Here is a 57,671-nt window from a genome sequence, read left to right on the forward strand (position 1 = left end):
CGCGGCCCTGGACTGCATCCCGGGCATGAAGGGCCTCACCAGCCTCCGCGGCCTCGCCAAGGGCATGAAGGGCCTCAAGGCCGGGATGAAGGGCCTGGCTCTTGGAGCGAAGGGGCTGGGGAAGGGGGCGCGCGCGATGGCGCGCCCCATGAAGAAGCTGTTCACCTGCGGCGATCCGATCGACATGGCCACCGGCAACATGGTGATGTCCGAGACCGACGTGGACCTGCCCGGAGTTCTCCCTCTGGAGTTGGAGCGTCATCACCGCACCGGGCTGCGGTCCGGGCGCTGGTTCGGGCCCAGTTGGGGCTCGACGCTGGACCAACGCCTCATTCTCGATCAGGGCGGAGCCCGTTTCACGACCGCCGACGGCATGGTCCTTCACTACCCCGTGCCGGCCCCGGACGCCCCCGTACTCCCGGTGGAGGGGCCGCGCTGGCCTCTGGAGTGGGACGGCGTCCCGGGCAGCACCATGTCCGTGCACCAGCCCGAGTCCGGCCTCACTCTCCGGTTCCGGTCCCTCCCCGACCGACCCGTCGCCGAACTCCCCCTCGCGTCCGTCACCGACCGCAACGGAAACGCGCTCCAACTGGAGTACGGAGCGGACGGGGCCCCGCGAGAGCTGATCCATACCGGCGGCTACCGCATCGGACTGACCACGGATGACGGCAGGATCACGGCGCTCACCCTGCTCAACGCCCCCGAACGCCCAGTCCTCCTGCGCTACGGCTACGACGCCGTCGGCAACCTGACCGAGATCTACAACTCCTCGGGCCTGCCCTTGAAGCTGAGCTACGACGACAGGCGCCGGATCACGGGCTGGGAGGACCGCAACGGCACGTGGTACCGCTACGAGTACGACACCGAAGACCGTTGCGTCCGCACCACCGGCACCGACGGCATCCTCGACTACGCCTACACGTACGAGGCCGACGGCCGCAGGTCCCTTGCGACCAACTCCCTCGGGCACACCACGACGTACGAGTTCAACGACGCTTTCCAACTCATCGTCGAGACAGATCCCTTGGGCAACACCACCACCCGCACCTGGGACCGCTACGACAACCTCGAGTCCTTGACCGATGCCCTCGGCCGCACCACGACATACGCCTACGACGAGGGCGGCAACATCGAGGAAGTCGTCCACCCGGACGGCAGTGGCGCCCGGTACGAGTACGACAGTTCCGGGGCGCTGATCACAGCGACCGAGCAGGACGGCGCCCACTGGCGGTACGGGCACGACTCTCACGGGAACGTCGTCTCGGTCACCGACCCGGCCGGCGCCACCACCACGTACACGTACGACACCACCGGCGCCGTCGCGTCCGTCACCGACCCTCTCGGTGAGGTGAGCCGGGTCGAAAGCTCCCCGGCCGGCCTCGCCACGGCCGTCAGTACACCGCTCGGCGCGATCACCCGATTCGAGCACGACGCGTTCGGCCGCATCAGCCGGGTCCACGAGCCGGATTCGGCGATCACCAAGGCCACGTGGACCATCGAAGGGCTCCCGGCCCGCCGTGAGTTCCCCGACGGCACCGCGGAAAGCTGGGTGTACGACGCCGAGGGCAACACATTGGCGCACACCGATGCGCAGGACGCCGTCACGCGGTTCGACATAGCCCCCTTCGACCGAAGTCGTGCCCGGACGACACAGGACGGCGCACGGATCGAGTTCACCTACGACACCGAGCTCAGGCCGGTGGCCGTGACGAACGCCGAAGGGCAGACCTGGACCTACGAGTACGACGCGACGGGCGCCGTCACCCGCGAGACCGACTTCAACGGCAGGACTGTTTCCTACCGGCACGACGCCGTCGGTCACATCGTGGAGCGGACCAACGGCGCAGGCCAGAGCATCAGCTACGTCCGGGACCTCCTCGACCGTGTCGTGGAACAGCGCGATTCCGAGGGCAACGTCACCCGGTTCGAGTACGACCAGGGCGGAGCGATCGTCCGGGCCGCCAACCGGGACGCCGAGCTCACCTTCACGTACGACATCCACGGCCGTGTGCTGTCCGAGAGCTGTAACGGACGTGTGCTGACCAACGCCTACGACACCGCGGGCCGTCGTGTGAGCCGACGGACGCCCGGCGGGGTCCTCAGCGAGTGGAGCTACAACTCCGAGCACCAGCCGGTCGAACTGCGAGGCTCCGGGCGCTCCGTCCGCTTCGGCTACGACCCGGCCGGAAACGAGACCCTCCGCGAGCTCCCGTCGGGCGCCGCGCTCGTCCACGGGTGGACCGCGGGCCACCGCATGACGAACCAGGCGGTGCGCGCTCCAGGAGCGAAGATCCCCGGTGTCGATCGCAGCTACTCCTACCGCGCCGACGGACTGCTCCGGTCCGTCACCGACGCCACATCGGGGACCTCGTCCTACCAGCTCGACGTGAACGGCAGGGTCACCGCGGTGACCGCCGCGGATCACCGGGAGACATACGCCTACGACAAGCTGGGCAATCTCGTGCACTCGGCTTCACCGGGCGGTGAAGCCGAGGACGTCCAGGGGCCGAGGACGTACTCCGGCACACTCGTGCGGACCGCGGGCCGGGCGCGCTATGAACACGACGGTCAGGGGCGCGTCGTGCGCCACACGCGCGCGCTTCTGTCCGGAGGGTCCCGCACCTGGCTCTTCGACTGGGATGCGGAAGACCGGCTGAGGGGTGTCACCACCCCGGACGGACGGCGCTGGCGCTACCGCTATGACCCGCTCGGCAGGCGCATTGCGAAGGAGTTGCTCTCCGCGAGCGGCGAAACGGTGGTCGAGCGCACCGACTTCGTCTGGGACGGCACGCGTCTGGCCGAAGAGAGCCACACGGTTCCCGGCGATGGCCGAGGATGCCGTATCACCACCTGGGACTGGGAGCCGGGCGGCGACCGTCCGATCGCGCAGCGAAGCCGCTCCGGGGCCTTGCGGGACGCACGGTACCTGGCGGACGCGCGGGATCTGGCGGGCGAGCAGGACGGGGTGGACGAGCAGGACCGGGTGGACGAGCAGGACCGGGTGGACGAGCAGTTCTACTCCATCGTCACCGACCTCGTCGGCACTCCGACCGAACTCGTCGACGAGGATGGCACTGTCGCCTGGCGCTCACGGACCTCGCTGTGGGGGCTTCCCCTGCGGGACGCGCCTGAGGAAATCGGCTGTCCTCTCCGATTCCCCGGTCAGTATTACGATGCCGAAACCGGCCTCCACTACAACCACCACCGCTATTACGACCCCAGCACCGCGCGCTATCACAGCCCGGACCCGCTCGGTCTCGATCCCGCCCCGAATCACCACAACTATGTGACCAACCCGTTCACCTGGATCGACCCACTGGGTCTCGCCCCGTCCTGCAAAGCCGTTATCCGGCACTACACGGACAAGGGCGGCTACCAGAAGATCATGAGCGGTGGGAGCAAGGAGGGGATCACCCTCAAGGTCCCCAAGAGTTCAAAGGGAAAGAACGCCTCCGCGGTCTATGTTTCGCCGATGAGCCCGGCCGATGTCGCCAAGAAGCCGGGCGGCTTCAAGTCCTACCTCGGCCTCACCAGGGAGAAGAGTGAGTACATGATCGAGTTCGAGGTCGAGAAGAAGCTGTTCTCGGGCCGTCTTCCGGGTACCCGCACCCACGTCTGGTTCTCCAACAAGGACGTCAACATCCCCCGTGACGCGATCAGATACCACGGACCTACCTCGGGCTGGAAGGCCTGATCGAAACCGAAGCGGACCGCAAGGCAAGGAACTCATGGAAATCACCGGACATTCGAGCGACTTCATCGTCGACACCAGTTTCACCACGGCGATGAAGCAGTTCGTCGCACGTCAGCACCGACACTGGCCCGGTCTTTTCCTGTACGGAGAACCGGTCGACGCGGAGTCCTCGGCGGACTGGAATCTCCCGGAAATCGATGAGGACGACGAGTACTCCGGCATCGTCACCTTCTCGTCGGGCCAGAAGATGGAGGATTTCTGGGAGGAGAACGGATACGCCCTCGACAGCGACGACGAAGGCCCTTTCTCGGTCTTCTACCAACTCCATCCGCGATCGCTGCACGCCGACCGGGTGACAGGAGTACGGGGCGCAGACGCAGACCCCGAAGCCGTGGCCGCCGTCGAGGGCACGGGGCTGCTCCTGACCGAGTACTTCACCGTCAGCCTCGTCACCCCGGAAGACCCGGCGACCGATCCTTTCTCGGCGCGCGTCCTTCGTGACTTCGTCGAGTCGTTCGGGCCCGCCTCCCCAGCGGCGTCCCGTACCTGACCCGGGCAGGGGCCCGCCTCAGCCGTGCGCCCGCGCCAAATGCGCCGCCAACCGGGGCGAAGCGAACTCCGTGCCGCAGACGAAGCGCATCACCGGGCCGTACGACGCCGCCGCCGGGAGGCCCGTGAAGTACAAGCCCGGGATCGATGAGGCGTAGCCCGCGCCCAGTTTCGGGGTGCCTCGGCTCGTGGCGAGGCGGGCGCGGAGGGCCGGACCCAGGAAGTCCATCGCCGCGATGTCGACGCGGTAGCCCGTCGCCGCTATGACGTGGTCCGCGGAGAGTTCGCGCAGGCGTCCCCCCGGGGTCTCCAGACGCAGGACCGGGATGCCGTCCCGGACGTCCGCCGAGATGACACGGCGGACCTCGCGCGTCTCGACCTTGCCCTCGTAGCGCTCGCGCAGCCACCACGCGCCCAGCGGGCCGAGGACGCGCCGGACGAGGTAGTGGCGGGCCTGCGGGGGCAGATAGCGGTACGGGTGGGGGTAGTAGCTGATGGCGTAGAGCGACCAGGCGCGGCCGAACGGCGAGACCGGGCGCAGCTTCGGCTGCTTCCACGGGGGCGCTCCGAAGGCCACCGACCCCCTGCCGCGCGCCACCACCTTCACGGTCGCGCCCGCTTCGGCGGCGAGCGCGGCCGTCTCCAGGGCCGACTGCCCGGCGCCGACCACGATCAGCTCACGCCCCGCGAACCGCGACAGATCGCTGTGCTGCGAACTGTGCGACACGGGCCCGGAGGGGGACGGCCCGTCCGGCACGGCCGCGGCAAGCGAGGGCGGCAGCTGCGCGAGGCCCGAGAGTCCGGTCGCGACGACGACCGCGCGGGCCGTGAACTGCTCGCCGGAGTCCAGCTTCAGGTCGAAGCCCGCCGTGCCCTTGCGGTCGACCGACACGACCCGCACCTGCTCCAGGTCGGGCACCAGCTTCTCCTTGAACCACTCCCCGTAGGCGATGAAGGTCTCGATCGGGATGATGTCCTCGTCGGTGACCAGCCGCCGTATCCCCGCCGCGTCGCAGTAGTCGGCGAGGTCGTGGCCGCGCTGCGGCGCGTCGATGTTCGAGGCCACCGGCGTCGATTTCAGGAGCATCCCGGCCGGCATGTGCGCCCGCCAGCTCACCATGGGGTCGCCGAAGACCCGCACCGGGATGCCGCGGGACCGCAGATGGGCCGCGGTGGAAAGGCCGAACGGCCCCGCACCGATGACTGCTACTGGATGGATCACGAAGTCCCTCCCCAGGACGTCACTTACCGCATGTGCCTACTTCGTGTGGTGCTGTTCTATCGCCGCTTCAACGCCCCGTGTCTTTCGCGGCTTCAACGCCTCGTCTCTTACGTGGCTTCAACGCCTCGTGCTGCCGCGCCTCTGGGTCCGCCAGAGTTGGTACAGATGCTTCGCACCCGGCCGTACGAAGCGCGCGAGCATCGTGAAGAACGGCTTCAGGTCGTCCGCGGCGAGCCATGCCAGCTCCGTGCCGCTGGCGTGCGGGGGCGCGTGCGGGGTGGTGTAGCCGCTGCGGCGGTAGGCGAGGAGGGCGGGCAGGTCTATGTTCTCGACGACATACCGGTGGCCGGCGCGCTGCTCCCCCTTGGGGACCGGGCGCCCTGTCAGGTGCAGGTGCATCGCGCGGACCACATCGATCCCGGATTCGTTCTCGAAGAGCCGGAACTGTGCGCCCATGCGGGGGTTGAAGTCGAGCAGCTTGTACTGACCGTCGCGGCGGTCATAACGCAGGTCGAGATCGATGACGCCGGTGAAGCCGATCTGCTTGATGAAACGCGCGGCGAGGTCCGCGAGTTCCGGATTGTCGACGACGTACGCATTCGCCGTCATCCCCGCGTGCGGCGGCCAGGAGCGCACCTTGACGCCGGTGAACATCGCCCGCGGTGTCGAGTCCGCGTCGAAGTAGGCGTGCACGATCCAGTCCTCGGCCTGCTCCCGCGGCAGATACTCCTGGAGGATCACTCCGGGCCGCTCCCCCCAGTCACGGGCGAGGCCGAGCAGTCCCCCCGGGGTCTCGATACGCGTCGTCCCGTTCACCGCGGGCCGGGAGCGGCGCGTGAACGCCTCGCGGTTCTTGGCGACCACGGGGAAGAGGGCCGTCGCGGCGAACTCCTCGATGTCCCCGTAGCTCTCGGGGAAGAACGCCGCCGGCGAGGCGAGGCCGTGCTCCGTGCACAGCTCGTGCAGGCCCTGCTTGCTGGCGAGGCGTCGGGGTAACTTCGGCTCCACGCGCGGGAAGAGGAACCCGGCCGTGCTCAGCGGCTCCTGGTGCTCGGCGATGAGGACGGCCGCTTCCTCGTCGGTGGGGAGCAGGACCGTGGGTCTGCCGATCCGGCGCGCGAGGCGCAGCATCCCCTCGACGAGCCGCTCCGGCTCCTCCGCCCCGGTGGTCGGCCAGGGGAAGGCGCGGGTGAGATGGCGCGAGGCCGCGGCGGGCGTGTAACGGTCCTCCGTGATCGCATACATGGGCACGCCGAGCCGTCCGAGGCTGCGGATCGCACCCACACCGCCGTGGTGCAGCGGGTAGTTGCCGAACTTCACGATCAGACCGGGCACCTCACGGTCCACCGCGAAGGGCATGCTGTCGTTCGTCATGGCCACGGGTCCCCCCACGTGTCCCGCCGTATGACCCGGACCCACCCCACCCCGTCCGCGCCCCCAAAGGACGCTAAGCCGGAATTGACCATTCCAGCAAGGTTTATCCGGACATTGCGAACTCTTTAGACACTGCCCCCGGCCAGGGTTCCCACGTAACGTGTGGCACACCCATATGGAAAGCGAGGCAGGTACGCATGTCCGAGCACACCCCGCTCGACCCGGCCGGAAGCGACCCTTCCGTCCGCTCCGCGAGTGACCCCTTCACTCTCGCGGAGGGCGACCCCTTCGGTCCGCACAACCTCCCGTACGGCGTGTTCTCCCTCATCGGAGGCGCGACCGGGGAGCGCCGCGTCGGCGTACGGCTCGGTGATCACGTCCTGGACGCGGGCGCCGCTGCCGCCGCACTCGGCTCGCCCTACGTCTCGCTGCTCGCGGGCCCCACGCTCAACCCGCTGCTCGCCGCGGGCCGCACGGCGTGGTCCGACGTGCGCCGCGCGCTCACCGCGTGGGTGACGATCCCGGCGCACCGCGAGGTCGTACGCCCCCTGCTCCACTCCCTGTCCGACGTGACGCTGCACCTCCCCTTCGAGGTCGCGGACTACGTGGACTTCTACGCCTCCGAGCACCACGCGACCCATCTGGGGCAGATCTTCCGACCGGATTCGCCGACTCCGCTGACCCCCAACTGGAAGCACCTGCCCATCGGTTACCACGGCCGCTCGGGCACCGTCGTGGTCTCCGGCACCGAGGTGGTGCGTCCTACGGGCCAGCGCAAGGCCCCCGCGGACACGGCGCCGGTCTTCGGGCCCTCCGTCCGCCTGGACATCGAGGCGGAGGTCGGCTTCGTCGTGGGCGCGCCCTCCGAGCTGGGCACGCCGGTGCCGCTCGCGGACTTCCGGGAGCACGTCTTCGGCCTGACCCTCCTCAACGACTGGTCGGCGCGCGACATCCAGGCCTGGGAGTACGTCCCGCTCGGACCGTTCCTCGGAAAGTCCTTCTGCACCTCGGTCTCGGCCTGGATCACCCCCCTCGAAGCCCTGGACGCGGCGCGGGTCGCCCCGCCCGCGCGCACGCATGAACTCCTCCCCTACCTGGACGACTCGGCGGAGTCGGTCGCCGACGAGCCGGGCGGCTACGACCTGCGCATCACCGTGACGCTGAACGGCCAGGTCATCTCCGAGCCGCCCTTCTCCACCGTGTACTGGACGGCCGCCCAGCAGCTCGCCCACATGACGGCGAACGGCGCGTCCCTGCGCACCGGGGATCTGTACGGCTCGGGCACGGTGAGCGGTCCCGAGAAGGGGCAGTACGGCTCCCTGATCGAGATGACCTGGAACGGCCGCGACGCTCTTGTCCTCCCGGACGGGAAGCGGACGTTCCTCGAGGACGGGGACGAGGTGACCCTCTCGGCGTGGGCCCCGGGGCCGGATGGCACCCGGGTGGGGCTTGGAGAGGTCACTGGCCGGGTGGTTTCGGCTGGCGGCGGCGCCTTGGCTGGCGGGGGCGCCTCGGGCCGTTGAGGTCGTGGGCCGGGGGTGCGGCCACCCCCGGCCCCCCGCCGCCGCCGTTGCCCGGCTGTCGCGCCATCGTGGCTGGTCGCGCAGTTCCCCGCGCCCCTAGGGGGCTGCGCCCCAGGGGCAGCCCCCTGCCTAACCCGGCTGCCGCTCCGTCGTGGCTGAGCGCGCAGTTCCCCGCGCCCCTGCGGGGCGTCTCTTACTCGGGGCCGCTCAGAAGTCTTCCGGCGGTTCCGGCCAGTCCTCCTCCGGGGGATCCGCAGGCTGCGAGGGCTGTGCGGGGGCGCCGGGTCCCAGTTCCGTCAGGACCTTCAGTACGCCCTCCCCGTACGTCGCCAGCTTCTTTTCGCCGAGGCCGCTGATGCCGCCCAGTTCCGCGAGGGAGGACGGGCGCAGGGTGGCGATTTCTCGGAGTGTGGCGTCGTGGAAGATCACGTACGCCGGGAGGCCGAGCTCCTTGGCCTGTGCGCCGCGCCACGCCCGCAGCGCCTCGAACACCGGCACCGCTTCCTCGGGCAGCTCGGCGACGGCAGCCGCGGACTTCGCCTTGCGCTCCCCCTTCGCGGCCTTCGCCGCGGCGGGCCGCTTCGGCTCCTTGCGCAACCGCACCTCCCGCTCCCGGCCGAGCACCGCAACGCTCTGCTCGGTCAGGACCAGCGTGCCGTACTCCCCCTCGACCGCGAGCAGGCCCTGCGCCAGCAACTGCCGTATCACCCCGCGCCATTCGGCCTCCGCGAGATCCTCACCGATCCCGAAGACCGAGAGCTGGTCGTGGTCGAACTGGATGATCTTGGCGGTCTTCTTGCCGAGCAGGATGTCGATGATCTGGCCCGCACCGAACTTCTGCCCCCGCTCACGCTGGAGCCGCACCACCGTGGAGAGGACCTTCTGGGCCGGGACCGTGCCGTCCCAGGTCTCCGGGGGCGTCAGGCACGTGTCGCAGTTGCCGCAGGACGGGGCGTCCGCGTCCTGGCCGAAGTACGTCAGGAGCTGGGCCCTGCGGCACTGGGCCGTCTCGCACAGCGCCAGCATCGAGTCCAGATGCGAGGCCGCCCGGCGGCGGAACGCCTCGTCGCCCTCGCTGCCCTGGATCATCTTCCGCTGCTGGACCACGTCCTGGAGGCCGTACGCCATCCAGGCCGTGGAGGGCAGTCCGTCACGTCCCGCGCGACCCGTCTCCTGGTAGTACCCCTCGACCGACTTCGGCAGGTCGAGGTGGGCGACGAACCGGACGTCCGGCTTGTCGATGCCCATGCCGAAGGCGATCGTCGCGCAGACGACCAGGCCCTCCTCCCGGAGGAAGCGTGACTGGTGCCTCGCGCGCGTCCCGCCGTCCAGGCCCGCGTGGTACGGAACCGCCTCGATGCCGTTCTTGCACAGGAACTCGGCGGTCTTCTCGACCGAATTGCGCGAGAGGCAGTACACGATGCCCGCGTCGCCCGCGTGCTCCTCCTTGAGGAAGGCCAGGAGCTGCTTCTTCGGCTCGACCTTCGGCACGATGCGGTACTGGATGTTGGGCCGGTCGAAGCTCGCCACGAAGTGCTTGGCGTCCGGCATGCCGAGCCGCTGGGTGATCTCCCGGTGCGTGGCGTGCGTCGCCGTCGCCGTGAGGGCGATGCGCGGCACGTCGGGCCAGCGCTCGCCGAGCAGGGACAGCGCCAGATAGTCCGGGCGGAAGTCGTGACCCCACTGCGCCACACAGTGCGCCTCGTCGATCGCGAAGACGGAGATCTTGGCGCGGGAGAGCAGATCGAGCGTCCCCTCCAAGCGCAGCCGCTCCGGCGCCAGATACAGCACGTCGAGCTCCCCGGCGAGGAACTCGGCCTCCATCACCCTGCGCTCGTCGAAATCCTGCGTGGAGTTGATGAACCCGGCCCGCACGCCCAGTGCCCGCAGCGCGTCGACCTGGTCCTGCATGAGTGCGATGAGGGGCGAGATGACCACACCGGTGCCGGGCCTGACCAGGGCGGGGATCTGATAGCAGAGCGACTTGCCGCCGCCGGTGGGCATCAGCACGACGGAGTCACCGCCCGCGACCACGTGCTCGATGATCGCTTCCTGCTCGCCCCGGAACGCGTCGTACCCGAAGACGCGGTGCAGCGTCCGCAGCGCGTCACTCTCCGCCACCGCGCTCGGTACGGTCACCTCGCTCATACCACTGATCCCATCCATCGCCCTGCCCCCGTACCTCGCGTACATCTCGTACGTCGCGCTTCGACCGCTGACTCCACGATAGGGCTCCGCACCGACACCTCCGGAGTTATCCACAGGCCGATGCCCGGCACCCCGTCGGACGGAGTGCCGGGCATCGGCGAGTAGAACAGGCGGGCTAGCGGACGAAGACCCCCGCCTGGTTCGCCAGATCCAGGAAGTACTGCGGGGCCACGCCCAGGACCAGCGTCACCGCGACGCCCACGCCGATCGCCGTCATCGTCAGCGGCGAGGGCACGGCCACGGTCGGGCCGTCCGCCTTCGGCTCGCTGAAGAACATGAGCACGATCACGCGGATGTAGAAGAACGCGGCGATCGCGGACGAGAGCACACCGACCACGACAAGCGCACCGGCGCCGCCCTCCGCCGCCGCCTTGAAGACAGCGAACTTTCCGGAGAACCCGGAGGTCAGCGGAATGCCGGCGAAGGCGAGCAGGAACACCGCGAAGACCGCGGCGACCAGCGGCGAGCGCCGTCCGAGCCCCGCCCACTTCGACAGGTGCGTGGCCTCGCCGCCCGCGTCCCGCACCAGCGTGACCACGGCGAACGCGCCGATCGTCACGAAGGAGTAGGCCGCGAGGTAGAAGAGGACCGACGAGATGCCGTCCGGGGTCATGGCGATGACACCGGCGAGGATGAAGCCCGCGTGGGCGATCGAGGAGTACGCGAGCAGCCGCTTGATGTCGGTCTGGGTGATCGCGACGATCGCGCCGGCCAGCATCGTGAGGATCACGACGCCCCACATCACCGGACGCCAGTCCCAGCGCAGCCCCGGCAGGACCACGTAGAGGAGCCGGAGCAGCGCGCCGAAGGCGGCCACCTTCGTCGCCGCGGCCATGAAGCCGGTGACCGGGGTGGGCGCACCTTCGTACACGTCCGGGGTCCACATGTGGAACGGCACCGCGCCGACCTTGAAGAGCAGCCCCATGACGATCATCGCGGCACCGATCAGGAGCAGCGCGTCATTGCCCATGGTGTCGGCGAGCGCGGGGTTGATCTCCTGGACGCTGCCGTCGATGACCTTGGCGATGGTGCCGTACGACACCGAGCCCGCGTAGCCGTAGAGCAGGGCGATGCCGAAGAGCAGGAACGCCGAGGAGAACGAGCCGAGCAGGAAGTACTTGACGGCGGCTTCCTGCGACATCAGGCGCTTGCGGCGGGCGAGCGCGCACAGGAGGTAGAGCGGCAGCGAGAAGACCTCAAGGGCGATGAAGAGCGTCAGGAGGTCGTTCGCCGACGGGAAGACGAGCATCCCGCCGACCGCGAAGAGCGCGAGCGGGAACACCTCGGTGGTGGTGAACCCGGCCTTGGTGGCGGCCTGTTCGCCCTCGCTGCCCGGCACGGAACCGGCCTGCGCGGCGAACGAGTCGACGCGGTTGCCGTGCGCCACCGGGTCGAGCCGCCGCTCGGCGAAGGTGAAGATCGCGACGAGTCCCGCGAGGAGGATCGTGCCCTGGAGGAAGAGCGCCGGTCCGTCGACCGCGATGGCGCCCATGGCCGCGATGTGCGCCTTCGTCGTGCCGTACCCGTTGGCGGCGAGGCCGACGACCGCGGCGAAGGCCGCGGTGAGGGCGACGACGGCCACGAACACCTGCGCGTAGTAGCGCGTTTTGCGCGGCACGAAGGCTTCGATGAGGATTCCGAGGACCGCGGCGCCGATGACGATCAACGTCGGCGACAGCTGCGCGTACTCGATGGTGGGAGTGTCGATCTTGTCGATCGCGTCCCCGGGCGCCGCGGCCGACGCCATTGTCCACAGGCTGTGGACGGCTGATGCGCTCACTTGGCCGCCTCCACGTCGGGCTTCGGGTCCTTCTGCTGTACGTCGGACATGGTGTGCTTGACCGCCGGGTTCACAAGATCGGTGAGCGGCTTCGGGTAGACACCGAGGCCGATCAGGAGCGCGATCAGCGGCGCGACGACCAGGAGTTCACGAGCCCGCAGGTCCGGCATGGCCGAGACCTCTGGCTTGACCGGGCCCGTCATCGTCCGCTGGTAGAGGACGAGGGTGTAGAGCGCGGCGAGCACGATGCCGATGGTGGCGATGATCCCGACCACCGGGTAGCGCGCGAACGCGCCCACGAGGACCAGGAATTCACTCACGAAGGGCGCGAGTCCCGGCAGCGAGAGCGTCGCGAGGCCGCCGATCAGGAAGGTGCCGGCGAGTACCGGTGCGACCTTCTGCACCCCTCCGTAGTCCGCGATGAGCCGCGAACCGCGACGCGAGATCAGGAAGCCGGCCACCAGCATCAGGGCGGCCGTCGAGAGCCCGTGATTGACCATGTACAGCGTCGCGCCGGACTGGCCCTGCGAGGTCATCGCGAAGATGCCGAGGATGATGAACCCGAAGTGCGAGATCGACGCGTACGCCACCAGGCGCTTGATGTCGCGCTGGCCGACCGCGAGCAGTGCGCCGTAGACGATGCTGATCAGCGCGAGCACGAGGATGACCGGCGTCGCCCACTTGCTCGCCTCGGGGAAGAGCCCGAGGCAGAACCGCAGCATCGCGAAGGTGCCGACCTTGTCGACGACCGCCGTGATCAGCACGGCGACCGGGGCCGTGGACTCGCCCATCGCGTTCGGCAGCCAGGTGTGCAGCGGCCACAGCGGCGCCTTCACCGCGAAGGCGAAGAAGAAGCCGAGGAACAGCCACCGCTCGGTGCTCGTCGCCATCTCCAGCGTGCCGTTGGCCCGCGCCTCGGTGATCTCCTGGAGCGAGAAGTTCCCGGCCACTACGTAGAGCCCGATGACCGCGGCCAGCATGATGAGGCCGCCGACGAGGTTGTAGAGCAGGAACTTCACGGCCGCGTACGAGCGCTGCGCCGAGGCGTTCTCGTCGGTACCCGAGTGGGCACGGTCCCCAAAGCCGCCGATGAGGAAGTACATCGGGATGAGCATGGCTTCGAAGAAGATGTAGAAGAGGAAGACGTCCGTGGCCGCGAAGGAGATGATCACCATCGCCTCGACGGCCAGGATCAGGGCGAAGAAGCCCTGGGTCGGCCGCCAGCGCGAAGACTTGGTCTCCAGGGGATCGGCGTCGTGCCACCCCGCGAGGACGATGAAGGGGATCAGGAGCGCGGTGAGCGCGATGAGGGCGACACCGATGCCGTCCACACCCAGTTCGTACCGCACCCCGAATTCCGCGATCCAGGAACGCGACTCGGTCAGTTGATAGCGGGCCCCGTCGGGGTCGAACCGCACGAGCACGGTCACGGCGAGCGCGAGCGTGGCGAGCGAGACGAGCAGCGCGAGCCACTTGGCGGCGGTGCGCCGGGCGGCCGGTACGGCTGCCGTGGCGATCGCGCCGACCGCGGGCAGGACCGCCGTCGCTGTCAGGAGGGGAAAGGACATCGGTATCAGACCGCCCTCATCAGCAGGGTCGCGGCGATGAGTACCGCAACGCCGCCGAACATCGAGACCGCGTAGGAGCGGGCATAGCCGTTCTGCATCTTGCGCAGCCGTCCGGAGAGGCCGCCGACCGAGGCCGCCGTGCCGTTGACGACTCCGTCTACCAGGGTGTGGTCGACGTAGACCAGGGAGCGGGTGAGGTGCTCTCCGCCGCGCACCAGGACGACGTGGTTGAAGTCGTCCTGGAGGAGATCGCGCCGGGCCGCCCGGGTGAGCAGCGAACCGCGCGGGGCGGTGACCGGGACGGGACGGCGCCCGTACTGGACGTAGGCGAGGGCCACACCGATGATCAAGACCACCATGGTGGCGCCCGTGACCGTGGCGGCGCTCAGCGGCGAGTGACCGTGGTCGTGCCGGGTGACCGGCTCCAGCCAGTGCATGAAGCGGTCGCCGATGCTGAAGAAGCCGCCCGCGAAGACCGACCCGAAGGCGAGCACGATCATCGGGATCGTCATGGACCTGGGCGACTCGTGCGGGTGCGGCTCGTCGTGCTCGCCGTGTGTCTCGGCGGCGGGCTCGGCGCTCGGCTGGTCCGGGGAGGCCGTCGCGCGGTGGCGCCAGCGCTCCTCGCCGAAGAAGGTCATGATCATCACCCGCGTCATGTAGAACGCGGTGATCGCGGCGCCGAGCAGCGCGACCGAGCCGAGGATCCAGCCCTCCGCGCCGCCCTTGGCGAACGCCGCCTCGATGATCTTGTCCTTGGAGAAGAAGCCGGACAGGCCGGGGAAGCCGATGATCGCCAGGTAGCCGAGGCCGAAGGTCACGAAGGTGACCGGCATGTACTTCCTGAGGCCGCCGTACTTCCGCATGTCGACCTCGTCGTTCATGCCGTGCATGACCGAACCGGCCCCGAGGAAGAGCCCGGCCTTGAAGAAGCCGTGCGTCACGAGGTGCATGATCGCGAAGACGTAACCGATGGGGCCGAGGCCCGCGGCCAGGATCATGTAGCCGATCTGGGACATCGTCGAGCCGGCGAGGGCCTTCTTGATGTCGTCCTTGGCGCAACCGACGATCGCACCGAAGAGGAGCGTGACCGCACCCACGACGGTGACGACGAGTTGCGCGTCCGGGGCGCCGTTGAAGATCGCGCCGGAGCGGACGATCAAGTACACGCCGGCGGTCACCATCGTCGCCGCGTGGATGAGGGCCGAGACCGGGGTCGGGCCCTCCATCGCGTCGCCGAGCCAGGACTGCAGCGGCACCTGGGCCGACTTGCCGCACGCCGCGAGCAGCAGCATCAGGCCGATGGCCGTCAGCTTGCCCTCCGACGTCTCACCCGTGGCCTCCAGGACAGGACCGAAGGCGAAGGTCCCGAAGGTGGTGAACATCAGCATGATCGCGATCGAGAGGCCCATGTCGCCGACCCTGTTGACCAGGAAAGCCTTCTTCGCGGCGGTGGCCGCGCTGGGCTTGTGCTGCCAGAAGCCGATCAGGAGGTACGAGGCGAGGCCGACGCCCTCCCATCCGACGTACAGGAGGAGGTAGTTGTCGGCGAGGACCAGGATGAGCATCGCCGCGAGGAACAGGTTGAGGTAGCCGAAGAAGCGGCGGCGCCGCTCGTCGTGCTCCATGTACCCGATGGAGTAGATGTGGATCAGTGTGCCGACACCGGTGATCAGCAGCACGAACGTCATCGACAGCTGGTCGAGCTGGAAGGCGACGTCCGCCTGGAAACCCTCCACGGGGATCCAGCTGAACAGATGCTGCGAGAGGGTGCGCTCCTCGGCGCCCCTGCCCAGCATGTCGGCGAAGAGCACCGCACCCACGACGAAGGAGGCGGCCGCGAGCAGCGTGCCGAGCCAGTGGCCGACACGGTCCAGCCGCCGCCCGCCGCACAGCAGTACGGCCGCTCCGAGCAGAGGCGCTGCCACGAGCAGCGCGATCAGGTTCTCCACTTTTCAGCGACCCCTTACAGCTTCATCAGGCTGGCGTCGTCGACCGAGGCCGAGTGACGGGAGCGGAACAGCGACACGATGATCGCGAGGCCGACCACGACTTCCGCCGCGGCGACGACCATCGTGAAGAACGCGATGATCTGGCCGTCGAGATTGCCGTGCAGCCTGGAGAAGGCCACGAAGGCGAGGTTGCACGCGTTGAGCATCAGCTCGATACACATGAAGACCACGATCGCGTTCCGCCTGATCAGCACGCCGGTGGCGCCGATCGCGAACAACAGCGCCGCGAGATACAGGTAATTGACCGGATTCACTTCGACGCCTCCTCGGTCTTGGGCGACCGCTCGAGACGGTCCGCGGAGCGCTGTTCGAGGGCCCGCAGGTCGTCAAGGGCCTCGTTCGACACGTCGCGGATCTGGCCGCGCTCCCGCAGCGTCTTGTTGACCGTGAGCTCCGACGGGGTGCCGTCGGGGAGCAGGCCCGCGATGTCCACGGCGTTGTGCCGGGCGTAGACACCGGGGGCGGGCAGCGGCGGCAGGTGGTTGGAGCGCACGCGGGCCTCGGACATCTCGCGCTGCGTCTTGGCGCGCTCCGTGCGCTCGCGGTGGGTGAGCACCATCGCGCCGACGGTGGCGGTGATGAGCAGGGCGCCGGTGATCTCGAAGGCGAAGACGTACTTCGTGAAGATGCTCTCGGCGAGGCCCTCCACGTTGCCGCCCGCGTTCGCCTTGCCCATGCCCGCGAACTCGTTCACCGAGGCGTTCCCGATGCCCGCGAAGAGCAGGACGGCGAAGCCGAAGCCGCAGAGCCCGGCCAGCCAGCGCTGGCCCTTGATGGTCTCCTTCAGGGAGTCGGCGGCGGTGACGCCGACGAGCATGACCACGAAGAGGAAGAGCATCATGATCGCGCCGGTATAGACGACGACCTGGACGATGCCCAGGAAGTACGCCCCGTTGGCGAGGTAGAAGACCGCAAGGATGATCATGGTCCCGGCGAGGCAGAGCGCGCTGTGCACGGCCTTCTTCATGAGGATCGTGCACAGGGCGCCGATCACGGCGACCGTGCCGAGCACCCAGAACTGGACGGCCTCACCGGTGGATGTGGTGTAGGCGGCGAGTTCGGTCATCGGTTGATCACCTCCCCGGACGCGGGCTCGGAGTCCCCGAAGGTGGAGGCGGCTTCCTGGGGCGTCTCGCCCTTGGAGAGAGCCACTTGGGGCACCGTGCCGGGCGCGGCCTCCGTCACCAGACCGCGGTAGTAGTCCTGCTCGTCCGCGCCGGGGAAGATCGAGTGCGGTGACTCGACCATGCCTTCCTCCAGGCCCGCGAGCAGCTGCTCCTTGGTGAAGATGAGCTTCTCGCGGCTGCTGTCGGCCAGCTCGAACTCGTTCGTCATCGTCAACGCGCGCGTGGGGCACGCCTCGATGCACAGGCCGCACAGGATGCAGCGGGCGTAGTTGATCTGGTAGACGCGGCCGTAACGCTCGCCCGGGGAGTAGCGCTCCTCCTCGGTGTTGTCCGCGCCCTCCACATAGATCGCGTCGGCTGGGCAGGCCCAGGCGCAGAGTTCGCAGCCGACGCACTTCTCCAGGCCGTCCGGATGGCGGTTGAGCTGGTGCCTGCCGTGGAAGCGGGGAGCGGTGATCTTCTCCTGCTCCGGATACTGCTCGGTCAGCCGCTTCTTGAACATGGCCTTGAAGGTCACGCCGAAGCCCGCGACGGGGTTCTGGAACCCCTGCTTCGATTGGTTCGACTCGTGCTGCGACTGGTTGGGCTCGTTCTTCGACTCAGCCATCGGACGCCTCCTTTCCGTCACTTCCGGTTCCGTCACTTTGAGTATCCGGCCCACCACTGACAATCAACTCGCGCTCGCGGCGCGGGCGTCGTCGCGGTACGGGCGGCAGGCTCTGTCCGGGCAGCGGCGGGACCGGGAATCCGCCCGCCATCGGGTCGAAGGCGACGGGCTCCTCGCTCTCGGACCGCGCCGCCTCTTCCTTCTCGCGCTTGTCGCGGAAGATGTCGACGACGACGGACAGCAGCAGGAGCGCGATGACTCCGCCGCCCACGTAGAGCGCGATCGAGGTGAAGTCGTACTCCTCGTTCCGCATCGCCCTGACCGTCGCGACGAGCATCAGCCAGACGACCGAGACCGGGATCAGGACCTTCCAGCCGAGCTTCATCAGCTGGTCGTAGCGGACGCGTGGCAGCGTGCCGCGCAGCCAGATGAAGAAGAACAGCAGCAGCTGGACCTTGATCACGAACCAGAGCATCGGCCACCAGCCGTGGTTCGCGCCCTCCCAGAAGGTGCTGATCGGATACGGGGCCCGCCAGCCGCCCAGGAAGAGGGTGACGGAGACCGCCGAGACGGTGACCATGTTGACGTACTCGGCGAGCATGAACAGCGCGAACTTGATCGACGAGTACTCGGTGTTGAAGCCGCCGACGAGGTCGCCCTCGGACTCCGGCATGTCGAACGGAGCGCGGTTGGTCTCACCGATCATCGTCACGATGTAGATCAGGAACGAGACGGGAAGCAGCAGGACGTACCAGCGGTCCGCCTGCGCCTCCACGATCGCCGAGGTCGACATCGACCCGGAGTAGAGGAACACCGAGGCGAACGCGGCACCCATCGCGATCTCGTACGAGATCATCTGCGCGCAGGAGCGAAGGCCGCCGAGGAGCGGATAGGTGGAGCCGGAGCTCCAGCCGGCGAGCACGATGCCGTAGATGCCGACCGAGGCGACCGCGAGGATGTAGAGCATCGCGATCGGCAGGTCGGTGAGCTGCATCGTCGTGCGCTGGCCGAAGATCGAGATCTCGTTGCCCGCGGGGCCGAAAGGGATCACCGCGATCGCCATGAAGGCCGGGATGGCCGCGACGATCGGCGCGAGGATGTACACCACCTTGTCCGCGCGCTTGACGATCAGGTCTTCCTTGAGCATCAGCTTGATGCCGTCCGCGAGGGACTGCAGCATGCCCCAGGGGCCGTGCCGGTTGGGACCGATGCGCAGCTGCATCCAGGCGACGACCTTGCGCTCCCACACGATGGAGAAGAGCACCGTCACCATCAGGAACGCGAAGCAGAACACCGCCTTGATCGCGACGAGCCACCACGGGTCACGGCCGAACATGGACAGGTCTTCCGCCGCAAGCGGCACCATGTGGTGCATCACGACGTCACCTCCGGGGCCTCAGAGGGCTCCGGCAGGAGCGCCGGGCCGATGCGGACGAGGTCGCCGGGGCGCGCGCCGGTGTCGGAAGTGACGCCTCCCCCGGTCGAGTTCAGCGGCAGCCACACCACGCGGTCGGGCATCGCGGTGACCAGGAGCGGCAGTTCGGTGGCCCCCGCGGGTCCGGTGACGGCAAGGACGTCGCCGTCCTTGACGCCCGCCTCGGCCGCGGTGGCCGCCGAGAGCCGGGCGACCGCGGCGTGCCGCGTGCCGGCGAGGGCTTCGTCGCCCTCCTGGAGGCGGCCCCGGTCCAGGAGCAGTCGGTGGCCGGCGAGAACGGCCTCTCCGGAGGCGGGCCTCGGCGGCTGAGCGGCGGTCTCCAGGGGCTCCGCGGCGTGCGTGCCGTCCCAGCCGCCGAGCCGGTCCAGTTCGCGCCGGACGCTCGCCAGGTCGGGAAGGGCGAGGTGTACGTCCCCGGCGTCGGCCAGCATGTGCAGCACGCGCGCGTCCGTCGGGGCCAGCGTGCGCGTCATGTGGTCGGGCTTCAGCGCCGCGTCGAACATCCGTGCCCTGCCCTCCCAGTTGAGGAAGGTGCCGGGCTTCTCCGCGACCGCGGCCACCGGCAGCACGACATCGGCGTGCTCGGTGACCTCACTGGGCCGCAGCTCGAGGGAGACCAGGAACCCGACCTCGGAGAGAGCTTCACGCGCGCGTGCCGGGTCGGGAAGGTCGGCGACCTCCACCCCGCCCACCAGGAGCGCGCCCAGTTCGCCGCTCGCGGCTGCCTCGATGATCTGGCCGGTGTCGCGGCCGTACCGGTGCGGGAGTTCGGCGACGCGCCAGGCGCCCGCGACCTCGTCCCGCGCGCGCGGGTCGGTGGCGGGCCGCCCGCCGGGGAGCAGCGAGGGCAGCGCGCCTGCCTCGATGGCGCCGCGCTCTCCCGCCCGGCGCGGAATCCACACCAGGCGCGCGCCGGTCGCGGTCGCGGCCCGTACGGCGGCGGTGAGCCCGCCGGGCACGGCGGCGAGCCGCTCGCCGACCACGATCACCGCGCCCGGGGAGAGCAGCGCCTCGGCCGCCGCGGCGCCTTCGCCCTCCAGGCCGACTCGGCCCGACAGGGCATCAAGCCACTCCGTCTCGGTGCCGGGAGCCGCGGGCAGCAGCGTGCCGCCCGCCTTCTCCAGGCCCCGGCTCGCGAACGTCGCGAGGGAGAACGTCCGCTGGCCGTGCTTGCGCCATGCCTTGCGAAGCCGCAGGAAGACCCCGGGCGCCTCCTCCTCGGCCTCGAAGCCGACGAGCAGCACCGCGGGTGCCTTCTCCAGTTCCGCGTACGTGACTCCGGCGCCGTCGAGATCCCGGCCACGGCCCGCGACCCGGGCGGCGAGGAAGTCGGCCTCCTCGCTGCTGTGCACGCGCGCGCGGAAGTCGATGTCGTTCGTGTCGAGCGCCACGCGCGCGTACTTGCTGTACGCGTAGGCGTCCTCCACGGTGAGGCGCCCGCCGGTCAGCACACCAGCACGGCCGCGCGCGGCGGCGAGCCCGGTGGCCGCGGCTTCCAGGGCCTCGGGCCAACTGGCCGTCTCCAGCTCACCCGTCTCCGCGTTGCGCACCAGCGGCGTGGTGAGGCGGTCCGGCTTCTGCGCGTAACGGAAGCCGAAGCGCCCCTTGTCGCAGAGCCACTCCTCGTTGACCTCGGGGTCGTCCGCCGCCAGGCGCCGCATGACCTTGCCGCGCCGGTGGTCGGTACGGGTCGCGCAGCCGCCCGCGCAGTGCTCGCACACCGAGGGCGACGACACCAGGTCGAAGGGCCGCGAGCGGAAGCGATACGCCGCCGAGGTCAGCGCGCCGACCGGACAGATCTGGATGGTGTTGCCGGAGAAGTACGACTCGAAGGGGTCGCCCTCGCCCGTGCCGACCTGCTGGAGCGCGCCGCGCTCGATCAGCTCGATCATCGGGTCGCCCGCGATCTGGTTCGAGAACCGGGTGCAGCGCGCGCAGAGCACGCACCGCTCGCGGTCGAGAAGGACCTGCGTGGAGATCGGCACCGGCTTCTCGTACGTCCGCTTCTTGCCCTCGAAGCGGCTGTCCGGGTCGCCGACCTGCATCGCCTGGTTCTGCAGGGGGCACTCGCCGCCCTTGTCGCAGACCGGGCAGTCCAGCGGGTGGTTGATGAGGAGCAGCTCCATCACTCCGCGCTGGGCCTTCTCGGCGACCGGCGAGGACAGCTGCGACTTCACGACCATGCCGTCGGTGCAGGTGATGGTGCAGGAGGCCATCGGCTTGCGCTGGCCCTCCACCTCGACGATGCACTGGCGGCAGGCGCCCGCCGGGTCGAGCAGCGGGTGGTCGCAGAAGCGCGGGATCTCGATGCCGAGGAGCTCGGCGGCCCGGATGACCAGCGTTCCCTTGGGGACGCTGATCTCGATGCCGTCGATCGTCAGCGACACGAGGTCTTCCGGCGGAACCGCCGCCTCGCCTCCACCGGAGGGAGCGCTGTTTGTGGTCACTGTCATGCGTTCACCTCCGAATGTGCGGCGGGCCGGTCGGCCCAGAGAGTCGACTTGGCCGGGTCGAAGGGGCAGCCCTTGCCGGTGATGTGCTGCTCGTACTCCTCGCGGAAGTACTTGAGCGAGGAGAAGATCGGCGACGCGGCGCCGTCACCGAGGGCGCAGAACGACTTGCCGTTGATGTTGTCGGCGATGTCGTTGAGCTTGTCCAGGTCGGACATGACGCCCTTGCCCGCCTCGATGTCCCGGAGCAACTGCACCAGCCAGTACGTCCCTTCGCGGCAGGGCGTGCACTTGCCGCAGGACTCGTGGGCGTAGAACTCGGTCCAGCGCGTGACGGCCCGCACGACGCAGGTCGTCTCGTCGAAGCACTGCAGCGCCTTCGTGCCGAGCATCGACCCGGCGGCGCCCACTCCCTCGTAGTCCAGCGGGACGTCGAGGTGCTCGTCGGTGAACATCGGCGTCGAGGAGCCGCCCGGCGTCCAGAACTTCAGCCGGTGGCCGGCCCGCATCCCGCCGCTCATGTCGAGCAGCTGGCGCAGCGTGATGCCGAGCGGGGCCTCGTACTGGCCGGGGCTGGTGACGTGGCCGCTCAGCGAATAGAGCGTGAAGCCGGGGGACTTCTCGCTTCCCATCGACTTGAACCACTCTTTTCCGCGATTCAGGATCGCGGGAACCGACGCGATGGACTCGACGTTGTTGACGACAGTGGGGCATGCGTAGAGGCCCGCGACGGCCGGGAAAGGGGGACGCAGTCGCGGCTGGCCACGGCGGCCTTCGAGCGAGTCGAGCAGCGCGGTCTCCTCACCACAGATGTACGCGCCCGCACCCGCGTGCACGGTGAGTTCGAGGTCGAGTCCGCTGCCCAGGATGTTCTCGCCCAGGAATCCCGCCTCTTTCGCCTCACGCACGGCCTCGTGCAACCGCCTGAGCACGGGGACGACTTCACCGCGCAGGTAGATGAAGGCATGCGAAGAACGGATCGCGTAGCAGGCGATCACGATCCCCTCGATGAGGGAATGCGGGTTCGCGAAGAGGAGCGGGATGTCCTTGCAGGTCCCCGGCTCCGACTCGTCGGCGTTGACAACTAGATAGTGCGGCTTTCCGTCTCCCTGCGGAATGAACTGCCATTTCATTCCGGTGGGGAATCCCGCGCCGCCCCTGCCCCGCAGGCCGGAGTCCTTCACGTACGCGATGAGGTCGTCCGGCGCCATGGCCAGGGCCTTGCGCAGGCCCTCGTAGCCCTCGTGCCGCCGGTAGGTCTCCAGCGTCCAGGACTTCTCCTCGTCCCAGAACGCCGAAAGGACCGGTGCGAGCAGCTTCTCGGGGCTCGTCTCGTTGTCGATCTCGGCTGCCAAGGTCATCACTCCCCCTCCTCGGCGGTCGGTCCGGCCGGGTGGGCCGGGTCGGATGCCGAGGTTTCCTGCGGTGCGTCGTGCGAGCTGAGGTGCTCGGCAGGTGCCTCGTCCTGCGGGCCGCCCGTGCGCGGGTGCACCACGCGCGGCTGGGGCAGATCGCCCTTGGCCAGGCGCAGTCCGATCAGCGAGGCCGGGCCCGCGCCGCCGCTCGCCTCGACGGCGCCCGCGCGCTCGTCGGGGAAGCCCGCCAGAATCCGGGCCGTCTCCTTGTACGTGCACAAGGGGGCGCCGCGGGTCGGTTCGACCTGCACGCCCGCGCGCAGGTCGTCGACGAGCCGCTTGGCGGTCTCGGGGGTCTGGTTGTCGAAGAACTCCCAGTTGACCATCACGACGGGAGCGAAGTCACAGGCCGCGTTGCACTCGATGTGCTCCAGCGTGACCTTGCCGTCCTCCGTGGTCCCTTCGTTGCCGACTCCCAGGTGCTCCTGGAGCGACTCGAAGATCGCGTCGCCGCCCATGACGGCGCACAGGGTGTTCGTGCAGACGCCGACCTGGTAGTCGCCGGAGGGCTTGCGCCGGTACATCGTGTAGAAGGTCGCGACCGCGGTGACCTCGGCGGTGGTCAGGCCGAGCACCTCCGCGCAGAAGGCCATGCCCGTGCGCGTGACGTGGCCCTCCTCGGACTGCACCAGGTGCAGCAGCGGGAGCAGCGCGGACCGGGAGTCCGGGTAGCGGGCGATGACCTCCTTGGCGTCCGCGTCGAGCCTGGCCCGTACGTCGGCCGGATAGTCGGGGGCGGGGAGTTGGGGCATGCCCAGGCTGACGCCCGTGCCCTGCTGGGGAGTGGTGGTCACCGGTCGACGCCTCCCATCACGGGGTCGATGGACGCGACGGCGACGATGACGTCGGCGACCTGGCCGCCTTCGCACATCGCCGCCATGGCCTGCAGGTTGGTGAAGGACGGGTCGCGGAAGTGGACCCGGTAGGGGCGGGTGCCGCCGTCGGAGACGACGTGCACGCCGAGTTCGCCCTTGGGCGACTCGACCGCGGTGTACGCCTGCCCGGCCGGGACCCGGAAGCCCTCGGTCACCAGCTTGAAGTGGTGGATCAGGGACTCCATGGAGGTGCCCATGATCTTCTTGATGTGGTCGAGCGAGTTGCCGAGGCCGTCCGGGCCGAGCGCGAGCTGCGCGGGCCAGGCGATCTTCTTGTCGGCGACCATGACCGGGCCGGGCGCGAGCCGGTCCAGGCACTGCTCGACGATGCGCAGCGACTGGCGCATCTCCTCCAGGCGGATGAGGAAGCGTCCGTAGGAGTCGGCGGTGTCGGCGGTCGGGACGTCGAACTCGTAGTTCTCGTAGCCGCAGTAGGGCTGCGCCTTGCGCAGGTCGTGCGGCAGGCCCGCCGAGCGCAGGACCGGGCCCGTGGCGCCGAGCGCCATGCAGCCGGCGAGGTCGAGATAGCCGACGTCCTGCATGCGGGCCTTGAAGATGGGGTTCCCGGTGGCGAGCTTGTCGTACTCGCCGAGGTTCTTCCGCATCTTCTTCACGAACTCGCGCATCTGGTCCACTGCCCCCGGAGGCAGGTCCTGGGCGAGGCCGCCGGGCCGGATGAACGCGTGGTTCATGCGCAGACCGGTGATCAGCTCGAAGATGTCGAGAACGAGTTCACGATCCCGGAAGCCGTAGATCATGATGGTCGTCGCGCCCAGCTCCATGCCGCCGGTGGCGATGCACACCAGGTGCGAGGAGAGCCGGTTGAGCTCCATCAGGAGCACGCGGATGACCGAGGCGCGGTCCGGGATCTGGTCCTCGATGCCGAGGAGCTTCTCGACCCCGAGGCAGTACGCCGTCTCGTTGAAGAACGGCGTCAGGTAGTCCATGCGCGTGACGAACGTCGTGCCCTGCGTCCACGTGCGGTATTCGAGGTTCTTCTCGATGCCCGTGTGCAGATAGCCGATGCCGCAGCGGGCCTCGGAGACGGTCTCGCCCTCGATCTCCAGGATGAGCCGGAGCACACCATGGGTGGAGGGGTGCTGCGGACCCATGTTGACGATGATGCGCTCGTCGTCGGACCGGGCCGCGGACTGGACGACCTCGTCCCAGTCGCCGCCGGTGACCGTATATACGGTCCCCTCGGTCGTTTCGCGGGCGGAAGCATGAGAAGTGGACATCAGCTGTACGACCTCCGCTGGTCCGGAGCCGGGATCTGGGCGCCCTTGTACTCGACGGCGATACCGCCGAGGGGGTAGTCCTTGCGCTGCGGGAAGCCCTGCCAGTCGTCCGGCATCATGATCCGCGTGAGCGCCGGGTGACCGTCGAAGATCAGGCCGAAGAAGTCGTACGCCTCGCGCTCGTGCCAGTCGTTCGTCGGATAGACCGTCACCAGCGAGGGGACGTGCGGATCGGCGTCGGGGGCACTGACTTCGAGCCGGATCAGGCGGTTGTGGGTGATCGAGCGCAGGTGGTAGACGGCGTGCAGCTCGCGGCCCTTGTCCTCCAGGAAGTGCACCCCCGAGACGCCCGTGCAGAGCTCGAAGCGCAGGGCCGGGTCGTCGCGCAGGGTCTGCGCGACCCGGACGAGGTGTTCGCGCGCGATGTGGAAGGTGAGTTCGTCGCGGTCGACGACCGTCTTCTCGATCGCGTTCTCCGGCAGGAGCCCCTGCTCTTCCAGGGCTCCTTCCAGTTCGTCCGCCACTTCGTCGAACCAGCCGCCGTAGGGACGCGCGGAGGCGCCCGGCAGGGTGATGGTCCGTACGAGGCCGCCGTAACCGGACGTGTCGCCGCCGTTGTTGGCGCCGAACATGCCCCTGCGGACGCCGATGACCTTGCCGGCCTCGTCCCGGGGGGCGGGGACGCCGTTTCCGTTCAGGTGTTCGTCGTGCTCGTCGTGCGCGTCGCTCACCGCAGCAGCCCCTTCATCTCGATGGTGGGGAGCGCCTTGAGGGCCGCCTCCTCCGCCTCGCGGGCCGCTTCCTCGGCGTTGACCCCGAGCTTGCCGCCCTGGATCTTCTGGTGGAGCTTGAGGATCGCGTCCATCAACATCTCCGGCCGCGGCGGACAGCCGGGCAAATAGATGTCAACAGGGACAATGTGGTCCACGCCCTGCACAATCGCGTAATTGTTGAACATCCCGCCCGATGAAGCGCAAACCCCCATGGAAATGACCCACTTGGGGTTGGGCATCTGGTCATAGACCTGCCGCAGGACCGGCGCCATCTTCTGGCTCACGCGGCCCGCCACGATCATCAGATCGGCCTGCCGCGGCGAACCGCGGAAGACCTCCATGCCGAAGCGCGCCAGGTCGTAGCGCCCGGCCCCCGTCGTCATCATCTCGATGGCGCAGCACGCGAGGCCGAAGGTCGCGGGGAAGACGGATGACTTGCGCACCCAGCCCGCGGCCTGTTCGACGGTGGTCAGCAGAAATCCGCTCGGCAGTTTCTCTTCGAGTCCCATGCTCTTGGCCCCTCAGACCTTTAGTCCCATTCCAGGCCGCCACGCCGCCATACGTACGCGTACGCGACGAAGACGGTGAGCACGAAGAGCAGCATCTCCACGAGCCCGAAAATCCCCAGCGCGTCGAAGGTGACGGCCCAGGGGTAAAGGAAGACGATCTCGATGTCGAAGACGATGAAGAGCATCGCCGTCAGGTAGTACTTGATCGGGAATCGCCCGCCGCCGGCCGGAGTCGGCGTCGGCTCGATACCGCACTCATACGCCTCGAGCTTGGCGCGGTTGTACCGCTTTGGACCGATAAGCGTGGCCATGACCACGGAGAAGATCGCAAAGCCTGCCCCGAGGGCTCCCAGCACGAGGATGGGCGCATAGGCGTTCACGCTCCTCGCTCCTCTCAGTCGGCACTGACTGTTGGCGGTTGCTTTGGGCCGCGGCCCGCACTCACGAAGATCGCGTACATGTGAAGCAGGTCACAAGCCCAACTGCACCGCATCTTATGCCTGCCGGTCTGTGATCTGCGACACGGGGTGCGACAACGGCTTTGTGATCTCCACCACCTGACGAAGGATCATGAAGTCGGATGAGCGGTGATCTTCATACTCGAAGCGCCTGAGTGATCACCAGAGGTGACATCTCAGCGGGTTACCGCTGGTCGAGAGGGGGTTGCTATATCAAGCAATGGTCGCCGCAGGCAAATTGGCGCTGGACATGGCGGCTTGATAGTGGCGGCGCGTTCACACCCCGGAGGGAGAGGTGTGAACAAACGTGGACACTCGCGGCCGCGTGCACCGATTCACTAGCTGGGCGACGGACGGTCGCCGGCGAGCACGGCCGCGGATGACCGCAGGTGGCCGCAGGAGGTCTCGAGTGGCCCCAGGAGGTCGCGAGTGGCCGCAAAGAGGGCTGCACGCGAGCCGCACACCGTCGGCACGCGTGCGCACGCACGAGCACCCGCGGGACACGCGAGGCACATGTCGTCACCGTTCGGACAAATCAGCACCGGCCCGGCACCGGCTCTCCGTCGATCGCCCGTCGATCCGTCACCAATCCCCCACGCGGCCAACAACCCTGATTTCTTCGGGATATCTCAGAAAGGTCTCGGCCTGATCTCAGGGAGATCCCCTAGGGTCGAGCATGTGACCTGCATCACGTGCTGACGGACCGTGAAAAAGCCGGGCTTGGCCAACCGGCTCAACCGGTGGTAGTCCATGGGCAATTCGGGCGTATCGCAGAAAACCCATGATCACAGGCGTGATCGCCACTGTCCGCATTGCCCGTTACGGCGTCAATAAGAAGTGACACGCCCGGGATTCGGGGACTCCGGGGGCAACTGTGGCGCACCCCACGTTTCTTGATGGGAACCCTGACTCCCTGATAGCGGTTGTTCTCATGTCCCACACCGCTCACATACCCAGCCACCGGAAGCCCCGTCGTAGCGCCACGAAGCAGGCCCTGCGCGCCGGAGTTGCCGGTGGCGTCCTCAGCACCCTGGCAGTGGCCGCGGCCGCTGGCACGGCGAACGCCGCCGAGCCGGTGACCGAGACCATCGAAATGCCTACGCTCACCACGGATCTGTCCACGCAGATCGCGCAGTCCGCTGAGGCCACCCAGCAGACCGCCGACAGCTACCAGCTCCGTGCCGAGCAGGACGCGGCCGCCGTGAAGGCCGCCAAGCAGGCCAAGGAAGACCAGGCGAAGGCCGAGAAGAAGGCCGAAGCCAAGGCGAAGGCCGAGGCCGCCGCCAAGAAGAAGGCCGAGGAGGAGCGCGCCTCGCGTTCCGCCGAGCGCACCACGCTCAGCGCCGCCGGCGGCTCCAGCGCCTCCACCGTCGACACGCCCGCTCCGGCCAGCGGCAGCGTCGGCACGGTCATCAGCTTCCTGAAGGCCCAGCTCGGCGACGCGTACGTCATGGGTGCCTCCGGACCCAACGCCTGGGACTGCTCCAGCCTCGTCCAGGCCGCGTTCAAGCAGGCGGGCGTGGACCTTCCGCGCGTCTCGCAGGACCAGTCGGTCTCCGGTACGCCGGTCTCGCTCTCCAACGTCCAGGTGGGCGACATCCTTTACTGGGGTGGCGCGGGCTCCGCGTACCACGTGGGTGTGTACATCGGTAACGGCCAGTACCTCGACGCCGCCAACCCCGGCAAGGGCGTTGTCATCCAGGACCTGTCGGGCTACCCCGCCGACGGTGCCGTGCGCGTCCTCTGAGGACCCTCACAGACACGCAGGCGCGTAGAACAGATACGTAGAAGGGCCGGGAACCCCCAGCGGGTTCCCGGCCCTTCTACGCGTCCTCAGACCTGTGCCCGGTCCTCGCGCCCGGTCCTTACGCCTTCGGGGCCACCTTGCTCAGGCCGTTGATGATGCGGTCCATCGCGTCGCCGCCCGTCGGATCGGTGAGGTTCGCCAGCATCTTCAGCGTGAAGCGCATCAGCATCGGGTGGGTCAGACCACGCTGCGTCGCGATCTTCATGATCTTGGGGTTGCCGATGAGCTTCACGAAGGCGCGGCCCAGGGAGTAGTAGCCGCCGTAGGTGTCCTTGAGGACCTTCGGGTAGCGCTGGAGCGCCAGTTCGCGCTGGCCGGGGGTCTGCCGGGCGTGCGCCTGGACGACGACGTCCGCCGCGATCTGCCCGGACTCCATGGCGTACGCGATGCCCTCGCCGTTGAACGGGTTCACCATGCCGCCCGCGTCGCCCACCAGGAGCAGGCCCTTGGTGTAGTGCGGCTGGCGGTTGAAGGCCATGGGCAGTGCGGCGCCGCGGATCGGCATCGTCATGTTGTCCGGGGTGTAGCCCCACTCCTCCGGCATCGACGCGCACCAGGCCTTCAACACCTCGCGCCAGTCCAGCTCCTTGTAGGCGGAGGAGGAGTCGAGGATGCCGAGCCCGACGTTCGACGTGCCGTCGCCCATGCCGAAGACCCAGCCGTAGCCGGGAAGGAGCCGGTCCTCGGCGCCGCGGCGGTCCCACAGCTCCAGCCAGGACTCCAGGTAGTCGTCGTCGTGGCGGGGCGAGGTGAAGTACGTACGGACCGCGACGCCCATCGGGCGGTCCTCGCGGCGGTGCAGTCCCATCGCGAGGGAGAGCCGCGTCGAGTTGCCGTCCGCGGCGACCACCAGCGGGGCGTGGAAGGTGACCGGGGTCTTCTCCTCGCCCATCTTCGCGTGCACGCCGGTGATGCGGCCCGTGCGGTCGTCGATGACCGGGGCGCCGACGTTGCAGCGCTCGTGCAGGCGGGCGCCCGCCTTCTGGGCCTGGCGGGCGAGCTGCTCGTCGAAGTCGTCGCGCTTACGGACCAGGCCGTAGTTCGGGTAGGCGGCGAGTTCCGGCCAGTCGAGCTGGAGCCGGACACCGCCGCCGATGATGCGCAGGCCCTTGTTCCGCAGCCAGCCCGCTTCCTCGGAGATGTCGATCCCCATGGACACCAGCTGTTTGGTGGCACGCGGCGTCAGACCGTCTCCGCACACCTTCTCCCGCGGGAACGCGGTCTTTTCGAGGAGGAGTACGTCGAGTCCGGCCTTCGCCAGGTAGTAGGCCGTCGTGGAACCGGCTGGCCCGGCCCCGACGACGATCACATCAGCGGTGTGTTCGGAGAGGGGCTGGGGCTCGGTCACGGCGGGTTCTCCCCAAGGCTCGAAATCTGTGTGCCGGCAGGCACGGGATATGGGCAGTCTATGCAGCGGTACTGATCCGCCAGCCGAAGGGCCACCCGTGACAAAGCAGGCACTGCCGACCGAGACCCTGCCCGCCGTACAGCTGCGCGTCCCGACCCACGAGGACGCCTTCGTCTGGCACCGGCTCTTCGACGACCCCGACGTCATGGAGTTCCACGGCGGCGCGTCGGCCGAACTCTCCGTCTACGAGGAGCTGACCGCCCGGCAGCGCAGACACGACGCCGAACACGGTTTCTGCCTCTGGACATTGCTCGACGCCGACGGAGAGCCGATCGGCTTCACCGGAGCGCAGCCCTGGCCGCACGAATGGGGACCCAAGGGCCAGATCGAGATCGGCTGGCGGCTCGGCCGCGCCGCCTGGGGCAAGGGGTACGCCACAGCCGCCGCGCGGGCGACCCTGGAGCGGGTGCGCGCCGCGGGCGTACGGGACGTGGTGGCGATGGTCGACGCCCGCAACGCACGGTCCGTGGCGGTGACCCGGCGCCTCGGCATGCGACTGGCACAGACGCTCACGACGCCGGTGGGCAAGCGGGACGCACTCCAGTTCGGGCTCGCGCTGTAGCGGCTCTGGCCGGCGGGCGGTGGGGCGACGCGGGTCGGTGAGAAGGGAGAGGGGGCGCGGCGCGGGGAGAGGGGGCGCCGCACCGCTTCCGGCCGGTGCTTCGGCGGGGCTACCCTGCCAATACCGCCGCCGGGGGTGACATCCGTGCCGAAGACGCCCAGGACAGACGAAGTGCGCGTACCGCGCCTCACCGGTCTCATGGCCGTGGACGCGCGCGAGGCGGCGGCGAAGCACGGCGTGTTGCTCGCGGCGCCGGACCGCCCCGACTTCCACCTGGCTGTCGTCGATTACGTGGTCCGGCAGTACCCCACACACGGCGTCTGGATCCCGCGCGATGCCGTGGTCACCGTCTGGTTCGAGCTGGGCCCCGACGACACCGGCGGCGCCGGAGTCCGCGAGCCGCGCCGTCCGGAGCCGCCGGACGGCGGGCTGCACCGCGAGACGGCCGAGCCGGGGCCGGAGGTCGGCGCCGTCTGGTAGTGGTCCCGGGGCCTGATTGATGCCCCTGGGGTCCGGGGTCTGGTGAAGGTCCCCGGGACCTGGATGCGTGTCCCCGGAGTCTGGTGCATGTCCCCGGGGTCTGGTGCGTGTCCCCGGTCGAAGCCGGCCCCGTACGCCTCAGCCGTTGATGCGCCAGTGTTCGAGCGCCGTCCGGTGGATCTCCGCGCCCTCGCTCGTGGGCCAGAAGTCCGCGCGCCAGGAGAGCTGGATGGCGTACTCGGTGCCGTTGTCGGCGACGTAACTCTGGTTCAGGGCGTGGATCTCGCGGCCCGCCGTGTCGGTGAAGGTGTACTCCCAGATGGCACCGCTGCGGCCCTGGAACGTGTTCGGTTCGAGCCGGATACGCTGGTAGTCCGACTTCTTGGGGTCCTTCTTGGCGTCCTTCTCGATGGTCGTGAAGTTCTCGTACGAGGTGTAGTCGGCGTTCGGGACCACGCCGACCAGGAACTCCTCCCGGCCGGTCGACCCCGCGTACACGGTCTGCCCCGGACGGTCCTCGCCCTGCCGGTTCCAGCCGTCGGGCACGGCGAACTCGAAGCCGCTCACGTCGGAGACCACGTCGAAGCCGGTGGGTACGTCGGGGGCCTCGTCCACGGTGTCCGGGCTCTCGTCCGGCTCTTCCGGGGTGGGCGAGGGGGACGGCGACTCGGCCGAACCGTCGATGTCTTCTGTGTCCTCGGGGGCCTCGGGGCCCTCAGGGCCCTCGGAACGACCGGTGTCGTCGGTCCGGCTGATGGCGGGCTTGTCGTCCTTGCCGCCGGCCTTGTCCGCTTTGCCGTCGTCACCGTCTTGCAGGATCAGGACCCCGGCCGCGATGCCGCCGCCGATGACCAGGGCGGCGGTGAGGGTCGCGATCCAGAGGGCGGTACGGCGGGGCTCCGGGACAGTGGGCGGGGGCTGGGACTGGTAGGCGTGCGGGTCGTAGGGGCCGGGGCCGTAGGAGGCGGGGGCGTAGGCGGGGTTCGCGGCCGGGACGTACGTGGGCTGGTCGTGGGCGGACTGGGGCATGGGGGCGGCCGGGTGCGCGGGAGCGGCAACTTCCGCCGCCGGGATGTCCGGCGTCGGGGCGTCCTGCGTAGGGGCGTCCGGCGTGACGGGGCCCACGGCACCTGCGGCACCCGCACCGCCCCCGGCAGCCTCAAAGGACGCGGGCGTACCGGCAGACCCGCCCGGCACCGGCGGTACCACCGGCACCACCGGCATCGGCAGCACGCCAACCCCCGTCGGCTGCCCCGCCACCTGAAGCAGGAACGGCGCGACGAGTGCCGCGACGAAGACCCAGAGCAGCCCGAAGAGCAGCGCGTCCGGCACGCTCACGCCCGCCTCGAAAGTGCCGTTGCCCGAGCCGCCCGAGCTGCCGCCTCCGCCGAACTCCGCCGAGGCGCTTCCGGTGGCGTCGACGCTGACACCGCCGACCCCGGCGAGCAGCAGGAAGAGCCCGAAGAAGATCCCGGCGGCGAGCAGTTGCTCTCCCCGGTGTGCCGAGCGGCGTGCGGCCAGGACGCCGAGGGTCAGCGCACAGACGAGCCCGAGCGCCAACGCCCCCACGATCGACCAGTCGTTGGTGACGTCCCCCAGCTCGGACAGCCCGAAGGACTCGCTCTCGTATCCCCCGCCGTACGCCGAACTGCTCCCCTGCACCGACGCTTCGAGCGGTGCTCCCCAGCCGAGCCCGAGCGCCGCGGCGCCGAGGTTCGGCAGCAGGAGCAGGGCGATGACCAGCGGGGACACGTCGCTCTCGTCGAGGTCGAGCGCGCGTTCGAGGTCGTCGATCTGGGCGATGCTGATGAAGGCGACGAGCGAGCAGAGCACCAGCACGACAGCGAGTGCGCGCAGCGCGGTCCCGGCGGCACGGAACGTCGCCTGCCAGCCCGGCCGTTGTGCCAGCCAGGGGGCGAGGTCGTGGCGGTGCAGTACGCCGAAGGAGACGGCGAGGCCGAGCACGAGCGCCCCGAGCGCGGCGAGCACCGGCGAGGAGGAGAGTTCGACGCCCTCGATCTCGGGCTGCGCGAAGAGGCTGAGCACGAGAGTGCCGACGGTCACCAACAGCGTGACGCGTACGGCCGCTTCGAGCCCCGCCGTGCCGCCGCCATGACCTCCGACGTGACCTCCGCCGTGGCCTCCGTCGCGCAGGAGAATGCGGCTGCGCAGGACGCGTACGCCGATGAAGAGGGCCCCGATCCACAGGGCGGTGGCGGTGAGGGGAATGAGGTGCAGGGTTGCGCTGCCGTCGAAAGCCGCGTCCACACCGGGGCCCTCGCTGCCGAAGACCGACGCCTGTTGCCGGTCGCTCCCCGAGACCTCGAAGCCGCCGCCCACGGCCTGGAGCAGCATCGCGAGAGCGATCCGCATCCGCTCGCCGAAGCCGACGACGACGTCACCGTCACCCTGCCCGTAGGACGGAATGGCCATCGCGACGGCCGCGACGAGCACCAACCCGACTGGCCACAGGGCAGCTTGAGCGGCCCCGGCCCAGTCCCCGCGGAACGCCCGCCCGATGAAGGCACCGACCGGCGAAGGCGCGGAGGGCGCTCCCGGAACGTACGCGGGCGGCGGCGGGGACGCGGGGGCGGCCGGAAGTCCGGGCGCGGTAAGGGAAGTTGCGGTGAACCCCGGCCCGACAGGCGCGCCCGCCTCGGGCCCGCTGCCGGGAGCGTCAGGCTCAGGCTCCACCGAAGCCGAATCCGCAGCCAAAGCTGAATCCGCAGCCGAGGTCGAACCCGCAGCCGAATCCGCTGGCGCGGGCGTATCCCCAGCCCCAGCCGCATCCCCAACCGCAGCCGCAGCCGCAGCCACATCAACATCCGCCGCAGTCGCCCCGCCAAGCTCCGCGGCAGGCAGAAGCACAGGCCCCGCGTCCACAGACGTGTCGCGCGGACGCTCGCGCCCGCACTTCATGCAGAAGCGAGCCTCGTCAGGGGTGGAGGCCCCGCAGTGAGGACAGTTCGACGCCATGGGGACGCTCCGTCGGTGGGGAGATGACCAAAGACCGACCCGTGCCGAACAATCCCGCAACGGCCGACACGAAAGAGCGGCTTCGCATCGACACCGCCGCGTCGGCGGAGTCGTATCACAACGGACACATCTTGCCCGGCGGCTGGTTCCCGTCAACTCGGTTCACAGCGGAATAATTTGTACGCTGCCCGCTGTCGGCGCCCCGTGGCAGGTCTACGCCTTGAAACCCCGGTGCAGCGCGACGACCCCACCGGTGAGATTCCGCCACGCCACCTTCGACCAGCCCGCGTCCTGCAGCATCGCGGCCAGCGTCGGCTGGTCCGGCCAGGAGCGGATGGACTCCGCGAGATAGACGTACGCGTCGGGGTTGGAGGAGACGGCGCGCGCGACCGGCGGCAGCGCCCGCATCAGGTACTCCTCGTAGACCGTGCGGAACGGCGCCCACGTCGCGTGCGAGAACTCGCTGATGACGACCCGGCCGCCGGGCTTGGTCACGCGGTACATCTCCCGCAGCGCCTGGTCCGTCTCCCGGACGTTGCGCAGCCCGAAGGAGATCGTGACGGCGTCGAACGTGTCGTCCTTGAAGGGCAGCTTCGTCGCGTCCCCGGCCGTGAACGGCATCCAGGGGTGGCGCCCCTTGCCGACCTGCAGCATGCCGAGCGAGAAGTCGCAGGGCACGACGTACGCGCCCGCCTGCGCGAAGGGCTGTGACGAGGTGGCTGTCCCGGCGGCGAGATCGAGGACCTTCTGCGCGGGGCGCGCGTCGACGGCCTTCGCGACCGCCTTGCGCCACAGCCGGGCCTGCCCGAGCGACAGCACGTCGTTCGTGAGGTCGTACCGTTCCGCCACGTCGTCGAACATCGAGGCGACTTCGTGCGGCTGCTTGTCCAGAGATGCGCGGGTCACCCGGCCATTGTGTCAGGCCGGTCTTCTGTCTTGGCGGCGGCCCGCTTCGCCTGCGGCGGGCCTCTCTCGCGGGAGCGTTTGCTCGGGGCCGGTCGTCCAGCGGGTGCGGGGATGGTGTGGTTGCTCGCGCCGTTCCCCGCGCCCCTGAAGCCCCCTTCGGCGGCCCGCCTCGCCCGCGGCGGCCTCTTCGCCTGCGGCGGGGCCTCCGGCGGGTGCGGGGATGGTGTGGTTGCTCGCGCCGTTCCCCGCTCCCCTGAGGGCGCCCCTGCGGGGCTGCCCTCAGGCTCGGGTGCCCTCAGGCTGGGCTGGGCTGCTTCAGCTGGCTCGGTACACCATTCTGCCGCCCAGCACCGTTGCCACGCACGTTCCCGCGCCCTGCCGCACCAGGGCTGCGCGGTCGGTCACGTCGAAGATCGCGAAGCGGGCGGGGGAGCCCGTCGTCAGGGGCGACAGGAGGACCAGGGGTGCCGGCGACAGGGACGCGGGGCCCGGCAGCCGATCCGGGCGCCGGCCCACCGCGAGGCCCGCCCTGCGGACGGTGTCCAGGACGGGCCGGGCCTTCAGTTCGCCCGCGACGGCCACCGTGCCGTGCGCGAAGAGCCGCTGCACGCCCCTGCGCGCGCTGGCACCCAGGCGGGACGGGTCGGCGCGGAAGATCGCCCGCGCACGCTCCCCGCCGATGGGCTCCGTGCCGAGCCGGTCGGCCTCCCGCGGGTCGGGGTGGTAGGTGGCCTCCAGGAGCTCGGGGCCGTACACGTTGAGCAGGCCCGGGGTGAGGATGCCGGGCCAGCGCCGGACGCGGGCCGCCGGATGCGCGGCGGCCAGCTCCTCGTACGGGCCGACGGCGGCGATGCTCGCCCCGTCGACCAGGACCGCCGCCTCCGGTGTCCCCTCGGCGACGTGAAGTGTGCGCAAGACGGCCTCAGTTGGAAGCGAGGAGCTTCAGCTCGGGGTGGGCCGTGCCGCCCTCGATCGCCGTGGACGAGATGTGCGAGGCGACGCGGTCGTCGGTCGGGTCGTTCGCCGGGTCGTCGTGCACGACGAGGTGCTCGTACGTCGTGGCGCGCTGGGCCGGGACACGGTCCGCGGTGCGGATCATGTCGATCATGTCGCGCAGGTTGTTGCGGTGCTTGGCGCCGGCGGAGGAGACGACGTTCTCCTCCAGCATCACGGAGCCGAGGTCGTCCGCGCCGTAGTGCAGGGTGAGCTGCCCCGCCTCCTTGCCGGTGGTCAGCCAGGAACCCTGGATGTGGGCGACGTTGTCGAGGAAGATCCGCGAGATCGCGATCATGCGGATGTACTCGAAGATGCTGGCCTGGGTCCGGCCCTTGAGGTGGTTGTTCTCGGGCTGGTACGTGTACGGGATGAAGGCCCGGAAGCCCCCGGTCCGGTCTTGCAGGTCACGGATCATCCGCAGGTGCTCGATGCGCTCGGCGTTGGTCTCGCCCGTACCCATGAGCATCGTGGACGTCGACTCGACGCCGAGCTCGTGCGCGATCTCCATGATCTCCAGCCAGCGCTCGCCGCTCTCCTTGAGCGGGGCGATGGCCTTGCGCGGACGGGCCGGGAGCAGCTCGGCACCGGCACCGGCGAAGGAGTCGAGCCCGGCGGCGTGGATGCGCTGGATCGCCTCCTTGGCGGAGACCTTCGAGATGCGGGCCATGTGCTCGACCTCGGAGGCGCCGAGGGAGTGGATGACCAGCTGCGGGAAGTTCTTCTTGATCGCCGAGAAGTGCTCTTCGTAGTACTCGACGCCGAAGTCCGGGTGGTGCCCGCCCTGGAACATGACCTGCGTGCCACCGAGCTCGACGGTCTCGGCGCAGCGCCGCAGGATGTCGTCGAGGTCGCGCGTCCAGCCCTTCTTGGTGTCCTTCGGGGCGGCGTAGAAGGCGCAGAACTTGCAGGCGGTCACACACACGTTGGTGTAGTTGATGTTCCGCTCGATGATGTACGTCGCGATGTGCTCGGTCCCCGCGTACCGGCGGCGGCGGATGGCGTCCGCGGCGGCGCCGAGCGCGTGCAGCGGGGCATCGCGGTAGAGGTCGAGCGCCTCTTCCTCGCTGATCCGCCCACCTGCGGCGGCACGGTCGAGCACGGACTGAAGGTCGGCCTTCTCGGTCACCGGGGCGTCCCTTTCGTAAGGGTTCTGGACGGACTGATTCAGCGTACGCCAGGCGATCTGGCCGTCCGACGTCAGGCGGCATACGCCCCGGCAAGCAGCCCCAGAAACGCCCCGCCGATCAGGAACGGCCCGAACGGGATGGCCGTCTTGCGCCCGGCGCGGCGGGCGACGACCAGGAAACCGCCGTACAGCGCGGCGAGCAGGAACCCGGCGAAGGTGCCGAGCAGCACCGCGCCCCATCCGTACCAGCCCAGGACCGCTCCCAGACTGAGCGCCAGCTTCACGTCGCCGAAGCCCATGCCGTTCGGGCTGATGAGAAAGAGCACGAAGTACGCACCGCCGAGCGCGAGCCCTCCGTAGAGCGCGTGGATCCAGGACCCGGCGTGCTCGGGCAGCACCGCGGCGCCCCCGAGGAGGACGAGCGCGGCCCCGGCGAGCGGCAGGGTCAGCACGTCGGGCAGCCGGTGCACCCCGAAGTCCACGACGGCGAGCAGCACCCCGAAGGGCGCGAGCAGCAGCCAGACGCCGAGCTCGGGCCGCGCGCCGGTGGCCGCGGCGAGGGCGGCGCAGACGAGGGCGGTGGCGAGGGCGACGGTCGTGGTCCGCGGCCCGTAGCGGGTCCCGTCGTGCCCGCACCGCGCGAGCCCGACCCACCCGCCCACGGGATGCCCGTCGGGGCACGCGGCGCGCCAGCCCTCGTCCGGCGCCACGGAGAGCCGGTAGACGGCACGGGGGACGAGCAGCCCGGCGGCGGCGCCCCAGAGGGCGCCGCCGAGGACGAGGATCAGCAACAAGAGGTCGACTTCCCGTTCCGATTCAGCGGGGTGTCAGCTGACCGCGGTGAGGCCACTGCGCCAAGCAGGAAGCAACTCGTCAAGCAGAGCCTCCGTCCGCGGCGGCACACCCCGCGCCCCGCTCCGCGCGACAAGATCGGCGGCGACCTGCTGCAAGCGGGCGGGATCGCCCACCGCGTGAGTGCCGCGCAGCAGCTCGTTCCAGAGCCGCTCGTCCCCCGGCGCGGACTTCAGCGAGGCGTTCAACGCCTCGATGGCCTTCTCCGCGCGCCCCTTCTCCAGGTGGAACTCGGAGAGGGCGAGCCCGATGTCGGCGACGAGCAGCGGCAGCTGCGCGTCGATGATCTCGTGCGTGAGCCACGCGTACCGCCCCTGCGGCCGGTCCTGGAGCAGCGGCCCGCGTACGAGCACCAGGGCGTCGGTGAGCATCCGCCCGCGGACGGCCCGGCTGTTGGCGCCGCGCCCCTGGGTCGCCTCGTGGTACAGCGAGCGCAGCACGTCCAGGTCGGAGACGACGGACTTGGCGAGCGTGAGCCGCCCGCTCTGGTCGGCCCGCAGCCGGGGCGACCCGTCGGGCTCGGTGCCGAGCCACTCCCGCAGTCGTTCGACGAGCGCGTCGCGTACGTCCTCGGTGACGCCGCGCGGCCACAGCGCGGAGGCAAGCACCCGCGGGTGCACGCCCTCGCGGTGCAGCAGGAGCAGCGCGAGCGCCTCGTGCAACAGCGGGCTGCGGTCACCGTCGGGCGTGTCGAGGCCGATGATCTCGTACGTTCCGACCAGGCGCGCGTACACCGCGGGCCGCCCCTGCTCGGTGACGTCGACGAGGAACGGCGGGGTGGCGCCCGTACGACCGGAACCGCTGCCGCCGCGGCCCTCCCCCTCGCCCTCGCCCGGATCGGCGTCGACGAACAGTTCCACGACGGCCCGCTGCTGGGCCTCGGGCAGCGTCTGCGCCTCGAGCTCGAGACCGAGGAGCGGGGCGAGCAGCTTGCCCCCTGCGGTGATCTCCATCTCCCAGGCGGCACCGGGCAGGTCGCCGGACTCCGTACCGACGAGGTAGCCGATGCCCAGGCGGCTGGCGTCGGCGGCCAGCTCGGCGAGCTTCACGGCGTCGTCCCCGGTGGGCTCGGCGGCGAGCAGCACCAGGTGCGGCGCCCAGCGGGTGTGCTGTGCCGGGCCCGTACGCCCGGTGAGGACGGAATCGTGCCCGGCCGCCCCCAGGGCCCCGCGGCGCTGCCGCGTCTCGGCCTCCATCGTCTCGATGAGCGCCTCGATGCCGTCGAGGTGCCGCAGCCGGTTGGGCGCGAGCGGCGTCAGGTCCTGTCCGAAGCCGACGAGGGTGATGGTCATGCGGTCGGACCAGCCGTTGGTGGCGAGCTCGGCGGCGACGGAGGCGAAGACGGCGGCGCGGTCGGCCTCGGTACCGCTCAGCGACACGACACCGGGCACGGCTTCGAGGTTGAGCAGCAGCCGCGAGTCGTCGAGCGTGCCGAGGCTGACGAGCCCCGGGTAGGGAGCGGCGGTGTCGACGTCCTCGTACCGCTCGGCGTCGGTGCGCGCCAGCATCCAGAACGTCTGGTCCTGCCCCAACTGCCAGGGAGCGGGCGGCCGTCCGGCGGGCTGGGCGAGCTGGAGGTGCAGATCGCCGTTGCTGAGCCAGGCGGCGTAGACGGTGGGCAGGGCGCGCGATTCCTCGGCGAGGGACGCGGCGAGCCCCCTCAGCGACAGGTCGAGAAGTCGTACGCCCTCGGGGTCGGCGCCCACGAGCAGCGCGTCCTGCACGTCGGCGGCGTCCCCGGTCGGCGTCGGCGGCTCCATGCCGCGGCGTCCGCCGACGGCGCCCATGGCCGACTGCCACAGCGCGTGCCGGCGACGGCGGCCGAGGGCGCCGAGGAGTCCGGCGGCGAGGAGCGGGGCGCCGATGAGGGCTTCGGGCAGCCCGAAGGGGAACCCTTCGGATTCGCTGCCGCTGCTCGCGACGGGCGCTTCCTGCTGCCCGTGCCCGCCACTGTCGTTGTTGGGCCGCTGCTCGGGAATGGTGATGTGCGCGGTGTCGCGGTCGACGGACCCGCCGCCGCCCTGCTCGTTGGCGCCGCCCTGCTCCTTGGCGCCACCACCCTGCTGCCCGGACTTGGCGTAGTCGGAGATCTGCTCCTTCACGTCCTGCGAGACCTTGGGCGCCTCGTCGGGCATCTCGACGAGCTCGCCGCCGTGCGCGTCCGCGGGCATCTCCATGATCCAGCCGGGCCGGATGAGGCTGGCCTCGGACAGGCGGGACCCGTCGGGCTGCTCACGGTCCTTGTTGAGCTGGTAGATCTCCTTGTAGCGACGGCCGTCACCGAGGTGCCGCTCGGCGATCTCCCACATGGAGTCGTGGTGACGGCCTTCGGGCGGCTGGATCCGGTAGTACTTGGTGTCCCCGTCCTTGGCGGTGCTCCCCGCCCGGTCGGCGGCCTGCTCGGCCTGCTCGGCGACGGCGCCGGCGGCGCTTCCGGCCTGCTCCTGCCCGAAGAGACCGCCGGGGGTCTGCTGGGCGGAAGCGGCGGACGCGGGCTTCTGATTCCCTTCCAGGGACTGCCCGAACTGCGAGAGCCCCGGCGCGAAGCTGGCGGCGGTTGCGCCCACCAGGAGCAGGGCGGCGACGAGCTGACGGGCGAGGAGCTGGCTGCCGCCGGCGCCCGGAACGCGGCCCGGCATGCCCACACCGGAGAGCGCGGCCTTGATCTCGACGAGCACGCAGGCGGTGAACTGGGCCCAGGCGAGCCAGACGACGACGGTCAGTACGTTGACGAACGTCGTGACCGTGATCTCCTGCTGCAACCACTCAAGGGACGGCGCCCCGCCCGGCAACGGCCACCCCACGGTGAACGCGAGCGCGGCAGGCACGCCGACGACGAGCGCGGCCAACGCGACAAAGGCGAGGAACGCCTTGACGAAGTCCCCGGCAGTACGTCGACGCCGGGGCAGCGGCTGCGGCGTCCGATTCCGTGGAGCCGACGGGCCGCCTGTCGAACTTGAAGTGGTGCGCGCCATGGCGGGTGTCCTGTTGTCCTCTGAGAGGGAGCGGATAGGGATCAAGGGATCAAGGGAGATCAGCTGAGCGTACTGAGGCGATGGTACGGAAGGGGCCGGAGGTCAGACAGGGGCAACGGGTTGCGGGGCCTGGCGATACGTTCCCCCGGCCGCCCGTTTACGCCCGAGTCGCACCGTAAGTCCAACTCCCCTTGCGTGGTTGTCGACCACGAATGTCCACTTGCGGCGGGCATTCATCGGCGCGCGTCACAGTTCCGGCACGGAATCACCGCGCCCCCGTAGCACTTGGGAACGCTTCACTCCTGTTCGCTTCCGTCACCGCACGGAACGCGAGAGCCTTCACAAAGCCCACCAGTACTGATAACCCACGCCTGATAACTTCGTCCGGCTCCATTTTCTCCTGCACACATGTGCACACACGCCGAACCCTGGGGGGCTGCAATCGTGGCCCGTCGCACTATGCCCATCGTGACCGCGCTGGTGACCGGCGCGGCCCTGCTTCTGACTGCCTGTGGGGGCAGCGGGAGCGACGAGTCCCCGGACAAGATCGAGGGTGCGGGGCAGGGTGACAGCACTCCGGCGCCGTCGAAGTCGGGCGCGAAGACTCCTGACGCCGACCGGCCGAAGATCACGCTTCCGAAGAGCTTCAATCTGCCCTTCGAGGGGTGGACGAGCAGCGACCCCGCCAAGCAGGCCGTTCTCGACGACGGCAAGGAGCATCTGCGGGCGGGATACGCCGCCATCATCGCGAAGGACCCCGACGCCGAGTCGCTCGCCTTCTACGACACCACGGCCGGCCTCTCGCAGGACCAGCGGTGGATCAAGACGTATACGGACAAGGACCTCACCGTCTTCGGCAAGCTGCCGGTCTTTGACCCCGAGGTCACCCTCGCGGGCGAGAAGAAGTCGAAGGCGACCCTGACGTACTGCACGGACGAGAGCAAGGCGTACTCGAAGGAACGCAAGTCGGGCAAGACCGAGGGGAACCCCGCGGGCACGGCTCCCGAGGTCTTCTACACCCTCACCCTGGCCAAGAACGCGGAGGGCGTCTGGCAGACCGTGTCCACCTACTCGAAGAGGGGCGGCTGCTCACGATGAAGTCACGGCACACATGGCCTGCGCTGACCGCCGCGTCACTCACGGCGGTCGTCCTCGCGTCCGCACCGGCTCACGCCGTCGGCGGCGGGGGAACGGCCGGCGAGGTGGACGAACGCACTCTCGCGTCCACGGCGCACTCGCAGATCCAGGTCTCGTACGTCAAGGGCGGCGACGGCAAGGGCAAGAAGGGCAACCTCGCCCCGATCGACCCCAACTGGAAGCCTCCGGCCTGCTGGTACGAACCGCTCTTCACGCCCGAGCAGCTCAAGGCCTTCGTCAAGAAGACGGACGGCGAGGGCATGGTGGGCATCCACCAGGGCTGGTACGGCAGGTCTCTGTGGGAGAACCACTACGCCAAGGGCAAGGACGAGCCCAACATCGACGCCGAGAACACCATCGCCAAGGGCTACGACAACTACAACATCGGCAAGAAGGGGTACTTCTGGCGCAGCGTCGCGCCCGACGACACCGACCCCCGCTCCTCCGCGTGCGACAAGGTCATGTTCTGGCAGGATCAGGGCGAGATCCCGGATGTCCCGCACACGCCGACGCCCAAGACCCTGGCCGAGTACGCGTACGACAAGGTCGAGATCCCCGAGACCGAGATCGAGCTGAAGCCGCAGGCCAAGTCGACCGTCAACCTGCCCACTTGGGTATGGCTGGACAAGGGCACCTTCAAGGACGTCCAAGTCCGCGCGGAGCTCCCCAAGACGGGCATCTGGGCGGAGACCACGGCAACGCCGAAGAGCCTCCACCTGGAACCGGGCACGGAGGACTCCGAAACCTTCCCCGCGTCCGGCGAATGCGAGATCAACGAAGACGGCAGCATCGGTACGCCCTACACGAAGGGCAAGTCGAAGCAGGACCCGCCGTGCGGCATCAGCTACCTCCGCGCCACGGACGGCAAGCCGTACCAGCTGAAGGCGTCGATCACCTGGGAGATCTCCTGGGAGGGCTCGGACAACGACGGCAAGCACATGCTGCCGGAGGGCACCTTCGAGACGACCCGGGACATGGAAGTCCAGGAAGTCCAGTCGATCAACCGCTGATCAAGGGGCTCCACGCCATGCGCGGGCACGCCACCCTCACCCACCGCCGTTCACCGTGGTCGTCTTCACGCACCACGACGACCCATGGCTGGACGACGAGGCCTCTACGTCTCACTCCCAACACGGGTGCGATAGCTTCGTATGCGCTTTCGAGTACAAGCAGTACAGGTTCTGCGGGGGTTGTGGGATGGCGGGGAATCGTCCGGCGGATTGGCACGTCCTGGACTTGGACAAGGACCCAACTCCCGGTGATCCGGACCGCGTCCGCAAGCTTGCGAAGAACCTGCACGATTTCGCCGACGACGTATCCAGGGTCCTGCGCGACATCAAGGGGATGGCGGGAGAAGACGCGATCCTCTCCTGGGCGGGGAAGACCGCCGACACCTTCATCGCGGAGTTCGAGGACGCTCCCGGCAAGCTGAAGAAGCTGAAGAAGAGCTACAACCTCGCGGGCGACGCACTCGCCTCGTTCTGGCCCGACCTCGAAGAAGCCCAGACCAAGGCGGACAAGGCGCTACGCGATGGCCGCGCCGCCCGAGACCAACTTGCCACCGCCCAAACCGCATTGAGCGGCGCCAACGACTGGGTGCAGACGGCTACCAAGAAGGCCGATTCCTACGACGCGGACAAGAACCCCGGCAAGGACGTCCCCAAGCCCGACGAGACCGAGGTCCGCCAGGCCACGAGGAACGCGACCCGCGCAAAGGAGAAGCAGGAGTCTGCGCAGGGCGACGTCGATGCCGCCCAGAGCGCCCTCGATGCAGCGAAGAAGCTCGCCAATCAGGCCAAGGGGCTGCGGGACGAAGCCGCTCGCCGAACGGTGAAGAAGCTGGAAGAGGCTTCAGACGCGGGCATCCCCAACCGCCACTGGTGGGAGGAGGCGACCGACTGGGTCGCCGACCACTGGGACGAGATCGTCACCGTTTGCAAGGTGATTGTGGCCGTTGTCGGGATCATCGTGATGATCGTCGGTGGACCACTGGGCTGGCTTGTCTTCGCCGCGGCTTTGGTGGTGATGGCGGACACCATAAGAAAAGTCGCCAATGGTGAAGCAGGCTGGGGTGACCTCATATGGGCCGCTCTCGATTGCATACCCGCGACGAAGGGCATCACCAGCCTGGCCAAGCTGGGCAAGCTTTGGAAGGCGGGCGGGCTGAAGGCCTTGGGTGCCGGGGCCATGAAAGGCATCGGCGGCGGACTCAAAGGGATGCTCCACCCGAAAGTCATCGTCCATGCACACAGTCCCTCGCCTCTCGCCAGCGCACGCTTCAAACGACTCGCAAAACTTAAGAACGAAGGGCATGGCCCCCAACGTCATCTCTTCGCCACGGATGCCCAACTCAAAGCTAGACTCGGTGAACCTAAGCTCGACGCGCAGGGGAACTACACGTTCAAGAATGATGGTCACGTACGAATGAAGGATCAGAAAGATCCCGAGACAGGAACGGTCTGGGATTCCGAGCCAAAGGCAGACGGGACACCCAAGAAGCACCGCTGTGGTCCCTACGCGACGCGCTTCAACAACGCCGAAGACATGATTCAAGCCGAACGCGTGGCCCGTTCGAAGTCTGCCGCCAGCGGAGACGACGTCGTCGACATCCCCATGTCCGAGCTGTACGGGAACGCGGAGTACGGGCACAAGTTCACTGGCTTCTACGTGGACCCGAGCAATCCCGCCGACGCGGCAGGCAACCTTAATTACCGGCCGGTAGACTTCAGGGAGGGCTCAGTAAAGGCCGTGTTCCGGTCAGATCCCACCTCAGGGACCCGCAACGTCACCCTGTATCCGAACCCTCAGACCGGGCGACACCCTTAAGGAAAAAGAATGCAACCTATCGATAGAGATCTGCAAACATTCCTGGGCGGGGCCTTCTCCGCCGAGGTCGTAGACCGCCTCGATCACATCCGAGACGGGCTGGTACGCCGACCCCCAGAGCGCCGTGAGGCCCTGCGCTCCAACTTCCGTTCACTGATCGACGAACGGGCACTCGACCTGCGCTCGTGGGCACAGATGACCGACATCGACTTCGACTCCCTGGATGATCTCTATGAGTATCTCGAAGGTTGCTACGCCTACTTCTTCAATAGTGCGGCAACCTACCCCGAAGCGCCGTACTGACGCCGCCGCTTCCTGCAAAGCACAGAACAGTTCATAGAGCGAAGATGCTAATGAGCGATCCATGTCACGAATGCGAAGCCATCGATGAGCAAGACGGTAAATAGGCGGAAAACAACCGATGCTCTGGCCACGTCCGGGTTCGCGATTTCAGTTCCCGAGTCGTGGTGGGAGTTCGACATCCGCCCAGAGGGGCGCGAGTCGACGATCCGCACACTGGTTGACGAACGTGTCCGTGAGCACCCCGAGCTCAACCCCTACCGAGCCGACTTGATGAGCGTTCTTCGCAAAGCAGCCAAGGAAGCCCACGACTCCGGAGCCCGTTACTTGGGCTGCATGGCCGAGAACTTCGAGGGTGTTCCTCTGACAGCAACAGTCACGGTCTCCCTCGTCGGCGCCATGAACAGGCAGGGTGTGGCGCTCTCTACGGACCCTCGGGCGATCGCCGACAGCCTGCGCACCATCAAGCCCCGCCGCGAAGGCGACGCCTGGCGCACCGTGACGACCGTCGACATCCCCGAAGTAGGCATGGCCGCCCGCACCGTCGGTGTCGAGGATGTCCCCGTCGCCCCGGGTGACACCCGCACCCTGCGCATGGCCCTGACCCAGACGTATATCCCCGTCCCCGGAACCACCGAGCAGGTCATAATCGTCTCGGGAGCCAGCCCCGTCCTCGACCTGGCCGAGGCGTTCCACGACATCTTCGATGCGGTGACGAGTACGTTCCGTTTCGTATAGCAGCAGCCGAGAGGGACTGAGGGGGACACGGAATGGCAGGCAAGGGCAAGAGCGACCTCGCGCTTCCGCTCAGCGATCTGGAGGACTACGGAAGCCGGTTGCGGTCCGTCAAGGATCGGATGAACCGGACGAAGAAGACCTTCGAGTCCTACAAGGACGACATCGGCGACGGCGGCGTGTACGACGCGCTCGACGACTTCGAGTCCAACTGGGAGGACGGCCGCGAGGACATCACCCAGCAGCTCGACGCCCTGGCCGACATGTCCGACGCCGTCGTACGCGAGTTCAAGAAGCTGGACGACAAGCTCGCGAAGGACGTCTCCGAAGGCGTGAAGGAGAAGAAGGGTGGCAAGGGCGGCAAGGGCGAGGGCGATTAGCCCTTCGGCCGCGCCTGGCAGCAGAGCCCGCCCCGCGTCGCGCCCTGGCGGCCAAGCCCTCCCGGCACCGCGCCCCGGCAGCGGAGTCCGCCCCACCCCGCGCCCCGGCAGCTGAGCCAGCCCCGCGCCCTCCCCCAACACCCGGTTAACACCGCCCCGCCCCGAATGGCCGTCCCGTGAACTCTGCCTGAAACATGGGGCGTTGACCGGGAACCCCGCCCCCTCGCTCGTAATTTGGCCCCACCCGCACAACTGGGTACGGACAAACGGGGGTCGGTTCGGTGATGAGTGGTCTTTCCTGGGAGTCGATGGTCGCCGCCCTCGGCCTCGCGATACCCGTCGGCGCCGCCATGTGGGAGTTCGGATTCGCCGGGCGCAAACGGCTCGGTTACCGCGTGCAGATGGACACCACCGCGAAGAACGCGGACACCCACCCGCACGCCGGAGTCCTGAGGCAGATGCAGCAGAACGGCACCTCCCTCCTTGACCCCTCCTTCGTCCTGCTCCGTATCCAGAACAGCGGCTGGACCCACATCGACGCCAACGACTACGTCGTACGCGACGACGATCAGGTCGGCATCCGGATCAACTTCCCCGGCCGCCGCGTCGACGGCATGGTCGTCACCGAGCTCAGCCACGACTACCTGCGCCCCTGCTTCGACGACGCCGCCGGCCTGCGCATGGCCGACGGCCAGATCGAACTGCCCCGCGTACCCCTCAACCGCGGCACCCACTACAAGGTCCTCGCCGTCCTGGAACGCGACCCGGACTTCCCGACCGGCCAGGACTTCCCCGACCCGGTGGTCGTCGCGGGCATAAAGGGCGGCGTACGCGGCGGGCGGATCAAGAAGACCGAGAGCCACACCTTCGCCTCAAGGCCCGTCATGGTCTTCATCGCGCTCCTGGTACTCGTCGCCGCCGCCCAGTCCTTCACCTCCTTCACCAGGGACGACGCACCAGCTCAGGCCGCACCGGTGGACTGCGCCGCGGGCACGCTGACCCTCTCCGGTTCCACCGCCTTCAGGGCCGCCGTCGCCGACGCGGCCAAGCGGTACGTCAAGAAGTGCACGGACGCCCGCATCACCATCACGGACGACACCTTCAAAGGCAGCGTCGCGGGCCTCGACTCACTGGAAGCGGCCGGCAAGAAGAGAGCCGGGACGACGACCGGGGAAGCGGCCGACACGAATGCGGGGGCGGGCGGCCCCGGCCTGCCCGACCGGCTCGCCTTCACCGACGGCGCCAAGGGCGACGGCCGCCCCCGTCTCCTCCCCCGCCCCGTCGCGCTGTCCCTCTTCACCCTCGCCGTCAACAAGGACACCGGCGTCCAGGACCTCTCCCTCAAGCAGCTGCGCCAGATCTACTCCGGAGACATCACCAACTGGCGCCAGGTGAACGGCAACGACGTGCCCATCCACCTCGTGAGCCGCCACCCCGGCTCCGGCACCCGCTCCACGCTCGTCCAGCAGGTCCTGGCCGGCAAGGAGCTGCTCGAGGTCACCTCGGGGGACTGCGCGAGCATGGACCGGGGCAGGCCCGGCCGCTGCGAGGTCGGCGACACCGCCACCCTCCTGGACAACGTCGCGTCGATCCCCGGGGCACTCGGCCACAGCGAGGCGGGCGCCGCGCTCACCCACGAGGGCGTCCAGCAGGTCCGCATCTCCGGCTACCCCGCCACCGTGGAGGGCGCGGACGCGGGCGCGTACCCGTACTGGCAGACGGAGTTCGCCTACACCTACGGCGAGCCGCCCGCCGACTCCGTGGCCGCGGGCTTCCTGCGCTACCTCACGGAAGGCGCGGGCAAGGACAGCCTGCCGGTGCACGGCCACCGCCCCTGCTCGGAACTGGAGAAGCCGCTGCTCTGCCGTCCGGCCGACTAGCGCTCCCCCTCGTGCGGGGCTTCGAACGCCTCGGCGGCCCGCGTGAGCCACGCGTGAATCTCCCGCCACCGCTCCGGATCCGGATCCGGATCCGGTGAGTCGACGTGGGCGCGCAAGGTGTCCTCGATGCCGCCGACCTCGGCGGACGCCTTGGCGAGGGTGGCGGTGCCGTGCTCGGTGAGGGACAGGGTCCGGTGGCGGCCGGTCATGCCGGCGCGGTGCACGAGTCGGGCACTGACGAGGCCGTCGATGACGCGCAGCATGGTGGGCGGCGTGACGAAGGCCCGCCCCGCCAACTCCGCGTTGCTCATGCCGGGCGTCCTGGCCAGCAGATTCAGCGCCGTGTACTGCGGCATGGTGAGCCCGTGCGCGGCCAGCCTGGCGTCCATCTCACGCCGCATGGCCTGCTGGAGGCGCTTGACGGCGAAGCCGAGCGAGAGCGATGGGTCGAAGTGCGCGTCGTCCATGGGGTGCATGCTACGTTGAAAACGATTAGCACCCTAACGGTCGCAACGGTCGGCCGTTCGATTCGATCACCTCGGAGGAAGCCCGATGGCCACCACCCCGACGAGCGTCACCGACACCACCGCCCCCACCACCGGCGTCGACTTCGTATCCCTGCAGGTCAGCGACATGGACAAGTCCCGCACTTTCTACTGCGACACCCTCGGCCTGCCCGCCGCCCCGACCAGCCCGCCCGGAGCCCAGCTCATCGCCACCCGGCCGGTCTTCATGGCACTGCGCACCGACATCACGCCGGAGCCCGGAACCGCCGGGCGGGGCGTGACGCTGTGGATCGCCGTGGACGACGTCGACACCCTGCACAAGGCCGTGACGGCAAGCGGCGCGAAGGCGGAAGGAGAGCCCGTGGACGGCCCCTTCGGCCGCATGTTCACGGTCACGGACCCCGACGGCTACCGCCTCACCCTGCACAACACCGCCGGTTGACAAGCACGCACCACACCCCGTCGACGGTGCTCCGAGCACCCCGCGCGCTCGGAGCACCCCACTGGGGCAACCGCCCCCGCAGGCCCCTTCCGTACCATGGCCCCCAACGCTTCGGGGAGGACCCACCATGGACGAGCTGGCGCCGGACGACGCCCGCGAGATTGACGGATACCGGCTCCGCGCCCGCCTGGGCGAGGGAGGTATGGGCGTCGTCTATCTGTCGCACACGCGCGGCGGTCAGCCCGTGGCCCTGAAGGTCGTACGGCGGGAGTACGCGCAGGACCCCGAGTTCCGGCAGCGCTTCACCCAGGAGGTCACCGCCGCTCGCCGCGTGCAGGGCCCCTACACCGCGCCCGTCCTGGACAGCTTCACCGACGGACCCGAGCCGTGGCTCGCCGTCAGCTACGTCCCCGGGCCCTCCCTCTCCTCCGCCGTGTACCAGCACGGCGTACTTCCCGTGCCGACCGTCCTGCAACTGATGGCGGGCATAGCCGAGGCCCTGCAGACCATCCACGCCGCCGGTGTCATCCACCGCGACCTCAAGCCCTCGAACGTCCTGCTGGCCGCCGACGGCCCCCGCGTCATCGACTTCGGCATCGCCCGCGCCGCCGACACCACCGCGCTGACCGGCACGGACGTACGGCTCGGCACGCCCGCCTACATGGCGCCCGAGCAGGCCGTGGGCGGCGAGGTCACCCCGGCCCTCGACGTCTTCGCCCTCGGTCTCGTGGCGTACTTCGCCGCTACCCGGCAGCATCCGTTCGGCGACGGCTCCTCGCACGCGCTGCTCTACCGCATCGTCTCGAACGAGCCCGATCTCACCGCCTGCCCGGAGCAGTTGCGTCCGCTGATCGCCGCCTGCCTCGCCAAGGAGCCCGGCTCCCGGCCGACCCCGTCCCAGCTCATCGAGGCGTGCGCGTCGCTCGCGGGCACGTCCGGGCTCGCCCGGCAGGAGGGGTGGTGGCTGCCGCCCGCCGTGGCGCAGCAGATCGCGCGGCAGGAGCGGGAACAGACGATGCGGCTGCAGAGCGGCGCGTCCTCCAGTACGCAGGGTGCCTTCGGTGCGCCGGCCTCCCCCGGTGTGCCCGGTTCCTTCGGTGCGCCCGGCGCCCCCTTCACCGCGCCGCCCGTACCGACGCAGCCCGCCCACTCCCCCGGCGCCGCGTACGCCGCCGCCGTCCCGACGCAGCCAGCGCAGAGCCCGGGTGCCGCCTTCGCCGCCGCCGCGCCGACCCGGCCTGCGCAAGCCCCGGCCCAGCAGGCAGGGCAGCAGACCGGCAAGCGCCGTCGCCCGTTGCTCGTTCCCGTGCTCGCCGTCGTCGGAGTACTCGCCGTGGGCGGCGGCTCCTTCGCCGCGTACCAGCTGATGGGCGATACCGACGACAAGGGCAGTACCGCCAACGGCAGTTCGGCGGGGAGCGACTCGGGCTCGGACGCCAAGGCCGGGAACAAGCCCGGTACGGGCAGCGAGGCAGACAGCGGCGCCGACAAGGGGCCTGCGGGGCCGAAGACGGAGACGGGGTGGCAGATCACCGCCCAGAACAAACCGCTGACGCTGCGGGCGCCCAAGTACGACCCCAACTCCGAGGACATCGGCTATGACGCCGGGTGCCGGCCCGCTGACGTCACCGAACTCAACATCAATGACCTGGAGCTCTACCTGCACCAGAAGGCCTCGCCGTCCTCCAGCCCCAAGCTCGCCTACGAGGACTGCGCAGCCCCCCTCAGCGCCAACGGCTTCCGCCTCGCCGACGACAGCGGTGCGTTCAGCAGCATCGCCGAGAAGCGCCCCACCCCCACCGAGTGCCGGGACACCGCGCGCAAGGCGAATCTGCCCAACCCCATCCCGCTCAGCAAGATCCGGAACGACTCGGTCCTCAAGGTGAACACCGGCCTCTGTGTCGAGTCCAGCGACGGGCCCGTCACGCACCTGTGGATCAACAAGGTCATCAAGGAGCCGGAGAACGACAATCTCCGCACGTACGTGGTGACAGCGACCCAGTGGAAGACCGAGTGAAGCTGCGCTGAGGACAGCGCGGTGAGGCCCGCGCAGCGGCCGCCGGAGCCGTCCGGTCAGCCGACCGCGTTCTCCGCGACGGCGGTTCCGTGCACCGTGACGTCGCCGCCGTAGAACATGCCCGTGAACACCGGGCTGTAGGTCATCTGGACTTCGACCTCGACCTGTTCGGCGTTGGCCGTCACACAGTGCGTCGCCGCCACGTCCGCGCCACGCAAGCCCGTAGAGCGTGCGTACTCCTGTGCCCGCGCGCCGCAGTTCTCGTAGTTGATGGGCGCGCCCTTGGCACCTTCGTATATGCCCTCGCGGTCTATGTCCTGCGCCGCGTAACGCGCCGCCTGTTCCGCGATGTCGGCGGCCCGCTCCCGCTTGGAGATGGACAGGCCGCCGTCGATGACGAACGCCGAGAGCGCGAGGAACACGAGCGCGAAGATGATGACCGCGCCCGCACCCGAGCCGCGGTCGTCGAGGCGTTCGCGGCGGGCGTCGGCCCACTCCCGTACGCGAGGTCCGATGCTCACGCCGACCTCCGGAGCGGGTCCAGTGAAGAGCTGAAGTTGGCCTTCAGTGTCGTCTCCATGTCAAGGCCGAGAATGCCCAGGCCCCTTACCCGACAGCTCACTTCGACCGTGAAGAACGTGCCGGGCTCGAAGCCCGCGCTCGTCTGATTGACGGTGACCGGACCGACACACATGCCCTCGAGGTCAGCCGTCGCTGCCGCCCGCGCCTCGGCCATCGCCGTGCCCAAGTCCTTCTGGATCGAACCGGCACGCGCGGCGTCACGCGCCGCCCCGTCAACGCCTCCACGGGCGTCGACAAGCTGACCGAAGGCAACCAGGAGCAGGATGAAGAGGATCATCACGGGGGCGAGGATGACCACCTCGATGGTCGAGAGCCCGCGGTCCAGTCCTCGGTCCGAGCTACGTCCACAAGCGCGCATCCTGGAGAGGACAGCACGGGTCCACGCGTTCCGCATCAGCCGTTGTCCTCCACGAACCGCTCGACCGGGCCCGCCGACCGCGCGCGCACCGTCATGTCGAGTCCGGGAAATACGGACGGCACCTTCGCGGTGATCTCCACGCCGACCGTGTTCGCCTTCGGCTCGACCGTCTTCACGTCCGGGCGGAGAACCAATTGCGGTCCCAGCTGCTGGATGTAGGCGTCTACCACGTCACGGGCGTCACCCCGCCATCCGCCGGGGTTCTCGTCGGCCGTCGCACGGGCCTTGCGCGCGCCCGCCTGGGCCGCGGCCTGAGCGACATGGTCCGCGAAGAAGTACAGCGCGAACTGCACCGTCGCGAAGATCATGAAGAAAAGCACCGGGGTGAGCAGTACGAACTCGATCGCGGTCATGCCGGATTCACCGCGGGTGGAGGCTGCCTCCACCCTGCGGTTCACCCATCGCTTCACGCACCCGCGCACTCGTGTCCGCCTTCGTTAGCCGGTCTACAGCTGATCAGCAGGTGCCCTCTGCGCTCGCGCCCTCGATGCAGTCCCTGACGTCTTCCGCGCCACCCTTCAGCGCGCCGTTGATGACGGCGGCGACCACACCGACGATCGCCACGACGACCGCCGAGATGATGACCCACTCGACCGCGGACGCACCGCGGTCGAGCTCGCCGGAGCGGGCACGCTGCACGCGGCCCTGCAGGAAGGTGATCACGAGGTCCAGACCGGGGTTGCCGGTGCTGAAGTTCCGTCCGTTCATGGTGAGTTGTCCTCTCAGGAGTGGGGGGAGGTTGTCGGGCCGCCCCCGTTCGGCCGGCCCGTCCGTCGCCGTAGGTTCGCTAGACCTGGAACACGCGCATCGCCGCCGGGAAGATGAGGAAGACCAGGAAGCCCGCGCAGAGGAGCAGCTGGGCGACGAGCATCGACTGCGACTTCTCGCCCGCACTACCCTCGATCTCGGCCATCTCGCGATGCCGCATCGTCTCCGCACGGGAGGCGAGCGACTCGCGCACCTTGGCACCGTCGTCGGCCACCAGGCCGAGAGAAGCCGACAGGTCCTTGAGCTCTTCGACGCCCAGCTCCTCGCCGAGTGCGCCGAGCGCCTGCCACTGGCTGATGCCGGTGATACGCGCATCGGCCAGAGCACTTCGGATACGTTGCGTCGCCCAACCGTCGGAGATCTCCGCCGCCGCCATCAGGGCCTCGGGCAGACCGCGCCCGCCCGCCAGGCTCATCGACACCAGGTCCAGGTAGGCGCCGATGACGCGCCTCAGGTCGCGCCGCTTGTCTGCGGCGTCCCGCCGCACTTCGAGGTCGGGGAGGAAGAAGAAGATGACGCCGAACATCAACGCGAGCCACACGGGGATGATCGGGCTCTTGCCGACGCCCATCGTCCAGATGATGACGAACATGAACGGCCCGAAGAACACCCCCGCGGCCGCCAGCAGCGTCTTGGTCGCCAGGAACTTCTCCCAGCTGCGGTCGAGCACCGCGAGGTCGGCACGCAGCGAGCGCTGTTCCCAGCCCTGCTGGAGGTAGAACTCGGCCATGCGCTCGCCTACGCGGCTGCGCGTGGAGTCCAGCCGGCCGGCCCCCTTCTTGCCGTTACCGGCCGGCGCCCGATGCGACTCATAAGCCGCCCCCCGAGCCCGCATCGCATCGATCCGCGCGACAGTCGCGACCGCGCTCCGCTTGGAAGGCATCAGGGCACGTACGAGGGCGTAGATGCCCAGGCCCATGATGGCGCCGATCACTATCGGCATCGTCAGGCTCATCGACGTACCCCCTCAGGATTCCCGTAGGCCTGACCCGGCTGCTGACCATGCGCCTGCGGCTGCCCGTACGGACCCGAGTGGCCCGTCAGCGGCGCCTGCTCGCCCGGACCCTGGCCCGCGACAGGGGAACCGCCCGGCCCCCGCGGACGCACGAACTGCACGCCCGGCTCGTCCTTGACCAGGAAGCGGTCCGGGGTCTCCACCGTCGAGAGCTTGCGCAGCCACCAGAAGCCGAGCGCGAACAGGCCGCAGACGCAGGCGAGCACGAGCTGACCGACCGCCGTGCCGTAGGGCGAGACGAAGTCGCGGTTGAAGATCGAGAGGCCGAGCACGAACGAGACCGACACCGCGACCACGATCTGCACCGAACGCCGCGTCGACGCACGCTGCGCCATCACGCGCTGGCGCATGTCGACCTCTTCGCGCGCCGACTTCGCGAGGGCGCCGAGAACCTGCCGCAGACCCGGACCGCGCAGCTTCGCGTTCAGGATCAGCGCGGCCACGATGATGTCGGCCGAGGCGTCGTCGATCTCGTCGGCCAGGATCTGAAGCGCCTCGGGAAGCGGCGTACGCGCACGGAGCCGGTCCACCAGGGCGTCCAGGTGGGGACGGAGTACGGGAGCCGCGGCCCGCGCCGAAGCGGGGATCGCCTGTTCCAGGCCGACCGCGCCCGCGATGGTGTCGCGCAGGGACTCCGTCCAGGCGGCGAGGGCCTCGACGCGCTTCATCTGCGCGCGCTCCTCCTTCGCGCCGCCGAACAGCTTGTCCCAGAAGAAGACGAGGATGCCGGACGCGATGCCCGCCACCGCCCATCGCGTGAGCAGCAGCACCACCAGGCCGACGCCGATCGCCATGGAGCCCCGCTGGCCCGCGAACCGGATGAGTTCGCTCATCCGCTCGCTGGTCCGCTGCTTCTCGTGCTCGGGCTTCACCGGCAGTCCGCGCAGCGCGATCGCGAGGACCGCGATGCCACCGCCGACCGCGACGCCGCAGCCCAGTGCGTACAGGACGGGCAGCGAGAAAAGGCCGCCCATCGAGCCGAGTGAGTTCATGTCGTGCTCACCCCCATTGCCCGGCGGGGCGGTAGCCGAAGACGGCCAGGTCGTCCATGCAGGCGATCGGCGCGTGCGCCACGACCTGCCCGTTCGGGGCCTCCGCGAAGACCTCGCTGGACAGGACACGGCCGTCGACGCCGTTGACCTCGCGGACCGAGGTCACCATGCGCTGGAGCTTGCCGCCGGTCTGGTAGTTGTTGCGCCGCTGGATGAAGACGACGAAGTTGACGGCTCCGGCCACGAGCATCTGGCTGGCCTCGATGGGCAGCCGCTCGGTGGCCTGGAGGGCGTAGGTCGAGATGCGGTTGAAGACCTCACTCGAACTGTTGGCGTGGATCGTGGAGAGCGAGCCGTCGTTGCCCTGCGACATCGCGTTGAGCATGGTCACGATCTCGTCGCCCAGAACCTCACCGACGATGACTCTCGACGGGTTCATACGGAGCGAACGGCGCACGAGCTCCGCCATCGAAATGGCGCCCTGGCCCTCGGAGTTGGGCAGCCGCTCCTCGAACGCGACGACGTTCGGGTGCAGATCGGTGTACTGGTCGAGGCCGAGCTCAAGGGCCCGCTCGACGGTCACCAGACGCTCGTGCGGCGGAATCTCGTTGGCGAGCGCCCGCAGCAGCGTCGTCTTACCGGCGTTCGTCGCGCCCGCGATCATGATGTTCTTGCGGGCCCGCACCGCGCACGCCATGAAGTGCGCGACCTCGGGGGTCACCGTGCCGTTGCCCACCAGGTCCGACATGAAGACCTTGCCCATGCGGGCACGTCGGATGGAGAGCGCGGGACGCCGCGTGACGTCCATGACGGCCGACAGACGCGAGCCGTCCGGCAGCCGCAGGTCGAGCTGCGGGTTGGCGGAGTCGAAGGGGCGCGAGGAGAGACCGGAGTACGCGCCGAGGATCTGGATGAGCTCGATGAGCTCCTCGTCCGTCTCGGCGACGGGGTCACCCTTGACCTCACGTCCGTCCGCGTATCCGACGAAGACCTGGTCGTACCCGTTGATGTCGATGTTCTCGACCTCGGGGTCGTCGAGCAGCGGCTGGAGCCGTCCCACGCCGAAGAGCGCGGCGTGCACGGCGGCCGCGTACTTCTCCTCGGTGTCGGCGTCCAGCGGGGTGCGCCCGGCGTTGATCTCTATCCGGGCGTACTCCTCCAGGATCTGGGCGATGACCGCGCGGGCGTACTGCCGCTCGTCCTCGCCCGACATGGGGGTGACGCCGGAGACCTGGTCCAGGCGGCGCTGCTCGGCGATGCGGTCACCGGCGTCCTGCCGGAACCGCTTGACGAGCTGGTGATCGACGGGAACGCTCATCGGCCTGCCCCGTGCACGCCGTGCGTGCCCTGCGCGCCCGCGTTCGGGTTGGCCCAGGCGGCGCCGTACTGCTGGTACAGGTCGACGGTCACCTTGCGGGCCGAGCGGATGAGCATGGACTTGTCGAGACGCCCGCGCTTCCGCCCCGCCAACTGCTCGGCGCCGGCCGGGTCCTCGGCGAGGGTGCCGACGACGCGGGCGCCGGTCTGCGCGGCCATCAGCATCTCGTTGACCTGGTGGACGAGCTTGGCGGACGTCGACGGGTCGGCGATCAGGAGTACGCCGATGAGCGGGGTCGCGAGCGACGCGGCCCCGCGCGAGCCGCCGTGCAGCTTGGTGGCGAGCGCGGCGGCACGGTCGCGTACGCGCGCGATGGCCTCGGGCTCGGTCCGCGATACGAGCAGCACGAGCGCCGCCTGCGGAAAGAGCTCTACGGCGGGAGTGTCCCCGCTGATACGGCCGCAGTCGGCGATGACATCGGCGGGCGCGTGCGGGGAGTCGGCGAGCTGCGAGAAGGCACGGCCGAGGGTCGGCCAGAGCCCCGCGAGCCCGGCGGCCTGCTCGGCGATACCGAGCCCGACGAGCACCTCGAGTCCGCCGCTCAACGGCTGGGTGTGGTCCCAGAGTTGGTCGGGCACGAGGCCGCGGCGTGCGGTGGCCGCGATGCTGAGCATCCCGGTGTTGGGGTTGAGCGGTCCGCCGTGCGCGGCGGCACTGCGGTAGACCAGGTCGCCGCCCGCGGGGTCGGTCTCCGCGACGAGCACGCGCCGCGGCCAGACGGCTGCGAGCGCGACGGCGGCGGTGGTGACTCCGGGAGAACCCTTGTCCGCGGCGAGAGCAATGAGCGCCATGTCTCTTCTACTCGCCTCTAGTTGCCGTTGGGAGACACTTGGACGAGAGAGACGGCACCGGCGGACGCGGCCCTGGTGACGGCGGCGGCGTCGGCGGTGTCCACCTGGAGCGTGACGCCGAGGGCGCCGGTGCTCACGGTGGCGTCGCTCTTGCCCGCGACGGTGCTGACGCGGGCGGCCGAGACGATGGGCGCGTCGCTCGCGCTCGATCCGGCGGAGCCGCCGGTCCCCTTGTCACTGGATCCGGAGGACGCGGAGTCGCCGACCTGGTAGACGTCCACGGTGTCGCCGGCCTTCAGGCCGGAGGCGGGGTACTGCCCCTCCTTGAGGGAGACGCCGACCGCGGACTTGCCCGCGGGCAGGCCGCCCTTGCCTGAGAACATCTCGCCGACGGCCACGACACCCTTGGGGATGGTGTTGGTGGCCTTGAGCTTCTTCAGCTGCCCGACCTGCGACCACTTGATGTAGTTGATGCTCGCGTCGTCGGCGACCATGACGGAAGTGATGTTGTCGTCGCTCACCGACTCACCCGCCGGGATCTCCGCCGTCACCTTCACGACCTCTACACGGTCTCCCGCGCGCAGCACGAGGACGGTGGC

The 57,671-nt window shown here is 69.3% G+C and carries 49 protein-coding genes and 1 pseudogene (1 of these 50 running past the window's edge); 15 read left to right on the forward strand and 35 right to left on the reverse strand.

What is annotated here, in order from left to right:
- Positions 1-3,694 (forward strand): DUF6531 domain-containing protein (locus tag IE226_RS37285; RefSeq protein ID WP_190085945.1); only part of this gene is annotated, 3,694 nt, incomplete at its 5' end.
- Between the two features lie 34 nt (positions 3,695-3,728).
- Positions 3,729-4,244, forward strand: a complete 516-nt coding sequence (locus IE226_RS37290) for a hypothetical protein (RefSeq protein ID WP_190085946.1) — start codon at positions 3,729-3,731, stop codon at positions 4,242-4,244.
- Positions 4,245-4,262: 18 nt separating this feature from the next.
- Here the strand turns inward: IE226_RS37290 and IE226_RS37295 are convergent, their stop codons facing one another.
- Together IE226_RS37295 and IE226_RS37300 are read right to left on the reverse strand one after the other, a co-directional pair.
- The gene (locus tag IE226_RS37295) at positions 4,263-5,465 is read right to left on the reverse strand and encodes an FAD-dependent oxidoreductase (RefSeq protein ID WP_190085947.1); all 1,203 of its coding nucleotides are present in this window, start codon (positions 5,463-5,465) and stop codon (positions 4,263-4,265) included.
- Positions 5,466-5,582: 117 nt separating this feature from the next.
- Complete coding sequence (locus IE226_RS37300; protein WP_190085988.1) at positions 5,583-6,824, reverse strand: carboxylate--amine ligase; 1,242 nt, start codon at positions 6,822-6,824, stop codon at positions 5,583-5,585.
- Between the two features lie 212 nt (positions 6,825-7,036).
- Between IE226_RS37300 and fahA the strand changes: the two genes are divergently transcribed.
- Complete coding sequence (gene fahA / locus IE226_RS37305) at positions 7,037-8,362, forward strand: fumarylacetoacetase (RefSeq protein WP_190085948.1); 1,326 nt, start codon at positions 7,037-7,039, stop codon at positions 8,360-8,362.
- Between the two features lie 207 nt (positions 8,363-8,569).
- On the opposite strand, the gene recQ is transcribed toward fahA, so the two are convergent.
- The 15 genes from recQ to IE226_RS37380 all read right to left on the reverse strand — a co-directional run bounded on the left by recQ (position 8,570) and on the right by IE226_RS37380 (position 26,739).
- Positions 8,570-10,510 carry a DNA helicase RecQ gene (gene recQ, locus IE226_RS37310; protein WP_190085949.1) on the reverse strand — a complete coding sequence of 647 codons (1,941 nt, stop codon included), beginning with the start codon at positions 10,508-10,510 and terminating at the stop codon, positions 8,570-8,572.
- 175 nt (positions 10,511-10,685) lie between these two features.
- On the reverse strand, positions 10,686-12,350 hold the full coding sequence (nuoN, locus tag IE226_RS37315) for an NADH-quinone oxidoreductase subunit NuoN (protein WP_190085950.1): 1,665 nt from the start codon (positions 12,348-12,350) through the stop codon (positions 10,686-10,688).
- Positions 12,347-13,918: an NADH-quinone oxidoreductase subunit M gene (locus IE226_RS37320; protein WP_190085951.1), complete on the reverse strand. Its 1,572-nt coding sequence runs from the start codon at positions 13,916-13,918 to the stop codon at positions 12,347-12,349. Before IE226_RS37320 ends, nuoN begins: the two co-directional genes overlap by 4 nt.
- Before the next feature lie 5 nt (positions 13,919-13,923).
- On the reverse strand, positions 13,924-15,870 hold the full coding sequence (gene nuoL / locus IE226_RS37325; protein WP_190085952.1) for an NADH-quinone oxidoreductase subunit L: 1,947 nt from the start codon (positions 15,868-15,870) through the stop codon (positions 13,924-13,926).
- Positions 15,871-15,884: 14 nt separating this feature from the next.
- Positions 15,885-16,184, reverse strand: a complete 300-nt coding sequence (gene nuoK, locus IE226_RS37330) for an NADH-quinone oxidoreductase subunit NuoK (protein WP_016640174.1) — start codon at positions 16,182-16,184, stop codon at positions 15,885-15,887.
- Positions 16,181-16,996: an NADH-quinone oxidoreductase subunit J gene (locus tag IE226_RS37335; protein WP_190085953.1), complete on the reverse strand. Its 816-nt coding sequence runs from the start codon at positions 16,994-16,996 to the stop codon at positions 16,181-16,183. Before IE226_RS37335 ends, nuoK begins: the two co-directional genes overlap by 4 nt.
- A complete protein-coding gene (gene nuoI, locus IE226_RS37340; protein ID WP_190085954.1) occupies positions 16,993-17,664 on the reverse strand; it encodes an NADH-quinone oxidoreductase subunit NuoI in 672 nt (223 codons plus the stop codon). The genes IE226_RS37335 and nuoI overlap by 4 nt, the downstream gene beginning before the upstream one ends.
- On the reverse strand, positions 17,657-19,039 hold the full coding sequence (gene nuoH, locus IE226_RS37345; protein WP_373307097.1) for an NADH-quinone oxidoreductase subunit NuoH: 1,383 nt from the start codon (positions 19,037-19,039) through the stop codon (positions 17,657-17,659). Before nuoH ends, nuoI begins: the two co-directional genes overlap by 8 nt.
- Positions 19,039-21,552 (reverse strand): NADH-quinone oxidoreductase subunit G, encoded by a 2,514-nt coding sequence (locus tag IE226_RS37350; protein WP_190085955.1) that lies wholly within the window; start codon positions 21,550-21,552, stop codon positions 19,039-19,041. Before IE226_RS37350 ends, nuoH begins: the two co-directional genes overlap by 1 nt.
- Positions 21,549-22,910: an NADH-quinone oxidoreductase subunit NuoF gene (nuoF, locus tag IE226_RS37355; protein ID WP_190085956.1), complete on the reverse strand. Its 1,362-nt coding sequence runs from the start codon at positions 22,908-22,910 to the stop codon at positions 21,549-21,551. Before nuoF ends, IE226_RS37350 begins: the two co-directional genes overlap by 4 nt.
- Positions 22,910-23,716 carry an NADH-quinone oxidoreductase subunit NuoE gene (nuoE, locus tag IE226_RS37360; protein WP_190085990.1) on the reverse strand — a complete coding sequence of 269 codons (807 nt, stop codon included), beginning with the start codon at positions 23,714-23,716 and terminating at the stop codon, positions 22,910-22,912. The genes nuoF and nuoE overlap by 1 nt, the downstream gene beginning before the upstream one ends.
- Before the next feature lie 38 nt (positions 23,717-23,754).
- Positions 23,755-25,077, reverse strand: coding sequence for an NADH-quinone oxidoreductase subunit D (locus tag IE226_RS37365; RefSeq protein ID WP_190085957.1), 1,323 nt, complete (start codon positions 25,075-25,077; stop codon positions 23,755-23,757).
- The gene (locus IE226_RS37370) at positions 25,077-25,775 is read right to left on the reverse strand and encodes an NADH-quinone oxidoreductase subunit C (RefSeq protein ID WP_373307098.1); all 699 of its coding nucleotides are present in this window, start codon (positions 25,773-25,775) and stop codon (positions 25,077-25,079) included. Before IE226_RS37370 ends, IE226_RS37365 begins: the two co-directional genes overlap by 1 nt.
- 29 nt (positions 25,776-25,804) lie before the next feature.
- Complete coding sequence (locus tag IE226_RS37375) at positions 25,805-26,359, reverse strand: NuoB/complex I 20 kDa subunit family protein (protein WP_160506582.1); 555 nt, start codon at positions 26,357-26,359, stop codon at positions 25,805-25,807.
- Positions 26,360-26,379: 20 nt separating this feature from the next.
- Entirely contained in the window at positions 26,380-26,739 is a 360-nt protein-coding gene (locus IE226_RS37380) for an NADH-quinone oxidoreductase subunit A (protein ID WP_003992243.1), read from the reverse strand.
- 1,009 nt (positions 26,740-27,748) lie between these two features.
- Here IE226_RS37380 and IE226_RS37385 point away from each other — a divergent pair.
- Positions 27,749-28,564, forward strand: a complete 816-nt coding sequence (locus IE226_RS37385; RefSeq protein WP_190085959.1) for a C40 family peptidase — start codon at positions 27,749-27,751, stop codon at positions 28,562-28,564.
- A 118-nt stretch (positions 28,565-28,682) separates the two neighbouring features.
- Here IE226_RS37385 and IE226_RS37390 read toward each other — a convergent pair whose 3' ends face one another.
- On the reverse strand, positions 28,683-29,972 hold the full coding sequence (locus IE226_RS37390) for a geranylgeranyl reductase family protein (protein WP_190085960.1): 1,290 nt from the start codon (positions 29,970-29,972) through the stop codon (positions 28,683-28,685).
- Between the two features lie 97 nt (positions 29,973-30,069).
- Between IE226_RS37390 and IE226_RS37395 the strand changes: the two genes are divergently transcribed.
- Both IE226_RS37395 and IE226_RS37400 read left to right on the forward strand, forming a co-directional pair.
- A complete protein-coding gene (locus IE226_RS37395) occupies positions 30,070-30,594 on the forward strand; it encodes a GNAT family N-acetyltransferase (protein WP_229871785.1) in 525 nt (174 codons plus the stop codon).
- A 144-nt stretch (positions 30,595-30,738) separates the two neighbouring features.
- Positions 30,739-31,074 (forward strand): PASTA domain-containing protein, encoded by a 336-nt coding sequence (locus IE226_RS37400; RefSeq protein ID WP_229871786.1) that lies wholly within the window; start codon positions 30,739-30,741, stop codon positions 31,072-31,074.
- 138 nt (positions 31,075-31,212) lie between these two features.
- Here IE226_RS37400 and IE226_RS37405 read toward each other — a convergent pair whose 3' ends face one another.
- The 7 genes and pseudogenes from IE226_RS37405 to IE226_RS37430 all read right to left on the reverse strand — a co-directional run bounded on the left by IE226_RS37405 (position 31,213) and on the right by IE226_RS37430 (position 40,905).
- On the reverse strand, positions 31,213-33,528 hold the full coding sequence (locus IE226_RS37405) for a serine/threonine kinase C-terminal domain-containing protein (protein WP_229871789.1): 2,316 nt from the start codon (positions 33,526-33,528) through the stop codon (positions 31,213-31,215).
- Positions 33,529-33,981: 453 nt separating this feature from the next.
- Positions 33,982-34,050 (reverse strand): annotated as a pseudogene (locus IE226_RS44405) (zinc-ribbon domain-containing protein); the annotation flags it as partial.
- A gap of 213 nt (positions 34,051-34,263) precedes the next feature.
- Positions 34,264-34,956 carry a demethylmenaquinone methyltransferase gene (locus IE226_RS37410; protein WP_190085963.1) on the reverse strand — a complete coding sequence of 231 codons (693 nt, stop codon included), beginning with the start codon at positions 34,954-34,956 and terminating at the stop codon, positions 34,264-34,266.
- A 315-nt stretch (positions 34,957-35,271) separates the two neighbouring features.
- Positions 35,272-35,871 carry an imidazolonepropionase-like domain-containing protein gene (locus IE226_RS37415; RefSeq protein WP_190085964.1) on the reverse strand — a complete coding sequence of 200 codons (600 nt, stop codon included), beginning with the start codon at positions 35,869-35,871 and terminating at the stop codon, positions 35,272-35,274.
- Between the two features lie 7 nt (positions 35,872-35,878).
- Positions 35,879-37,078, reverse strand: a complete 1,200-nt coding sequence (gene mqnC / locus IE226_RS37420) for a cyclic dehypoxanthinyl futalosine synthase (protein ID WP_190085965.1) — start codon at positions 37,076-37,078, stop codon at positions 35,879-35,881.
- Positions 37,079-37,149: 71 nt separating this feature from the next.
- Positions 37,150-37,872 carry a prepilin peptidase gene (locus IE226_RS37425; protein ID WP_190085966.1) on the reverse strand — a complete coding sequence of 241 codons (723 nt, stop codon included), beginning with the start codon at positions 37,870-37,872 and terminating at the stop codon, positions 37,150-37,152.
- 33 nt (positions 37,873-37,905) lie between these two features.
- Positions 37,906-40,905: a bacterial transcriptional activator domain-containing protein gene (locus IE226_RS37430; protein WP_190085967.1), complete on the reverse strand. Its 3,000-nt coding sequence runs from the start codon at positions 40,903-40,905 to the stop codon at positions 37,906-37,908.
- 459 nt (positions 40,906-41,364) lie between these two features.
- Here IE226_RS37430 and IE226_RS37435 point away from each other — a divergent pair, with 459 nt between their 5' ends.
- From IE226_RS37435 to IE226_RS37465, 7 genes are all read left to right on the forward strand, one after another.
- Entirely contained in the window at positions 41,365-42,003 is a 639-nt protein-coding gene (locus tag IE226_RS37435; protein ID WP_229871788.1) for a hypothetical protein, read from the forward strand.
- On the forward strand, positions 42,000-43,052 hold the full coding sequence (locus tag IE226_RS37440; protein WP_190085969.1) for a hypothetical protein: 1,053 nt from the start codon (positions 42,000-42,002) through the stop codon (positions 43,050-43,052). The genes IE226_RS37435 and IE226_RS37440 overlap by 4 nt, the downstream gene beginning before the upstream one ends.
- Before the next feature lie 187 nt (positions 43,053-43,239).
- On the forward strand, positions 43,240-44,868 hold the full coding sequence (locus IE226_RS44410; protein WP_229871787.1) for a putative T7SS-secreted protein: 1,629 nt from the start codon (positions 43,240-43,242) through the stop codon (positions 44,866-44,868).
- Between the two features lie 9 nt (positions 44,869-44,877).
- Positions 44,878-45,171: a hypothetical protein gene (locus IE226_RS37450; RefSeq protein ID WP_190085970.1), complete on the forward strand. Its 294-nt coding sequence runs from the start codon at positions 44,878-44,880 to the stop codon at positions 45,169-45,171.
- Positions 45,172-45,255: 84 nt separating this feature from the next.
- Positions 45,256-45,906, forward strand: coding sequence for a hypothetical protein (locus IE226_RS37455; RefSeq protein WP_190085971.1), 651 nt, complete (start codon positions 45,256-45,258; stop codon positions 45,904-45,906).
- A gap of 32 nt (positions 45,907-45,938) precedes the next feature.
- Complete coding sequence (locus IE226_RS37460) at positions 45,939-46,283, forward strand: hypothetical protein (protein WP_190085972.1); 345 nt, start codon at positions 45,939-45,941, stop codon at positions 46,281-46,283.
- A 284-nt stretch (positions 46,284-46,567) separates the two neighbouring features.
- Positions 46,568-48,163, forward strand: a complete 1,596-nt coding sequence (locus IE226_RS37465; RefSeq protein ID WP_190085973.1) for a substrate-binding domain-containing protein — start codon at positions 46,568-46,570, stop codon at positions 48,161-48,163.
- Here the strand turns inward: IE226_RS37465 and IE226_RS37470 are convergent.
- Positions 48,160-48,630, reverse strand: coding sequence for a MarR family winged helix-turn-helix transcriptional regulator (locus IE226_RS37470; protein WP_190085974.1), 471 nt, complete (start codon positions 48,628-48,630; stop codon positions 48,160-48,162). The genes IE226_RS37465 and IE226_RS37470 overlap by 4 nt on opposite strands.
- Before the next feature lie 85 nt (positions 48,631-48,715).
- On the opposite strand from IE226_RS37470, the gene IE226_RS37475 reads away from it, so the two are divergent.
- Positions 48,716-49,111: a VOC family protein gene (locus tag IE226_RS37475; protein ID WP_190085975.1), complete on the forward strand. Its 396-nt coding sequence runs from the start codon at positions 48,716-48,718 to the stop codon at positions 49,109-49,111.
- A 127-nt stretch (positions 49,112-49,238) separates the two neighbouring features.
- Positions 49,239-51,128: a serine/threonine protein kinase gene (locus IE226_RS37480; RefSeq protein WP_190085976.1), complete on the forward strand. Its 1,890-nt coding sequence runs from the start codon at positions 49,239-49,241 to the stop codon at positions 51,126-51,128.
- A 56-nt stretch (positions 51,129-51,184) separates the two neighbouring features.
- Here the strand turns inward: IE226_RS37480 and IE226_RS37485 are convergent, their stop codons facing one another.
- The 9 genes from IE226_RS37485 to IE226_RS37525 all read right to left on the reverse strand — a co-directional run.
- Positions 51,185-51,649: a TadE/TadG family type IV pilus assembly protein gene (locus IE226_RS37485; RefSeq protein WP_373307096.1), complete on the reverse strand. Its 465-nt coding sequence runs from the start codon at positions 51,647-51,649 to the stop codon at positions 51,185-51,187.
- On the reverse strand, positions 51,646-52,068 hold the full coding sequence (locus IE226_RS37490) for a TadE/TadG family type IV pilus assembly protein (RefSeq protein WP_190085977.1): 423 nt from the start codon (positions 52,066-52,068) through the stop codon (positions 51,646-51,648). Before IE226_RS37490 ends, IE226_RS37485 begins: the two co-directional genes overlap by 4 nt.
- Before the next feature lie 35 nt (positions 52,069-52,103).
- Positions 52,104-52,481, reverse strand: coding sequence for a TadE family protein (locus IE226_RS37495; RefSeq protein WP_190085978.1), 378 nt, complete (start codon positions 52,479-52,481; stop codon positions 52,104-52,106).
- Positions 52,482-52,584: 103 nt separating this feature from the next.
- On the reverse strand, positions 52,585-52,836 hold the full coding sequence (locus IE226_RS37500; RefSeq protein WP_190085979.1) for a hypothetical protein: 252 nt from the start codon (positions 52,834-52,836) through the stop codon (positions 52,585-52,587).
- A 79-nt stretch (positions 52,837-52,915) separates the two neighbouring features.
- Positions 52,916-53,851, reverse strand: coding sequence for a type II secretion system F family protein (locus IE226_RS37505; protein WP_190085980.1), 936 nt, complete (start codon positions 53,849-53,851; stop codon positions 52,916-52,918).
- On the reverse strand, positions 53,848-54,903 hold the full coding sequence (locus IE226_RS37510) for a type II secretion system F family protein (protein WP_190085981.1): 1,056 nt from the start codon (positions 54,901-54,903) through the stop codon (positions 53,848-53,850). The genes IE226_RS37505 and IE226_RS37510 overlap by 4 nt, the downstream gene beginning before the upstream one ends.
- 7 nt (positions 54,904-54,910) lie before the next feature.
- Positions 54,911-56,221: a TadA family conjugal transfer-associated ATPase gene (locus tag IE226_RS37515; RefSeq protein ID WP_190085982.1), complete on the reverse strand. Its 1,311-nt coding sequence runs from the start codon at positions 56,219-56,221 to the stop codon at positions 54,911-54,913.
- Positions 56,218-57,072, reverse strand: a complete 855-nt coding sequence (locus IE226_RS37520) for a hypothetical protein (RefSeq protein ID WP_190085983.1) — start codon at positions 57,070-57,072, stop codon at positions 56,218-56,220. Before IE226_RS37520 ends, IE226_RS37515 begins: the two co-directional genes overlap by 4 nt.
- A gap of 17 nt (positions 57,073-57,089) precedes the next feature.
- A protein-coding gene (locus IE226_RS37525; protein WP_190085984.1) for an RcpC/CpaB family pilus assembly protein crosses the window boundary here: on the reverse strand, positions 57,090-57,671 show its 3' portion. It continues 153 nt past the right edge of the window; 582 of the gene's 735 nt are visible here — the last part of the coding sequence; its start codon lies off the right edge, out of view — the gene reads right to left on this strand; its stop codon occupies positions 57,090-57,092.

The sequence above is a fragment of the Streptomyces longisporoflavus genome (assembly GCF_014649775.1).
Taxonomy (GTDB): Bacteria; Actinomycetota; Actinomycetes; order Streptomycetales; family Streptomycetaceae; genus Streptomyces; species Streptomyces longisporoflavus.

What these genes read in the sequence shown, in the direction of transcription:
- IE226_RS37290 (WP_190085946.1), top strand. Translation starts at nt 3,729, where the DNA reads ATGGAAATCACCGGACATTCGAGCGACTTCATCGTCGACACCAGTTTC.
- IE226_RS37300 (WP_190085988.1), bottom strand. Translation starts at nt 6,824, where the DNA reads ATGCCCTTCGCGGTGGACCGTGAGGTGCCCGGTCTGATCGTGAAGTTC.
- fahA (WP_190085948.1), top strand. Translation starts at nt 7,037, where the DNA reads ATGTCCGAGCACACCCCGCTCGACCCGGCCGGAAGCGACCCTTCCGTC.
- recQ (WP_190085949.1), bottom strand. Translation starts at nt 10,510, where the DNA reads ATGAGCGAGGTGACCGTACCGAGCGCGGTGGCGGAGAGTGACGCGCTG.
- IE226_RS37320 (WP_190085951.1), bottom strand. Translation starts at nt 13,918, where the DNA reads ATGTCCTTTCCCCTCCTGACAGCGACGGCGGTCCTGCCCGCGGTCGGC.
- IE226_RS37335 (WP_190085953.1), bottom strand. Translation starts at nt 16,996, where the DNA reads ATGACCGAACTCGCCGCCTACACCACATCCACCGGTGAGGCCGTCCAG.
- nuoI (WP_190085954.1), bottom strand. Translation starts at nt 17,664, where the DNA reads ATGGCTGAGTCGAAGAACGAGCCCAACCAGTCGCAGCACGAGTCGAAC.
- nuoH (WP_373307097.1), bottom strand. Translation starts at nt 19,039, where the DNA reads ATGCACCACATGGTGCCGCTTGCGGCGGAAGACCTGTCCATGTTCGGC.
- IE226_RS37350 (WP_190085955.1), bottom strand. Translation starts at nt 21,552, where the DNA reads ATGACAGTGACCACAAACAGCGCTCCCTCCGGTGGAGGCGAGGCGGCG.
- nuoF (WP_190085956.1), bottom strand. Translation starts at nt 22,910, where the DNA reads ATGACCTTGGCAGCCGAGATCGACAACGAGACGAGCCCCGAGAAGCTG.
- nuoE (WP_190085990.1), bottom strand. Translation starts at nt 23,716, where the DNA reads ATGCCCCAACTCCCCGCCCCCGACTATCCGGCCGACGTACGGGCCAGG.
- IE226_RS37365 (WP_190085957.1), bottom strand. Translation starts at nt 25,077, where the DNA reads ATGTCCACTTCTCATGCTTCCGCCCGCGAAACGACCGAGGGGACCGTA.
- IE226_RS37375 (WP_160506582.1), bottom strand. Translation starts at nt 26,359, where the DNA reads ATGGGACTCGAAGAGAAACTGCCGAGCGGATTTCTGCTGACCACCGTC.
- IE226_RS37385 (WP_190085959.1), top strand. Translation starts at nt 27,749, where the DNA reads ATGTCCCACACCGCTCACATACCCAGCCACCGGAAGCCCCGTCGTAGC.
- IE226_RS37430 (WP_190085967.1), bottom strand. Translation starts at nt 40,905, where the DNA reads ATGGCGCGCACCACTTCAAGTTCGACAGGCGGCCCGTCGGCTCCACGG.
- IE226_RS37435 (WP_229871788.1), top strand. Translation starts at nt 41,365, where the DNA reads ATGCCCATCGTGACCGCGCTGGTGACCGGCGCGGCCCTGCTTCTGACT.
- IE226_RS37440 (WP_190085969.1), top strand. Translation starts at nt 42,000, where the DNA reads ATGAAGTCACGGCACACATGGCCTGCGCTGACCGCCGCGTCACTCACG.
- IE226_RS44410 (WP_229871787.1), top strand. Translation starts at nt 43,240, where the DNA reads ATGGCGGGGAATCGTCCGGCGGATTGGCACGTCCTGGACTTGGACAAG.
- IE226_RS37450 (WP_190085970.1), top strand. Translation starts at nt 44,878, where the DNA reads ATGCAACCTATCGATAGAGATCTGCAAACATTCCTGGGCGGGGCCTTC.
- IE226_RS37455 (WP_190085971.1), top strand. Translation starts at nt 45,256, where the DNA reads ATGAGCAAGACGGTAAATAGGCGGAAAACAACCGATGCTCTGGCCACG.
- IE226_RS37460 (WP_190085972.1), top strand. Translation starts at nt 45,939, where the DNA reads ATGGCAGGCAAGGGCAAGAGCGACCTCGCGCTTCCGCTCAGCGATCTG.
- IE226_RS37465 (WP_190085973.1), top strand. Translation starts at nt 46,568, where the DNA reads ATGAGTGGTCTTTCCTGGGAGTCGATGGTCGCCGCCCTCGGCCTCGCG.
- IE226_RS37470 (WP_190085974.1), bottom strand. Translation starts at nt 48,630, where the DNA reads ATGGACGACGCGCACTTCGACCCATCGCTCTCGCTCGGCTTCGCCGTC.
- IE226_RS37475 (WP_190085975.1), top strand. Translation starts at nt 48,716, where the DNA reads ATGGCCACCACCCCGACGAGCGTCACCGACACCACCGCCCCCACCACC.
- IE226_RS37480 (WP_190085976.1), top strand. Translation starts at nt 49,239, where the DNA reads ATGGACGAGCTGGCGCCGGACGACGCCCGCGAGATTGACGGATACCGG.
- IE226_RS37490 (WP_190085977.1), bottom strand. Translation starts at nt 52,068, where the DNA reads ATGCGCGCTTGTGGACGTAGCTCGGACCGAGGACTGGACCGCGGGCTC.
- IE226_RS37495 (WP_190085978.1), bottom strand. Translation starts at nt 52,481, where the DNA reads ATGACCGCGATCGAGTTCGTACTGCTCACCCCGGTGCTTTTCTTCATG.
- IE226_RS37500 (WP_190085979.1), bottom strand. Translation starts at nt 52,836, where the DNA reads ATGAACGGACGGAACTTCAGCACCGGCAACCCCGGTCTGGACCTCGTG.
- IE226_RS37505 (WP_190085980.1), bottom strand. Translation starts at nt 53,851, where the DNA reads ATGAGCCTGACGATGCCGATAGTGATCGGCGCCATCATGGGCCTGGGC.
- IE226_RS37510 (WP_190085981.1), bottom strand. Translation starts at nt 54,903, where the DNA reads ATGAACTCACTCGGCTCGATGGGCGGCCTTTTCTCGCTGCCCGTCCTG.
- IE226_RS37515 (WP_190085982.1), bottom strand. Translation starts at nt 56,221, where the DNA reads ATGAGCGTTCCCGTCGATCACCAGCTCGTCAAGCGGTTCCGGCAGGAC.
- IE226_RS37520 (WP_190085983.1), bottom strand. Translation starts at nt 57,072, where the DNA reads ATGGCGCTCATTGCTCTCGCCGCGGACAAGGGTTCTCCCGGAGTCACC.